At 68.1% G+C, this 45,346-nt stretch carries 41 protein-coding genes and 1 pseudogene; 21 read left to right on the top strand and 21 right to left on the bottom strand.

The genetic code is table 11. The features are described from left to right. Positions 1-40 precede the first annotated feature (40 nt). Complete coding sequence (gene lexA, locus G9373_RS31505) at positions 41-772, bottom strand: transcriptional repressor LexA (protein ID WP_120659230.1); 732 nt, start codon at positions 770-772, stop codon at positions 41-43. Positions 773-1,048: 276 nt separating this feature from the next. Here lexA and G9373_RS31500 point away from each other — a divergent pair, with 276 nt between their 5' ends. Further along, positions 1,049-1,546, top strand: coding sequence for a LysM peptidoglycan-binding domain-containing protein (locus G9373_RS31500; protein WP_167118665.1), 498 nt, complete (start codon positions 1,049-1,051; stop codon positions 1,544-1,546). Positions 1,547-1,726: 180 nt separating this feature from the next. Then, a complete protein-coding gene (nrdR, locus tag G9373_RS31495; protein ID WP_007296355.1) occupies positions 1,727-2,191 on the top strand; it encodes a transcriptional regulator NrdR in 465 nt (154 codons plus the stop codon). 38 nt (positions 2,192-2,229) lie between these two features. On the opposite strand, the gene hrpA is transcribed toward nrdR, so the two are convergent. Further along, positions 2,230-6,117, bottom strand: a complete 3,888-nt coding sequence (gene hrpA, locus G9373_RS31490) for an ATP-dependent RNA helicase HrpA (RefSeq protein ID WP_133986575.1) — start codon at positions 6,115-6,117, stop codon at positions 2,230-2,232. A gap of 69 nt (positions 6,118-6,186) precedes the next feature. On the opposite strand from hrpA, the gene G9373_RS31485 reads away from it, so the two are divergent. Then, positions 6,187-6,831 (top strand): Pr6Pr family membrane protein, encoded by a 645-nt coding sequence (locus G9373_RS31485; RefSeq protein ID WP_133986576.1) that lies wholly within the window; start codon positions 6,187-6,189, stop codon positions 6,829-6,831. A 97-nt stretch (positions 6,832-6,928) separates the two neighbouring features. Then, positions 6,929-8,008 (top strand): alpha/beta hydrolase, encoded by a 1,080-nt coding sequence (locus G9373_RS31480; RefSeq protein WP_039950742.1) that lies wholly within the window; start codon positions 6,929-6,931, stop codon positions 8,006-8,008. On the opposite strand, the gene G9373_RS31475 is transcribed toward G9373_RS31480, so the two are convergent. Continuing rightward, the gene (locus tag G9373_RS31475) at positions 7,970-8,353 is read right to left on the bottom strand and encodes a VOC family protein (protein WP_007296351.1); all 384 of its coding nucleotides are present in this window, start codon (positions 8,351-8,353) and stop codon (positions 7,970-7,972) included. The genes G9373_RS31480 and G9373_RS31475 overlap by 39 nt on opposite strands. Before the next feature lie 157 nt (positions 8,354-8,510). Between G9373_RS31475 and G9373_RS31470 the strand changes: the two genes are divergently transcribed. Beyond that, positions 8,511-9,875, top strand: a complete 1,365-nt coding sequence (locus G9373_RS31470) for an MFS transporter (RefSeq protein ID WP_054246702.1) — start codon at positions 8,511-8,513, stop codon at positions 9,873-9,875. Between the two features lie 27 nt (positions 9,876-9,902). Here G9373_RS31470 and G9373_RS31465 read toward each other — a convergent pair whose 3' ends face one another. After that, positions 9,903-11,039 carry a cation:proton antiporter gene (locus G9373_RS31465; RefSeq protein ID WP_054246701.1) on the bottom strand — a complete coding sequence of 379 codons (1,137 nt, stop codon included), beginning with the start codon at positions 11,037-11,039 and terminating at the stop codon, positions 9,903-9,905. Between the two features lie 223 nt (positions 11,040-11,262). On the opposite strand from G9373_RS31465, the gene G9373_RS31460 reads away from it, so the two are divergent. Then, positions 11,263-12,495 (top strand): aminotransferase class III-fold pyridoxal phosphate-dependent enzyme, encoded by a 1,233-nt coding sequence (locus tag G9373_RS31460; protein ID WP_005574546.1) that lies wholly within the window; start codon positions 11,263-11,265, stop codon positions 12,493-12,495. On the opposite strand, the gene G9373_RS31455 is transcribed toward G9373_RS31460, so the two are convergent. Then, positions 12,459-12,761, bottom strand: a complete 303-nt coding sequence (locus G9373_RS31455) for a hypothetical protein (RefSeq protein ID WP_043793907.1) — start codon at positions 12,759-12,761, stop codon at positions 12,459-12,461. The genes G9373_RS31460 and G9373_RS31455 overlap by 37 nt on opposite strands. An 18-nt stretch (positions 12,762-12,779) precedes the next feature. Here G9373_RS31455 and G9373_RS31450 point away from each other — a divergent pair, with 18 nt between their 5' ends. Further along, a complete protein-coding gene (locus G9373_RS31450; RefSeq protein ID WP_005574544.1) occupies positions 12,780-13,496 on the top strand; it encodes a hypothetical protein in 717 nt (238 codons plus the stop codon). Here the strand turns inward: G9373_RS31450 and G9373_RS31445 are convergent. Then, positions 13,482-14,162 (bottom strand): PhzF family phenazine biosynthesis protein, encoded by a 681-nt coding sequence (locus G9373_RS31445; RefSeq protein WP_005574543.1) that lies wholly within the window; start codon positions 14,160-14,162, stop codon positions 13,482-13,484. The genes G9373_RS31450 and G9373_RS31445 overlap by 15 nt on opposite strands. Before the next feature lie 111 nt (positions 14,163-14,273). Here G9373_RS31445 and G9373_RS31440 point away from each other — a divergent pair, with 111 nt between their 5' ends. Then, positions 14,274-15,197 (top strand): hydrogen peroxide-inducible genes activator, encoded by a 924-nt coding sequence (locus G9373_RS31440; protein WP_054246699.1) that lies wholly within the window; start codon positions 14,274-14,276, stop codon positions 15,195-15,197. A 9-nt stretch (positions 15,198-15,206) separates the two neighbouring features. On the opposite strand, the gene G9373_RS31435 is transcribed toward G9373_RS31440, so the two are convergent. Next, complete coding sequence (locus tag G9373_RS31435; RefSeq protein ID WP_043793906.1) at positions 15,207-15,956, bottom strand: LysR family substrate-binding domain-containing protein; 750 nt, start codon at positions 15,954-15,956, stop codon at positions 15,207-15,209. Positions 15,957-16,014: 58 nt separating this feature from the next. On the opposite strand from G9373_RS31435, the gene G9373_RS31430 reads away from it, so the two are divergent. After that, the gene (locus G9373_RS31430; protein WP_005240786.1) at positions 16,015-16,419 is read left to right on the top strand and encodes a DUF5997 family protein; all 405 of its coding nucleotides are present in this window, start codon (positions 16,015-16,017) and stop codon (positions 16,417-16,419) included. Between the two features lie 3 nt (positions 16,420-16,422). Here G9373_RS31430 and G9373_RS31425 read toward each other — a convergent pair whose 3' ends face one another. The 3 genes from G9373_RS31425 to G9373_RS31415 form a co-directional block, all read right to left on the bottom strand. Beyond that, positions 16,423-18,927, bottom strand: coding sequence for a DUF3516 domain-containing protein (locus G9373_RS31425; RefSeq protein ID WP_005568500.1), 2,505 nt, complete (start codon positions 18,925-18,927; stop codon positions 16,423-16,425). 40 nt (positions 18,928-18,967) lie between these two features. After that, positions 18,968-20,005: an alpha/beta hydrolase gene (locus G9373_RS31420; RefSeq protein ID WP_005240793.1), complete on the bottom strand. Its 1,038-nt coding sequence runs from the start codon at positions 20,003-20,005 to the stop codon at positions 18,968-18,970. 144 nt (positions 20,006-20,149) lie between these two features. Next, positions 20,150-21,118: a PAC2 family protein gene (locus tag G9373_RS31415; protein WP_005568502.1), complete on the bottom strand. Its 969-nt coding sequence runs from the start codon at positions 21,116-21,118 to the stop codon at positions 20,150-20,152. Positions 21,119-21,403: 285 nt separating this feature from the next. Here G9373_RS31415 and G9373_RS31410 point away from each other — a divergent pair, with 285 nt between their 5' ends. Together G9373_RS31410 and G9373_RS31405 are read left to right on the top strand one after the other, a co-directional pair. Next, a complete protein-coding gene (locus tag G9373_RS31410; protein ID WP_120661249.1) occupies positions 21,404-22,030 on the top strand; it encodes an MBL fold metallo-hydrolase in 627 nt (208 codons plus the stop codon). Positions 22,031-22,170: 140 nt separating this feature from the next. After that, on the top strand, positions 22,171-22,836 hold the full coding sequence (locus G9373_RS31405) for a DUF5642 family protein (RefSeq protein ID WP_005568504.1): 666 nt from the start codon (positions 22,171-22,173) through the stop codon (positions 22,834-22,836). Between the two features lie 521 nt (positions 22,837-23,357). Here the strand turns inward: G9373_RS31405 and G9373_RS31395 are convergent. Beyond that, positions 23,358-25,154, bottom strand: a complete 1,797-nt coding sequence (locus G9373_RS31395; RefSeq protein WP_133986577.1) for a zinc ribbon domain-containing protein — start codon at positions 25,152-25,154, stop codon at positions 23,358-23,360. Between the two features lie 137 nt (positions 25,155-25,291). Here G9373_RS31395 and G9373_RS31390 point away from each other — a divergent pair, with 137 nt between their 5' ends. Continuing rightward, on the top strand, positions 25,292-25,627 hold the full coding sequence (locus G9373_RS31390) for a hypothetical protein (protein WP_120659225.1): 336 nt from the start codon (positions 25,292-25,294) through the stop codon (positions 25,625-25,627). Between the two features lie 578 nt (positions 25,628-26,205). Further along, positions 26,206-26,415, top strand: a pseudogene (locus G9373_RS31385) (DUF4192 family protein); the annotation flags it as partial. Positions 26,416-26,434: 19 nt separating this feature from the next. Here the strand turns inward: G9373_RS31385 and galE are convergent. Both galE and G9373_RS31375 read right to left on the bottom strand, forming a co-directional pair. Continuing rightward, the gene (gene galE, locus G9373_RS31380) at positions 26,435-27,427 is read right to left on the bottom strand and encodes a UDP-glucose 4-epimerase GalE (RefSeq protein WP_005261105.1); all 993 of its coding nucleotides are present in this window, start codon (positions 27,425-27,427) and stop codon (positions 26,435-26,437) included. 3 nt (positions 27,428-27,430) lie between these two features. Continuing rightward, positions 27,431-28,123 (bottom strand): metal-dependent transcriptional regulator, encoded by a 693-nt coding sequence (locus G9373_RS31375; protein ID WP_005240804.1) that lies wholly within the window; start codon positions 28,121-28,123, stop codon positions 27,431-27,433. Between the two features lie 134 nt (positions 28,124-28,257). Between G9373_RS31375 and G9373_RS31370 the strand changes: the two genes are divergently transcribed. Next, the gene (locus tag G9373_RS31370) at positions 28,258-29,529 is read left to right on the top strand and encodes an acetoin utilization protein AcuC (RefSeq protein WP_005261104.1); all 1,272 of its coding nucleotides are present in this window, start codon (positions 28,258-28,260) and stop codon (positions 29,527-29,529) included. Then, a complete protein-coding gene (locus tag G9373_RS31365; RefSeq protein ID WP_133986579.1) occupies positions 29,522-32,284 on the top strand; it encodes a bifunctional GNAT family N-acetyltransferase/acetate--CoA ligase family protein in 2,763 nt (920 codons plus the stop codon). Before G9373_RS31370 ends, G9373_RS31365 begins: the two co-directional genes overlap by 8 nt. Before the next feature lie 86 nt (positions 32,285-32,370). Here the strand turns inward: G9373_RS31365 and G9373_RS31360 are convergent, their stop codons facing one another. From G9373_RS31360 to G9373_RS31350, 3 genes are all read right to left on the bottom strand, one after another. Beyond that, positions 32,371-33,342, bottom strand: coding sequence for a sigma-70 family RNA polymerase sigma factor (locus G9373_RS31360; protein ID WP_005261102.1), 972 nt, complete (start codon positions 33,340-33,342; stop codon positions 32,371-32,373). Positions 33,343-33,508: 166 nt separating this feature from the next. Beyond that, on the bottom strand, positions 33,509-34,987 hold the full coding sequence (locus G9373_RS31355; protein ID WP_133986580.1) for a methyltransferase: 1,479 nt from the start codon (positions 34,985-34,987) through the stop codon (positions 33,509-33,511). Positions 34,988-35,017: 30 nt separating this feature from the next. Continuing rightward, positions 35,018-35,377, bottom strand: a complete 360-nt coding sequence (locus tag G9373_RS31350; protein ID WP_005261100.1) for a DUF3099 domain-containing protein — start codon at positions 35,375-35,377, stop codon at positions 35,018-35,020. Positions 35,378-35,454: 77 nt separating this feature from the next. On the opposite strand from G9373_RS31350, the gene G9373_RS31345 reads away from it, so the two are divergent. Then, complete coding sequence (locus G9373_RS31345) at positions 35,455-35,691, top strand: DUF3039 domain-containing protein (RefSeq protein WP_005240826.1); 237 nt, start codon at positions 35,455-35,457, stop codon at positions 35,689-35,691. On the opposite strand, the gene G9373_RS31340 is transcribed toward G9373_RS31345, so the two are convergent. Further along, positions 35,664-36,836, bottom strand: coding sequence for a YihY/virulence factor BrkB family protein (locus tag G9373_RS31340; RefSeq protein ID WP_039950704.1), 1,173 nt, complete (start codon positions 36,834-36,836; stop codon positions 35,664-35,666). The genes G9373_RS31345 and G9373_RS31340 overlap by 28 nt on opposite strands. A gap of 255 nt (positions 36,837-37,091) precedes the next feature. Here G9373_RS31340 and G9373_RS31335 point away from each other — a divergent pair, with 255 nt between their 5' ends. After that, the gene (locus G9373_RS31335) at positions 37,092-38,852 is read left to right on the top strand and encodes a DEAD/DEAH box helicase (protein ID WP_054246693.1); all 1,761 of its coding nucleotides are present in this window, start codon (positions 37,092-37,094) and stop codon (positions 38,850-38,852) included. Positions 38,853-38,960: 108 nt separating this feature from the next. Here G9373_RS31335 and G9373_RS31330 read toward each other — a convergent pair whose 3' ends face one another. After that, entirely contained in the window at positions 38,961-39,155 is a 195-nt protein-coding gene (locus tag G9373_RS31330) for a hypothetical protein (RefSeq protein ID WP_005240831.1), read from the bottom strand. Between the two features lie 260 nt (positions 39,156-39,415). Between G9373_RS31330 and G9373_RS31325 the strand changes: the two genes are divergently transcribed. From G9373_RS31325 to G9373_RS31315, 3 genes are read left to right on the top strand one after another with little or no spacing between them, the layout of a single operon-like run. Then, positions 39,416-39,769 (top strand): DUF952 domain-containing protein, encoded by a 354-nt coding sequence (locus tag G9373_RS31325; RefSeq protein ID WP_005261097.1) that lies wholly within the window; start codon positions 39,416-39,418, stop codon positions 39,767-39,769. 47 nt (positions 39,770-39,816) lie between these two features. After that, positions 39,817-40,299 carry a cation:proton antiporter regulatory subunit gene (locus G9373_RS31320; protein ID WP_005569768.1) on the top strand — a complete coding sequence of 161 codons (483 nt, stop codon included), beginning with the start codon at positions 39,817-39,819 and terminating at the stop codon, positions 40,297-40,299. A gap of 7 nt (positions 40,300-40,306) precedes the next feature. Then, positions 40,307-41,479, top strand: coding sequence for a cation:proton antiporter (locus tag G9373_RS31315; protein ID WP_005261095.1), 1,173 nt, complete (start codon positions 40,307-40,309; stop codon positions 41,477-41,479). An 81-nt stretch (positions 41,480-41,560) separates the two neighbouring features. Here the strand turns inward: G9373_RS31315 and G9373_RS31310 are convergent, their stop codons facing one another. Then, on the bottom strand, positions 41,561-42,934 hold the full coding sequence (locus G9373_RS31310) for an RNA polymerase sigma factor (RefSeq protein WP_005569767.1): 1,374 nt from the start codon (positions 42,932-42,934) through the stop codon (positions 41,561-41,563). Positions 42,935-43,055: 121 nt separating this feature from the next. Further along, positions 43,056-43,808: a polyphosphate--glucose phosphotransferase gene (ppgK, locus tag G9373_RS31305; RefSeq protein WP_005569766.1), complete on the bottom strand. Its 753-nt coding sequence runs from the start codon at positions 43,806-43,808 to the stop codon at positions 43,056-43,058. A gap of 156 nt (positions 43,809-43,964) precedes the next feature. On the opposite strand from ppgK, the gene G9373_RS31300 reads away from it, so the two are divergent. Further along, on the top strand, positions 43,965-44,867 hold the full coding sequence (locus G9373_RS31300; RefSeq protein ID WP_050998577.1) for an inositol monophosphatase family protein: 903 nt from the start codon (positions 43,965-43,967) through the stop codon (positions 44,865-44,867). A 7-nt stretch (positions 44,868-44,874) separates the two neighbouring features. Here the strand turns inward: G9373_RS31300 and cei are convergent. Then, positions 44,875-45,346 (bottom strand): envelope integrity protein Cei (gene cei, locus G9373_RS31295; protein WP_167118663.1); only part of this gene is annotated, 472 nt, incomplete at its 5' end.

Raw genomic sequence — 45,346 nt, 5'->3', positions numbered from 1 at the left:
GCCCCACGGCGATCGCCGTGGGGCCCTCCTCGTGCCGGGACTAGATCTTGCGCATGACCGTGACGACCTTGCCCAGAACGACCGCGTCGTTGCCGGGGATCGGATCGAACAGCGGATTGTGCGGCATCAGCCACACCTCGTTCTCGGTGCGCTTGAACGTCTTGACGGTGGCTTCGCCGTCGATCATCGCTGCCACGATGTCTCCGTTCTCCGCCACGTTCTGCTGACGGACCACCACCCAGTCGCCGTCGCAGATCGCGGCATCGATCATCGATTCGCCGACGACCTTGAGCAGGAACAGCGAGCCCTGGCCCACCAGTTCGCGGGGAAGCGGGAAGACGTCCTCCACTGCTTCCTCGGCGAGGATCGGGCCACCGGCCGCGATCCGGCCGAGGACCGGGACGAACGTGGGTTCCGGCAGGGGTGCGCCGTCGGCGCCGGACTTGACCGCGGACAACCCGACGGCGGCGCTCGCGTTCGCGGCGGCTCCCGCCGCCACCTCGTCGAGGCCGCGCACGTCCACGGCGCGCGGACGATTGGGATCCCGGCGGAGGAAGCCCTTCCGCTCCAGCGTGCGCAGCTGATGAGCGACGGACGACGTGGAGGTGAGCCCCACGGCGTCGCCGATCTCGCGGATGCTCGGCGGATATCCGCGCTCGTTCACGGACGTGCGAATCACCTCGAGGACACGGCGCTGCCGGTCGGTCAACCCGGCGGCGGAGCCACCGCTCACACGTGGAGTCGAACCGTCGGTCGAGCTGTCGTCCTTCATGGCGAGGTGCCTCCGTCTGTATGTGGATCTTCTCGGTATGGGTCGCATGTGACTGCTGTGCCGCGTGACACGAATCTATCCCGCTTTCCTCGGAGTTTCAAACATCTGTTCGACACGTGTCGCGAGAAGTAGAGACATTGTCGGAGGGTCGTGGTAGAAATCGAACATGTGTTCTTTCGAACGCGTGATCGAACACCCGGAGCGATCGGACGCCGACCGGGTCGGTAGCGGATACGACAACGGATCTGACAACGGATACGAGCAGCGGAGGTACCGATGAGCAACGCAGTTCTCCATCGGCAGGCAGTGCTGAACCGGCAGGCCCTCGAACGGGGTGTCATCCGTTCCGGCGCCGCACGGTCGTACCGGACCGAGCCGCGCCGCCGGCGCACCGACGGCGAGCTGCGGCGTCCCTCGTCCGGTGCCGTCGCGTACCGGCCCACCCACACCGGTGTCTCCCGTGCCGATCACGCGCGCGGGGCGAACGACGTCCGCTGGCGGATGGTGCTCGCGAGTGTCGTGATCACGGCGGGTGTGCTGTGCGGGCTCGTCGGGGTGGCTCAGCTGGCCACCACCGACGGTGTGAGTAACCTGGCGGCCACGGAGGTCGTGCAGGTGCAGCAGGGGGAGAGCCTGGCAGCGCTCGCGGCCCGGATCTCCCCGGAATTGCCGGTGACGCAGGTGGTCGAGCGGATCATGGAGCTGAACGCCATGTCCAATTCGGCGCTCCACCCGGGCCAGAGTCTGATCGTCCCGTCGTCCTCTACCCGGTGACGGGGGTGGCTCTGCATGTCTGTCCCATCGGGCGGCCGAGTAGTCTCGGATGCTGTCAGTCCCACCACTTCGTGTGGTCGCGTCGAGATCGTGCATCCGCTGCGTGAATCCGTTTTCGTCGGTTCGCCATCGGGGGAGGCGAACAGTTGCGGCCACGACGGCTACAACGAAGGAATCGCCATGCACTGCCCGTTCTGCCGGCACCCCGATTCACGTGTGGTCGATTCGCGAGAAGCCGACGAAGGACAGGCCATCCGTCGCCGACGTTCGTGCCCCGAGTGTGGTCGCCGATTCACCACCGTCGAGACCGCCGTGTTGTCGGTGGTCAAGCGCAGTGGTGTCACCGAACCGTTCAGCCGAGAGAAGGTGGTGCGGGGTGTGCGCCGCGCCTGCCAGGGCCGGCAGGTAGACAACGACGCACTGAATCTTCTTGCCCAGCAGGTCGAGGACGCGGTCCGGGCGTCGGGCTCGGCGGAGATTCCGAGCAACGAGGTCGGCCTCGCCATTCTCGGTCCGCTTCGTGATCTCGACGAGGTGGCGTACCTGCGCTTCGCGTCGGTGTACCGGTCTTTCAGCTCCGCCGAGGACTTCGCCCGCGAGATCAAAGAGCTACGCGAACACCGCGAATCCCGAGACGACGTCTGAGCCTGCGCGTCAGCGCACCTTCGCCATAGCCTTGCGCGTCAGCGCACCTTCTCCATGGCACTGAGCACGCGTTTCTCCGAGACCGGGATCGGTGTCCCGAGTGTTTGAGCGAACAGGCTGACGCGCAACTCCTCGATCATCCAGTGAATCGCATCGACCTCGGGTGAGTGCTGTCGTTCTTCCGGCAGGCCCGCGAGCATGCGTTCGTATCCGGCGTACACCCGGTCGAGAACGTCCATCCCCTTCTGGTCGCGCGGTGCGCTCCCCGGAAGGGCTTCGAGACGTGCCGCCGCGGCGGCGAGGTAGCGGGGGAGTTCACGGAGGCGAGTGGTACCGATGTCGGCGACGAATCCGGGAAACAGCAGCGACTGCCGTTGTTCCCGCACGTCGTCGGCGGCTTCACCGGTGGCGCGTTCCAGCACGACGGCGAGCCGGTGGTCCGCTTCGAGCACGGGCGACACCAGTCGTAGGAGCACCGCCACGTTCCGGGCCATCTCCGCGCGCGCCGTCGCCACGAGGGCGTCGAATTCCTGCGGTGTGCGCACCGGCGCGCCGTGTGCGGCGATCAATTGGTTCGCGGCGGCGTTGCGGCAGTCGTCGATCAGGGCGTCGAGGCTGCCGTCGGGGTTCTGCCCGAGCGCCAGTCTCTGTGCGTTGCTCAGGCCGGACGTGACCGTCTTCGCCTGGGTGGGAACGGCAGCGAGGAGCAGCCTGCGCGTTCCGGCGCGCATCGCGGTTCGTTGTGCCGCGGCGGTGCTGAGCACGCGGACGGCGACACCGTCGCCCTCCGGGACCAGGGCGGGGTAGCCGGTGACCTTCTGGCCGCCGAGTTCGCGGGTCACGGTGGCCTCGAGCGAACCGAGGGTGGCGGGGGTCCACGTGAGTGCGGGCGGCCGCTCCGAGTTCGAGGCCGCCTTCGCCACTTCCACCTGGACGCGGGGAGCGAGCGACTTGCGCAGCGACACGAGGTCCTTGTCCCGGCCGAGGACGGCACCCTTCTCGTCCACGGCAGCGAACGTCATGCGCAGATGGTCGGGGAGCGCGGTGACGGCGAAGTCTTTGGGATCGATGCGACAGGCGCCGAGCCGCGACAGTTCGCGTGCCATCGCCGTGGTGAGAGGTTCGGAGCGGGGCTTCACGGCGGCCAGCGCGGCGGCCGCGAAGTCCGGTGCCGGAACCACCTGTCGGCGAAGGGTCTTCGGGAGCGTCTTGATCAGGGCGGTGACCAGTTCGACGCGCATGCCGGGGACCAGCCAGTCGAAGCCGACCGGGCGCAGGCCCGCCAGTAGCGCGATCGGGATGCGGGCGGTGACGCCGTCGTCCTCGGTCCCGGGCTCGAACTGGTAGGTGAGGGGGAACTGCATGTCGCCCTGACGCCAGGCGTCGGGGTATTCGCCGCCGAGTACTGCGGCCGATTCGGCGTTGACGACCGTCGCCTGGGTGAACGTGAGCAGGTCGGGATTCTTGCGGCGGGCGACCTTCCACCAGGAGTCGAAATGCCGGGCCGAGACCGCTTCCGGGCCGACGCGCTGATCGTAGAAGTCGTAGAGGGTGTCGTCGTCCACGAGGATGTCGCGCCTGCGGGCGCGATGTTCGAGTTCTTCGACGTCTTCGAGGAGTGCGCGGTTGGCGTGGAAGAACTTGTGCTGCGTCTGCCATTCGCCCTGCACCAGGGCGTGGCGGATGAACAGGTCGCGGGACGTTTCGGGGTCGATGGTGCTGTAGGTGACGGCACGCCGGGCGACGAGCGGGATGCCGTACAACGTGACGCGTTCGTAGGCCATGGCGGCGCCGCGTTTCGACGACCAGTGCGGTTCGGAGTAGGTGCGTTTCACGAGGTGCGGCGCCAGCTTCTCGGCCCACTCGGGTTCGATTCCGGCCGACATCCGTGCCCACAGCCGGGACGTCTCGACCAGCTCGGCGGCCATGACCCATCGCGGGGGCTTCTTGAACAGGCTCGAGCCGGGGAAGACCGCGAATCGGCTTCCGCGGGCCCCGAGGAAGTCTCGTTTGTCACCCTCGCGGAGCCCGATGTGCGACAGCAGCCCCGCGAGCAGGGACTGGTGGATCGCCGCCTCACCGGCCGGGGTGTCGGTGGTGTCCCAGCCCAGCCCACGGGTGATCTGACGGAGCTGACCGTGCAGGTCCTGCCATTCGCGGATGCGCAGCCAGTGCAGGAATTCGTTTCGGCACATCTTCCGGAACTGGTTGGACGACAACTCGTTCCGCTGCTCGCGCAGGTACTTCCACAGTTCGAGGAAGGCGAGGAAGTCGGAGTTCTCCACAGTGAACCGGGCGTGCTTCTCGTCCGCTGCCTGCTGGAATTCGGCGGGACGTTCCCGCACGTCCTGGATCGAGAGGGCGGAGACGATGACCAGCACCTCGGACAGGCAGCCGTTCCGGTGCGCCTCGACGAGCATCCGGGCCATGCGCGGATCGACGGGGATCTGCGCGAGTTCGCGTCCGACCGCGGTGAGGACGGGCTGCTCGTTCTGGGCTTTCCGTTCGATGGCCCCGAGTTCCTCGAGCAGGCCGATGCCGTCGCGGACCGCCCGGGGGTCGGGCGGCTGGACGAACGGGAACGCGGCGATGTCGCCGAGGCCGAGCGCCGTCATCTGCAGGATGACGGACGCGAGGTTGGTGCGCAGGATCTCCGGTTCGGTGAACGCGGGCCGCGCCTCGAAGTCCTCTTCCGAGTAGAGGCGGATGCAGATGCCTTCGGCCACACGGCCGCAACGCCCGGAACGCTGGCGGGCGGATGCCTGCGAGATCGGTTCGATGGGCAGGCGCTGCACCTTGGTGCGCACCGAGTAGCGGGAGATGCGGGCGGTTCCCGGGTCCACGACGTACCGGATGCCGGGCACGGTGAGCGACGTTTCCGCGACGTTCGTCGACAGCACCACCCTCCGCCCGGTGTGGGGCGTGAACACCTTGTGCTGTTCCGCCGCCGACAGCCGGGCGTAGAGGGGCACGATCTCGGTGCCGCGCAGTCTGCGGTCTCGGAGCGCGTCGGCGGTGTCGCGGATCTCCCGTTCGCCGGAGAGGAAGACCAGGATGTCGCCGTCGCCCTCGCCGGAGAGCTCCTCGACCGCCTCGCACACCGCGTCGACGGGGTCGCGGTCGAACGTCTGGTCGCCCACTTCCACCGTGAGTGGGCGGTACCGCATCTCGACGGGGAATGTGCGCCCGGACACTTCGACGATCGGGGCGGGCACGCCGTCGGTGGCGAAGTGCTGCGCGAAGCGTTCCGGATCGATCGTGGCCGACGTGATGATCACTTTCAGATCGGGCCGGCGGGGGAGTAGCTGTCGCAGGTACCCGAGGATGAAGTCGATGTTGAGGCTGCGTTCGTGGGCCTCGTCGATGATCAGCGTGTCGTACCGGCGCAGCATCCGATCGCGTTGGATCTCGGCGAGCAGGATTCCGTCGGTCATCAGTTTCACCAGCGTGCCGTCCGACACCTGGTCGGTGAATCGCACGGTGTAGCCGACGGTCTCACCGAGTTCGCTACGGAGTTCCTCCGCGATCCGTTCGGCGACGGTCCGCGCCGCGAGACGGCGGGGCTGGGTGTGTCCGATGAGGCCGCGGACGCCGCGGCCGAGTTCGAGGCAGATCTTCGGGATCTGCGTCGTCTTGCCGGATCCCGTCTCGCCGGCGACGATGACGACCTGGTTCTCGGAGATCGCCTTCGCGATGTCGTCGCGGCGCTGGCTGACCGGCAGCGTGTCGGGGTAGTCGATGACGGGGACGCTGTCGAGTCTTCGTGTGATGCGTCCGCGGGCGGCGGCGATCTCGTCGGACAGGGATGCGAGTGCGTCGGGTGTGCGCGCACGGTCGAGTCGCCGGCGGAGCCGGTGTTCGTCGCGCAGTGTGAGTTCGCCGAGGCTGTTCTTCAGGTCCCGCCGGCTGGGTGCTGTGGTGGACATGCTGGACCCCAGCCTAGCCAACCGGTGGATCGCCCTGTGCCGCGCCCGCCCGTGTGCGAATATCGGCGGATGGACGCTGCCGTCGTCACGGACCTGCGAGGTCAGAGGATCGTTCGGGTTCTGCGGGCGGTCTTCGCCGTCTACGGGCTGATCGCGTTGCTGTGGATTCCTCTCCGTAGCGCCGGCAGCGACGACTTCTCACTGGCCAATTTCCTCAGCTACTTCACCATCGAGAGCAACATCCTCGCCGTCGTCGTCCTGTTCGTCGGCGCGATCCGGGATCCGCAGTCACGGGGCTGGCAGCTGTTCCGGGGTGCGACCACGCTGTACATGGTCATCACCGGAATCGTGTACGCGGTGCTGCTGGCGAACATCGACGTCATGCTGCAGGACGCCTGGATCAACACGGCCCTGCACCGTCTGCTGCCGCTCGTCCTGCTGCTGGACTGGGTGGTGGCCCCGTCCCGGGTGCGGATCTCCGAGGCGCAGAGCCTGAGCTGGCTGGTGTTCCCGGCCGTGTACGGCGCCTATTCCCTGATACGGGGTCCGATCGTCGACTGGTACCCGTACCCGTTCCTGGACCCCCGGCAGCAGGGGTACCTTCAGCTCGCCGTCACGGCGGTCGTGTTGTTGCTGGCGATGGCGTTGATGGCGTTCGCCGTCAACGCGGTGGGACGTCTCGGTGCACGCAGGCGGTACGACGAGGATCGGTAGCGGCGAAGGTGCGCGCGGACGATTCGCGGACCGCGCTATCCTCCACACGACAGGCGTCCGCGCGATCAACCGTGACTTCGGCAACGGCTGGGAGATTATGTTCGACGAGTTCGCAGGCGAGACCTTCGACCTGCTCGGCCGCGACCGCGGCAGTGTCGTGGCCGCCGACGACGGTGTGCCGCTCGCGGTGCGCGAGGTGGGTCCGGCGTTCGCGCCCTTGACGGTGGTGTTCGTCCACGGCTTCTGCAACAGAATGACCGGGTGGCACTTCCAGCGGGTTCAGCTCGAGGAGGCGTGGGGCTCGACGATTCGCATGGTGTTCTTCGACCTGCGGGGGCACGGCGACTCCGGGGTGCCGCGGCGCGCCACCTGCACCATTCCGCATCTCGCGCAGGACGTCGACGCCGTGATCCGTGCGCTCGTGCCCGAGGGGCCGATCGTGCTGGTCGGCCATTCGATGGGCGGTATGGCGGTCCTGTCGTACGTCGGACAGCATCCCGATCTGATCGGGTCCCGCATCGTCGGGGTGGGCCTGATCGCCACCGCGGCGGAGAAGCTGGGTGACGTGGGGCTCGCGCGGACCCTCAACACGCCGGTGGTTGCCGGATTCAGCACCGCCGCCCGCCACCTGCCCCGGGTCGTCCAGAGCGGTCGCGGCGCGAGCAAGAGGGTGCTGGCGCCGATCCTGAGGTCGGCGTCGTTCGGTGACCGCAGCATCAGCCCGGCGATCGTGTGGCACTCCGAGCAGATGATCAACGACACGTCCCTCAAGACGCTCGTGGACTTCCTGCCGTCGTTCAAGAATCACGACGAGACGGCGGCGGTGCCGTTGCTCGCACCCATCGAGACGCTGGTGGTGTGCGGCGACCGCGACCTCCTGACCCCCTTCCGGTATTCGAAGGCGATCGCCGGGCATCTGCCCGACGCGGAACTGGTGAAGGTCCCCGGTGCGGGGCACATGGTGCAGTTGGAGCGCGCAGAGCTCGTCTCGGACGCGATCGATCGTCTCCTGACCCGTTCGGTCGAAACCCTTCCCACGCCGAGTGCCTGGAGTGAGTGGGTCCGGGTGGCGACGGATTACGTGGACCACGCACGGCACTGGGTCGCCCACGGCGGGCCCGCCGCCTGGTGGCGAGGGCTACGTGGTCGTCCCGTCGTCGGCCCCACGTTCCGGTAACACGCAGAATTCGTTGCCCTCGGGGTCTGCGAGGACCACCCAGGGAACATTCGGGTCGTCGCTCAGCCGGCATGCGCCGAGCGAGAGGAGCCGCCGGACCTCCTCGTCGCGGGTACCGGACGACGGCGCGATGTCGAGGTGCAGGCGGTTCTTCCCGGACTTCGGGTCGTCGACGGGCTGGAACACCAGTGACGGGGACCCCGGTGCGTTCGATTCGACGTACTCGAGCCCGTACGAGTCCTTCCAGCGGCGGGTCGACGGATAGCCCAGGGCGTCGCACCAGAATCGTGACAGTGATTCCGCGTCACGGCAGTCGACGGCGATGGCGATGATTCGGCTGGTCATGGGTTGCGGATACCCGCGCGACGGTGGTCGCACACTGTCACGGGGACGGCTCGGGCGCGCCTCCGTGGCGTGTCTGTAACCGGCAAACGCGCGACAACACGTGCCACTCGGGCCACAATGAGTGAACGCGAAACCGGCCCGAGGAGACGGGATCACCATGGCATCTGCGAGTTCGTCAGCCGAGCAGGAAACCCTCCCACCAGGTGTTCTCCGTCGCGCGATCGCGGCGTCGGCGATGGGTAACGCCACCGAATGGTTCGACTACGGCGTCTACGCGTTCACCGTGTCGTACATTTCGGCCACGTTCTTTCCCGGCGACACCGGTTCGGCCACCTTGTACGCCCTGCTCGTGTTCGCGGTGTCGTTCGTCGTGCGACCGCTCGGCGGCCTCGTGTGGGGTCCGCTGGGTGACCGGCTCGGACGCCGCCAGGTTCTGGCACTGACGATCATCCTGATGGCGGGTGCGACGTTCTGCGTGGGCCTCGTGCCGGGATACGACGTCATCGGTTTGTGGGCGCCCCTGCTGCTGGTGCTGCTGCGCATGATCCAAGGCTTCTCGACGGGCGGCGAATACGGCGGCGCGGCAACGTTCATGGCCGAGTACTCGCCGGACCGCAAGCGCGGTTTCTGCGGAAGTTTTCTCGAGTTCGGCACGCTCGGCGGGTATGCGCTGGGTGCGATCGTGGTCCTGGCGGTGGAGTTGTTCTCCAGCGATCCGTTCATGTCCACCTGGGGCTGGCGTATCCCGTTCCTGATCGCCGGACCGATGGGTCTGATCGGCCTCTACCTGCGGACCAAGCTCGAGGAGACACCCGTGTTCCGGGAACTGGACGCGGAGGGCGAGGTGGAGTCGACGCCGACCCACGAGTTCAAGGATCTGGTGACCGAGTACTGGAAGCCGTTGCTGCTGCTCGGCGGCCTCGTCATCGCGTTGAACGTCACCAATTACACCCTGCTCAGTTACATGCCGACATATCTGGAGACACAGATCGGCCTGACGTCCACCGCGTCGCTGTCCCTGTTCATCGTCGGGCAGCTCGTGATGATGGCCGTCATTCCGTTCGCCGGCGGGTTGTCGGACCGGGTGGGCCGAAAACCGCTGTGGTACGGCTCGCTCGTGGGATTGATCGTGCTCGCCGTCCCGATGTACCTGCTGATGCGTCAGGGTTTCGGATGGGCGATCCTCGCGTTCGCGGTGCTCGGGTTGCTGTACGTCCTGCAGCTGTCCACGATTTCGGCGACGTTCCCGGCCATGTTCCCGACGCACGTGCGGTTCGCGGGTTTCGCCATCGCGTACAACGTGTCGACGTCGTTGTTCGGTGGCACCGCACCTGCGGTCAACGAACTGCTCATCGAATGGACCGGCAACACGCTGATGCCGGCGTTCTACATGATGGCCGCGTGCGCGATCGGCCTCGTCGCGCTGTACTTCGTGGCCGAGACGGCGGGCGCGTCGATCCGTGGTCGCGGGATACCGGGAATCGACACGGTGCCGCACCCCACCGCCCTGGCGGAGAAGTGACGCGTGTGGGTGTGCCCCTGACGCCTGTCAGGGCGCGCCGAACCCCCGACGTGCCGCCATCGCGCCGGCGAATGTGGTGGCAGCGATGGTGACCAGCGCGCCGAGGATCAGTGCCGAAGGCTCGCCTGGGCCCAGGAGATGCGATTGCGTACCGATCGCCGCCGCGGCCACGGGCACGCCGAGTTGAGCGGCGGCCAATACGCCGAGGGGCAGCGGCACACCGACCAGCCGTGTCAGGCAGTGGACGAGAACGGCAGCGAGGCCGAGCGCAACGCCGAGCAGTATCAAGGAGGGGTCCGCCCCGAGGTCCCGGACATTCAATGATGCGCCGAGCCAGACGAAGAACAACGGCCCGAAGAATCCTTCGGTGATCGAGAACAGCTGCTTGGCCAGGCGTCGCGGCTCGCCCACTGCCGCGATCACCAGTCCGAGTGCGAAACCGGCGAGCATGATCGACACGTGGGAGTGAACGGCCAATGCCGCCAGGAGGCACAGGACCCCGAGATTGATCCGCAGTTCCAGTGCGAAGCCGCGTTCCTTGGACTCCTGATGCAGGCTGTGAAGCCAGCCGCGTTTGTCACTCGCACGGAGGACCGCGTAGAAGACGGCGGTCGCCCCCGTCACGGCTACCGCGCCTGCTGCGGCGCGTGGGGCCTGCGCCGGATCGATCACGAGCGGCAGAGCGACGATGCACGCGATGTCGGCAACCGCGACCTGGGCTACGGTCTGCACGATCGGTGTGCCCTCGAGCCCGAGCGAGTCGATCAGGGGTAGGACGAGCGCTGCGGACGACGACGCGATGAGGACCGCGTACAGAGCGGCGTGGCCGGTACCGAATGCCTGAGCGATCCCGAACCCTGCCAGGGTGGCACCGACACCGACGAGAACAGCCCGAACCACGCCTTTCGCCAGCGCAGGCCGGATGCGTGCGTCCCGGATCGGCACATGTGTGCCGGCCACGAACATGACGAGCGCGAAGCCGATGTCCGCGAGGAAAGTGAAGGTGGGATCGCCGGGATCGAGTATGCGCAGACCCGTAAAGCCGAGGAGGATTCCGGCAAGCAACTCGCCGAGAACGACCGGTAGATGCCAGGTCCGGCGACTCGCGAGCACGGGGCCGGCCAAGGCTGCGGCGGAGATCAGCGCGAGTACTTCGAAGGACATGCGTATGTCAGTTCGGTGCAGTCGAGCTCGACGGCCGGCACGGGGTCTTCCAGTTCTCGCGACATCTCACTCCGGGCATGGAGAGATTGTGCCTGCCGAAGCCCGCGGTCCGACTCCGATCGAGGCAAGGAGGTCGGGCCGACCAGGCGAGGGACGCGTGAGTCGGGCGAGGGGATTCCCAGGCCACATGGCATAGTCGGCTCGGGGCGGGTTTCACGAAGGGATGAGCATGGCGTCGGCACTGTGGCACGGATTCGCGGACATGGGCGCGGTGGAGCAGAAGGGGCCCTTCGTGGTGTCCCGCGGCGAGGGCGCCTACATCTGGGACGACCGCGGCAACCGTTACCTCGACGCGACGGCCGGGCTGTGGTTCACCAACGTGGGGCACGGCCGTGCGGAGATCGCGGACGCCGTCGCGCAGCAGTTGCGGACCGTGGCCCATTTCTCGAACTTCGGCGACTTCGTTCCCGAGACCACCGCGACCCTGGCCGATCGTCTCGCGACCATCGCGCCGGTGCCGGGCAGCAAGATCTTCTTCACGTCCGGTGGTTCGGATTCCGTGGACACGGCGGCCAAGCTCGCCCGCCGCTACTGGCATGAGATGGGCAAGCCGTCCAAGACGATCGTGGTCGGCCGCCAAAAGGCCTATCACGGGATGCACGTGGCGGGCACCGCCCTGGCGGGAATTCCCGCCAACCGCGAGGGTTACGGCGAGTTGATGGCCGACGCCGCCACGGTCGCCTGGAACGACGCGAAGGGCCTGCTCGAGCTGATCGAGAAGATCGGCGCCGACACGATCGCCGCGTTCTTCTGCGAACCCGTCATCGGTGCGGGCGGCGTCTACCTGCCGCCGGAGGGCTACCTCGCGGAGGTCCGCGACATCTGCCGCGAGCACGACATCCTGTTCGTCGTCGACGAAGTGGTCACGGGATTCGGTCGCATCGGCGGCGAGTGGTTCGCGTCGACGCGATTCGACCTGCAGCCCGACATGATGACGACGGCAAAGGGTCTCACCTCCGGATACGTCCCGATGGGGGCGGTGTTCATCGCCCCGCGTGTGGCCGAGCCGTTCTACGCCGGCGGGATCTGGTGGCGGCACGGCTACACCTACGGTGGGCACGCGGGTGCCGCCGCGGCTGCTCTCGCCAACCTCGACATCATCGAGCGCGAGAACCTGCTGGCAGAGTCGAAGCGGCTCGAGTCGTCACTGCACGAGCACCTCGCGCCCCTCGCCGACCACCCGCGGGTCGAGGAAGTGCGCAGCGGTCTCGGTGCGGTCGCGGCGGTGCAGCTGGCCGATCCGGCGGAAGCGCTCCCGTTCGTGAACACGTTGCGCGAACACGGGATCTCGGGGCGCGCCGCCGGTCAGGGTGCCATGCAGATCTCGCCGGCGTTCGTGATGACGGACGAGCAGGTCGCTCAGCTCGCGGACGGAATCCGCCGGGCCCTGGGCTGATCGGTCCCGGTGCCCCGCCTGCGGAGGCGGCGCAGGGCACCGGTGACCCGGTCCCGCCAGGTGGGCGGGGTCAGGTCGATCTCCTTCTGCCCGTCGTGCACCGCGTACGCGCGGGTGTAGCGCTCGTGGAGACGCGCCCGGACCTCGTCGGGCGTGTACGCCTTGCGTTGCCGATCCGCGCGCACCGCGACGACCCCGGTCGCGGCGACACCCACCACACCGGCGAGTCCGAGAAGTTTCCACCATTGCCTGCCACGGGGTCGCATCCTTCTAGGCTAGGGCCCATGGACGCGCCACGGCACACGGACGCACGACGACACGGCTCCACCATCGACCTCGACACCGCGGTCGAGGTCACCCGCACCGGCGACATCTGGATCTTCCGCGGAGAGTCTCCGGCCGACAGGGCCATTCAGACGCTGACGAACAGTCCGGTCAACCACGTCGGCATGTCGGTGGTCCTCGAGGACCTGCCGCCGCTGATGTGGCACGCCGAGCTGGGGCATTCGCTGCAGGACATGTGGACGGGACGCTTCCAGCGCGGTGTGCAACTCCACGACCTGCGCGCCGCCGTCCAGGTGTGGGGTGCGCGGTACGGGCAGCGGGGATGGCTGCGCCAACTCGCCGAACCCGCGACGTCGCAGCAGGAGGACGCGTTGCTGCGGACGATCGCACGGCTCGACGGAACCCCGTTCCCGTCCACCGCGAAACTTGCGTCACGGTGGTTCGGCGGGCGCCTTCCCCGGACGGGGCGCCGGCAGAAGAAATCGGGCGGCCTCGAAAGTGCCTATTGCGCCGAGGTGGTTGCACAGACGTACGAGGAGATGGGTCTGATCAGCGGGCGCAGGCGCACCAACTGGTACGACCCCGGCAAGTTCTGGAGCGGCGACAGGCTTCCCCTCGCTCCCGGTGTGACGCTGGGCCGGGAGATCGAGGTGACTCTGAGCGAAGCCGACCTCACCGCGGGGCGAGGTCGGCGGCCGTCGTCAGAGGGTGCGTGACTTCTCGGGGTGGACTCGTCCGCCGACCTCGATCCAGCCGGCGGGATCGTAGGTGGTGCGCAGTTCGGATCCCTTGCCCTGGGTGATCAGGAGGGCGTGCCGGAGGTGCGCGGTGATCCGGACGGCCGCGGCACCGGTGGCCTCGTCCTCGGTGATGCCCATGTCCGGGGCGAACATTCGCGACCGGATCGAGTGCTCGACCTTGTCGGTCCAGGCCCACAGATAATGGTGTCCGGAACCGAACTTCTTCGGGTCCGCAGACTGAACCTCGCGCACGCTGTTCATGGGGTACAGCGAGAACTCGGGCGCCCACTCCGGCCGGGCCCGCACCCAGGTGAAGGCGCCGGAACGGCGGGTGGCGACCGGGCCCGCGGGCACGTCGAGTGTGGTGACCGCGGCGCCGCGCTCGTGCAGCCACCAGGACAGTCCGACCGTGGGGTGTCCGGCGAAGGGCAGTTCGGTGGTGGGGGTGAAGATCTGGGCGCGCGCGTGCTCGTCGCCGGGTCCGGGCACGTCGACGAAGATCGTCTCGCTGTATCCGAGTGCGGCAGCGACGGACTGCCGGTTTTCGGGCGGGACGGCCGAGGAGTCGACGATGCCGAGCGGATTGCCGTGGCGTCCTTTGTCGTCGGTGAACACCCGGACGACATCTACGTGGATGGGCATTGACGCACCCTATCGCTCGTCGACCTCGAGGCAGTGCCTCGACGGTGGGAGAGTTCGCCACCGGCCCCGGGTCAAAAGGCAGAGGTGATGGATAACGCTAGGCTGATAGGCATGGCTGATCAGAGTTATCAACCCACACTGTCGCAGCTGCGTGCGTTCGTGGCAGTCGCGGAATACCGCCATTTCGGCACGGCGGCAGCGCGATTGAGTGTGAGTCAACCCACACTGTCGCAGTCGCTCGCCGCCCTGGAGAACGGGCTCGGCGTGCAGCTCATCGAGCGCAGCACCCGACGCGTCCTCGTCACCACTGCCGGGGAGCGGCTCCTCGGTCAGGCCAAGGTCATCCTCGAGGCCGCGGACGGTTTCGTCGCGACGGCCGCGGGTGTCGGCGACCGGTTGGCCGGACCGCTGCGTATCGGGCTGATCCCCACCGTGGCCCCGTACGTACTGCCAGCCCTGTTGCCGGCGCTGCGCGAGGAGATGCCCGCCCTCGAGCCGCAGGTCATCGAGGACCAGACGGCGCGACTTCTGGAGGCGTTGCGTGTGGGTGCGCTCGACGTCGCGGTGCTGGCGTTGCCGACTGGTGTCAGCGGTCTCGTCGATATTCCTTTGTACACAGAAGATTTCGTGATGGTCGTCCCGGAGGGACACGCACTCGCGGGTCGCACCGACGTCTCGCCGCAGATGCTGGACGCGCTTCCCCTCCTGCTGCTCGACGAGGGGCACTGCCTGCGCGACCAGACCCTCGACCTGTGCCGCTCGGTCGACGCGCACCCGGTTGCGGGCGACACCCGCGCCACGTCACTGTCGACGGTGGTGCAGTGCGTCGCCGGCGGGCTCGGCGTCACCCTGGTGCCGGAATCCGCCGTCCAGGTGGAGACCGGACGGGGACCGCTCGCGACCGCCCGCTTCGCGGCTCCGGCGCCCGGCCGCACGATCGGCCTCGTATTCCGCTCGTCCAGTGCCCGTGCGGACGGCTACGGGCAACTCGCTGCCCTCCTCACGAAGACGGCGTCGGTCGGCGCGCCCGCCTGACCTCAGGGCCTAGGACCGCCGCCGCGGTTTGCCCTTCTTGCCACCCTTCGCTCCGGAGCCCGACCGGGACGTCCTGGCTCCCGTGGCCGGTTTCTGGCGTGCAGTCGCCGCGGCGGGACGCTTCTTCTTCGGCTGCGCCGGCGTCGGGGTGCGGCCCCGGGAACTATTGACGGTCCGGCCTCGGACGATGCCGATGAACTCCTCCACCAGTTCGGTGGTCTCGTCCTCCGGCCACGACAGCGCGATCCGTGACTCCGGGCCGTCCGACACCGTCCGGTAGACGAGGTCCTTGCGGTGGTGGAGCCGAGCGAGCGACTGCGGGACGACGAGCAACCCGATCCCCGCAGCGACCAGTTCGATTGCGTCGGCCGTCGTGGCGGGGCGGTCCTGGGCCGGCAGTCCCGGCACGCTGTCCCAGACGAGGACGTCGTCGAGCGGGTGCAGCACGATCTCGTCGGCCAGATCCGCGATCGACACCTCGTCCACCGCCGCCACCACATGGTCCTTCGGCGCCACGACCACGGGGATCTCGGTGTACAGGGGGATGGCGCTGAGACCGGTCCGGTCGATCGGCAGCCGCACCAGGCCCGCGTCCGCGCCGCCGCCGCGCAACTGGTCGGGTGCGGCCGAGGCCGCTGCCGGGACGAGGGTGAGCGGGACGTCGGGCAGCCGTTCGTTCCAGATCCGCACCCACTTGGTAGGGGTCACGCCCGGGACATACGCGAGCCGGAACGAAGGGGATGCATCCGCGTCTGTCACTCCGTCAGGCTACCGGCCTTGGTCAACGACGCCGCACACGCTCGTTACTCTTGACACCATGACGTCGCACAAGAGCCCTCAGACTATGAAGCCCGCCACCGCGGCGAAGAAGCTGGGTGTGTACCTCGAGGCCACCCCCGCGGAGTTCCAGGAGGGTCTCGTCTCCCGCGACGAGCTGAGTGCACTGCAGAGCGATCCGCCGGAGTGGCTGCTCGAGCTGCGCCGCAACGGCCCGCACCCGCGGCCGGTGGTCGCGGCGAAGCTGGGGGTGTCCATCGCGGGCCTCGCCCGAGGCGGCGTCACCGAGGCGCTCACCACCGAGCAGATCGACGCGCTCATGGCCGATCGACCCGAATGGCTGCAGCAGGAACGTGCCACCCAGGCCGAGGTCCGCAAGGAGACCGTCCGCATCAAGGAGAAGAACGCGGCGCGGCGTGATCAGCCCCGCCGGCCGCGTTCCTGACCGCTAACCCTCGACGATGCTGAGCTCGTCGAAGATCACTTCGCCGGCCGCGTCGGACTCGGGAAGGTCGACGACCGCCGTCAACGCCCACCCGTGATCGCCCTGCGGGTCCTCGAGGACCTGCCGCACCCGCCACAGCTCGGGCGCGGTCTCCACCTGGAACAGTTGGGGGCCGCGCGCCGAGGGGCCGGTGCCGAGGGAGTCGTATTCGTCGAAGTACGGCTGGAGCTGGTCCTCCCACTCCTCGGCGTCGATGCCGTCGTCGAGTCCCTCCAGTTCGGCCCACCGCCGCCGCGACGCGAGTTCGATACGCCGGAACATGGCGTTGCGCACCATCACCCGGAATGCCCGCGTGTTCGCCGAGATCGGGCGCGGCACATCGGCGCCGAACGCGACCTGCTGGTCGTCTCCCTCCGCGCCGGGGTCGGTGAGAGATTCCCATTCGTCGAGCAGGCTCGAATCCACCTGGCGGATCAGCTCGCCCAGCCACTCGATGAGGTCGTCCAGCTCCTCCGTCCGGGCCTCGGTCGGAACGGTCTGGCGCAGTGCGCGATACGCGTCCGCGAGATATCGCAGCACGAGCCCCTCCGAACGGGCCAGACCGTAGTGGCTGACCATTTCGGCGAACGTCATGGCCCGCTCGACCATGTCGCGCACCACCGACTTGGGCGACAGCGCGAACTCCGTGATCCACGGATGCCCACCGCGGTACATCTCGAACGCCGGGAACAGCAGGTCCGCGAGAGGCTTGGGCCAGGTGACCTCCTCGAGCAGTTCCATCCGTTCCTCGTACTCGATCCCGTCGGCCTTCATCTGCGCGACCGCCTCACCGCGGGCGAAGTGCTGCTGCGCCATGAGGACCTGCCGCGGGTCGTCGAGGGTCGACTCGATCACCGACACCACATCCAGTGCATAGGAATCGGATTCGACGTCCAGGAGTTCGAGGGCGGCCAGGGCGAACGGGGACAGCGGCTGGTTGAGTGCGAAGTCCCGCTGGAGTTCCATGGTGAGCCGGGCCATGCGGCCGTCGGCGTCGGGTTCGTCGAGTCTCTGCACCACGCCGGCGTCGATCAGCCCGCGGTACAACGACAACGCCTTGAGGATGTGCTTGCGCTGCGCGGGTCGCGACTCGTGGTTGTCCTCGAGGAGATGCCGCATGGACTCGAAGCAGTTGCCCGGTCGCGCGATTACGTTGAGCAGCATGGAGTTCGACACGGAGAACCGTGAGACGAGCGGTTCGGGTGACGCGGCGACGAGCCGATCGAACGTGGCCTCGCTCCACGACACGAAGCCGTCCGGCGCCTTCTTGCGCTGCACCTTCCGGCGCTTCTTCGGGTCGTCGCCCGCTTTGGCGAGTGCACGCAGATTCTCGACCTCGTGTTCGGGGGCCTGCACGACCACGGTGCCCAGGGTGTCGTAGCCGGCGCGTCCCGCGCGTCCCGCGATCTGGTGGAACTCGCGGGCGCGGAGGTGCCGCGTGCGGGTGCCGTCGAACTTGGTCAGCCCGGTGAGGAGCACGGTGCGGATGGGGACGTTGATCCCCACACCGAGGGTGTCGGTACCGCAGATGACCTTCAGCAGACCGTCCTGCGCCAGCTTCTCGATGAGACGGCGGTATTTCGGCAGCATGCCCGCGTGGTGGACGCCGATACCGTGCCGGACGAGACGCGAGAGCGTCTTGCCGAATCCGGTGGTGAACCGGAAGCCGCCCAGCGCTTCGGCAATGGCGTCCTTCTCCTCGCGCGAGCAGAAGTTGACGCTGGTCAGGGCCTGTGCGCGTTCGAGGGCTGCGGCCTGGGTGAAGTGAACCACGTAGACGGGGGCCTGATTGGTGGTTACCAGTTCCTCGATCGTCTCGCTCACCGGTGTCGTGGCGTACGAGAACATGAGGGGAACGGGACGCTCGGTGCCCGCCACCACGGTGGTGGGGCGGCCGGTCCGGCGGGTGAGGTCGGAAGAGAAGAAGTCGACCTCGCCGAGGGTGGCCGACATGAGCAGAAATTGGGCGTGGGGGAGCTCGACGAGGGGGACCTGCCACGCCCAGCCCCGGTCGGGTTCGGAGTAGAAGTGGAACTCGTCCATCACGACCTGACCGATGTCGGACTCGGGGCCCTCGCGCAGTGCGAGGTTCGCGACGATCTCGGCGGTCGCGCAGATGATCGGTGCCCGCGAGTTGACGGCGGCGTCGCCGGTCATCATGCCGACGTTCTCCGCGCCGAACACCTCGCACAGGGCGAAGAACTTCTCGCTGACAAGGGCTTTGATCGGGGCGGTGTAGAAGGTGCGCTTGCCGGTGGCCATGGCGTAGAAGTGGGCGCCGACCGCCACCATCGACTTGCCGGATCCGGTGGGCGTCGCCAGGATCACGTTGGCCCCCGACACCAGCTCCATCACGGATTCTTCCTGGGCGGGGTAGAGCGTCAGACCCCGTTCTTCGGTCCAGGAGGTGAAGGCGTCGAAAACGGAATCGGAATCCGCGTTCGCGGGGAGCAGGTCGGAGAGAAGCACTGCTACAGGCTAGCCGGAAGGCGGTGCACCGCTGCCGGGCCTATGTCGCGCTGCGTTCGTCCGATCCCATCGCGTCGAGGACCGCCATGCGGGTGGACGCGCTGCCGGTGATGGTGCTCTCACCGACGCCGGTGACGAGCATCTGCCGCCACTTCGCTTCGTCGAACTGCAGGGGATGAGTCACTGACAGGAACTTCTCGATGGTGCGCAGGAACCGCATCGGGTCGTCGCGGAACGGGAAATGGCCTGCGCCGCGGAAGATCTCGAGATGAGAGCCGGGCATCGCCGCGTGCGCGAGGTGGGCGTGGCTAACCGGAATGACGGCGTCCTGATCGCCCCAGATGAGCTGCACCGGGAGATTCTCGGTCAGATAACATCGGTCGAGCATGGTGACGACCTGGCCGCGCCAGTCGACCACCGCGCGCAGGGTGCGCAGATATGCCTCGTAGGCCGTGGGGTCGTACAGCTCCGCCAGTACGCGCACCAGGTCGGGTGTGTCGTGCAGCATCGCACCGGGACGCAGTCGCGTCCCGTTCAGCTGGCTCAACACGTTGCCCACCAGACGCACGGTGGGCATCGCGCCGGGAATGCGCAGCAGTTTCAGCGCCTCGTTGACCACCGGCACCGACGCGAGCCGCAGCAGCGGGTGGACGTCCTTGGTGACGCCGCCGGCCGAGACCAGGACGAGCCGGTCGACCATCTGCGGGAACTGGTAGGAGAACTGCATGGCGACACCGCCACCGAGGGAGTGACCGACGACGGTGACCTTGTCGATCCCCAGGGTGGACAGCAGGTCGCGCATGCCGTTGGCGTACGCCGCGACCGAGTAGTCGGCCCGCGGCTTGTCGGAGCGTCCGTGACCCAGCAGATCGGGGGCGATGACGGTGTAGTTCTTGGCGAGGTGCGGGATGATCTCGGTCCAGGTGGACGAGTTGTCGCCGATGCCGTGGATCAGCAGCAGCGCGGGACCCTCACCTGCCATGCGGAACGCGCGGCGGTAACCGTGGATCGTGCGGAACATCATGCGGGTTTCGGCGTTCGGAACGGGCCTGAGCTTACGAATGCGAGTGTCGCTCATGTCGCCTCCTGAACTGGGTGCACTCCCGAATGTTGACAGCTCAATCATCCGCTTGGTCTCGACGCTATTGCACCGCTCTCGGCCGAACAACTGGACCGTGCGGTCGCACAGTGTCCGAGTGGCGACCGCACAACAGCTCCTCGGTCACGCCCCGCCCCGTGATCCCCCCTCCTCCTCGGAGCCGCCGTCCTCGCCGTCCTGCAGGGCCTGTTCGGCGAGGAAACGCTCGAATTCTGCACCGAGTTCGTCACCACTCGGCAGGTCTTCTTCGCTGGCCAGGAGCGTGGACTGCTGTTCTTGAGCTGTTACGTACGCATCGTACTGGCGTTCCAGGGCGTGGACGACGGTTTGTACCTCCTCGTTACCTGCGATGTGCTCGTCGACCTGTTCGCGGACGCGTGCGGCGGCCTCGCCGAGCGCGGCCAGCGGCAGGTCCAGGTCGGTGACGTCACTCACATTCTCGAGGAGGGTCTCGGCGGCGCCCGGGTAGTCCGTCTGCGCCAGGTAATGAGGGACGTGAACCGAGAACCCGACCGACTCGTGCCCGTGCTGCGCCATCCGCAACTCGATCAGCGAGGACGCGCTGCCGGGAACCTGCAGTTCGCCGGACCAGCGCTGGTGGTCCTTGATCAGGTCCTTGTTCGTGGAATGCGCGGTAACCCCGAGTGGGCGGGTGTGCGGGATGGCCATCGGAATGGCGTTGATGCCCACGGTCCGGCGTACACCGAGCTGCTCGGCCAGCAGGCGCACCGCCGTCGTGAACCGCTCCCAGCGGAGATCGGGTTCCATGCCGGCCAGTAGCAGGAACGGGGTACCCGCCGTGTCCTTCAGCGCATACAGGTTCAGCTCGGGCTGGTCGTAGTCCGAGAAGTGGTCGGCCTTGAACGTCATGGTGGGCCGACGGGAGCGGTAATCGACGAGTTCGTCGACCGCGAAGGAGGCGACCAGCTCGCTCTCGAGGCTCTCGCGGAGATGCGTCGTGGCGAGTTTGACGGCGTGGCCTGCGTCGGAGAAGCCCTCGAGTCCGTGGATCAGGACAGGTCCCTGGCCGTCCGCGGAGGACAGCTGCGGTGCCGGGAACTCCAGCTCGTACATCTTCGACTGTTCGTCCATTACAGACCTCTTCTCCTTCGTGCCTGGCCTCCAGTGTCCCCTATCGTCTCCGGCATCGATACGTCGGACTTTGCTCTCGGAGGTCCCGCTCTGGGGGAACACGGCGCGGGCGACCGATAATTCCCGTCCGGGGCCTTCCGGTGTTCGCCCACAGCGAGATCCCGCGCACGGTCTGTGGCAATGTGAGGAACGGCACGGTCCCAGACGGACGAGATCCTGGAGGTGCACGATGTCTGCACGGGTACGAACAATTGCGTACCGGGTTCGGCGATCGGCGGTCGAGTCGTGAGCGTGCACGTCGACCGAGTGGTCACCTCCGGCACCTTCAGTCTCGACGGGGGCACCTGGGACGTCGACAACAACGTGTGGATCGTCGGCGACGACACCGAGGTGGTGGTGATCGACGCCGCCCACACCGCCGCCCCGATCATCGAGGCTGTCGGCGGCAGGCACGTGCGGGCCATCGTCTGCACACACGCCCACAACGACCACGTCACCGTGGCGCCCGAACTGTCCACGGCGCTGGACGCCCCTCTCTACCTCCATGCGGCCGACGACGTGTTGTGGCGACAGACTCACCCCGCCGTCGCCTACACGCCGATCGAGGACGGGCAGCAGATCGCCGTGGCCGGGACCGACCTCCGCGTGCTCCACACGCCCGGCCACTCGCCCGGCTCCTGCTGCCTGTTTCTGCCGGAGGCAGGGGAGTTGTTCAGTGGCGACACCCTGTTCTCGGGCGGACCGGGAGCCACCGGGCGCTCCTACTCGGACTTCCCGACGATCATCGGGTCCATCCGCGACCGTCTGTTCGCGCTACCGCCGTCGACGACGGTCCGCACCGGGCACGGCGACGGAACCACCATCGGGACCGAATCCCCGCACCTGGAGGAGTGGATCGCCCGCGGCAACTGAGCCGCAGCCTCCCCGCTGTCGGCGCGCCGGCGTGGCAGAGTGGCGGAAAGGCTCCCCGGGCGGGAGCACCACACATCCGACACGGGAGGTCGACGGTGAGGTCTCGGCGCACAGCGGTACGGACGGCCATCGTTGTCCCGGTGGTCTCGCTGGCCGCGGTGACGATTCTCTCCGGGTGTTCCTCGACGGTCTCCGGTGTCGCGCAGCCGAGCACGACCATCGCGGCCGGTTCGCCGTCCGGAAAGGGACTGTCGAAGCTTCTGGTCGATCCGGCCGACTTCCCGGCCCGGTACGAGGCGATCGTGCTGCCCGCCCAGGCCGTGTCGATGGCGGCACCCGACCTGACGGGAGTACCGCAAGGCGCGGTGGTCGACCCTGCGGACTGTGCGCCACCTGCGCAGGACTACGGACCGACCGGCACCGTCATGGCGGTGGGCACGGACAACGCGAGCCGTTCGACGATCTCGGTCGAGCTCACCAGAACCGATACACCCCTCGACGAACTGGCGGCACAGACGAAGAAGTGCGGCGAGGTCACCGTGACGGACAGTGGGGCCGAGTCCACCGTCACCACCGCGGTCACGCCGGCCCCTCCGGTCCGGGCCGACGACACCCTCGCGCTGCGGCGGACCGTCAAGTCCGGCAACGAGAGCGACAAGGTCACCCAGTCGATGGTCACGTTGATCGCGCAGGTGGGCGACGTGCGGGTGTCCGCGACCTTCATGTCTTTCGGCGACGCGAAGGCCGACACCGTCGCGCTCGACGAGTTGTTCACCGCCGCGGTGCAGAAGGTGCAGAACAGCTGAGCAAGCCCTAGCAGAGGGCTCCGACGACTTCTCGGTCGATCGGCGCGTCTGCGCGGCGCGGCGGCCCGGTTGTCCACAACCGACGGCCCATCCACAGCCCTCTGGGTTTTCCCAGTTCGCCCGCCGTGCGGCGACGCGTCGACCCGTCAGAGTCTGATGCATGACGACACCCGCATTTCCCGCACGGTTCCGGTTTCTCCGACGATCCCGGCGGGGGACCGCCCCCGCACCAGCACACCGTCACGTTGTCCGCCCCGGGCGACCTTCTCGCCTCGGTTCCCGCACTGCTCGGATTCCGGCCCGCCGCTCGATCGTGGCGGTGCGCCTGTCCGGGGAGCGCAACCCGTCGGTCGGAGCCGTCATGAGACACGACCCGGCCGCGATCTCCCTGGACAAGCTGTCCGCGATCGTCGAAGAATTCGAAGAGCTCCTGACTGCACACCGACCGAACTTCTCGACGTGTTCGTCACGGCGGAGAACGGCGCCGGCAGCGCCGGCCGCGAATGGTTCAGCGTCTACGGCTATCTCATACTGTCTGCCACTGGTGTGGGCGTTGGAGATGGACGTGTGTCACGGCTACCCGCATCACCGTGCGGTGGTGTGGGTTTGACCGTGTCCCACACCGACGCTTGTGGTGCAGGAACATGCTGTTTCGGATTCACCCCCAACAGCCGTGTGACGGTGGGCAGGCTGCGGCGAACCCGTCGGTGCCGTGGCCTGCTCGGAGTGGGACCGTTCTTGTCGCGCGATGGCCGCACCGGCGCGTGTTCGGCCACCCGGATCGCGGGTAGTCGTCCGCGCCGACGGGTGACCTTGTTTCTGCCGAGCAGCGCGCGTTTGGCCAGGTTCACCCCCGCGAGGTGGTCGCGGTTGCCGCCGACCTGGCAGCGGGGACACCACGCGGTGTGGTAGCCGCCGGGGCGTGCAAGTGGTTTGTCGCAGCCCGGACACTGTGCGGAGGATCCCCGGGCGGGCACCGAGACCACCGGGACGCCGACACCGGCGGCGGTGTGCGCGAGCGCGGCGACCGCTCGTCGGCGGGCGGACTGCGCGGCCCGGTTGTTGTTGACCCGCCCGTGGTCCCGAGTCTCGAGAGTGGTCAGATCCTCCACCGCGATCATCTCCGCATCCGCGGCGGCGGCGTAGTCGGTGACCTGGCGGGCGAAGTGGAACGCCAGTTCCCGGTTGATCCTCCCTCTCTTGACGCCCACCGCCTCGCGATGCTCGTTCAGGACGGCGATCTTCTCCTCCAGCAGGGCGCGGACCTCAGGTGGGGCGGTGGCGGCCAGCCGGGTCAACCGGGCCGCCTTACGGTGCAGCATCTGCCCCTCGGCCTGCAGGCGCCCCAGTTTGATTCCGAGCCCGCGGTCGTCGTAGGTCCAGCCCCGATAGTCCGAGGACAACCCGCTTGGGCCCTCGGCTGCGATCGCGGCCGCACCCAGCGTGGACGGAGACCAATCGACCCCGACCGCGACGGTGGCCGATTTCGGGTCGTTTACGGGGACGAGTTCGGTCGCGGCGCACCGCCAGAGCAGGCCCCGGCGGTCGAGGACCAGGGTCGGCAGATGCCAGTCGGTGACCGCCCGGCCGTGCAGGTGCGCGGGGATGGCGGCGGTCAGCCGCACCCGCCGCCACTGCGCCCGCCCCGCCGGGGCGGGACTGGTGGGCAGCTTCACCGTCAACACCAGTTCACGTTTTGTCATGGTGATCTGTGCGAGTTGCCGGTCGGCGGCCGACAGCTGGGCCATCGCGCTCGTCTGTGGCGGGCCCTGGACGTCGGTGATCCGCAACCGGTCGGCCGGTGCCGCGCCGCTGCGGCGGGCGTGTGCGGCGAGTTGACGTTGCACGCCTCGGACGAAGCCCGGCGGCACGTAGTCCGCCGACTCGGTCGACGGTGCCACAGCCCCGGTGGCTGGATCGAATCGGGCCGACAGTGCCGCGATAGCGGTGTCCCGGAATGTCAGGGTCCGTAGGGTCGCCACAACGTGCGCCGTCACCACCCTGCCCACCCTGGACGGCACGTAGATTCCGTCCGGATAGCGCGGGTTCCAGCCGAGGCGGGCCGCGGCGACATGGCCTTGTGCGGGCAGTCTGCGATCGTGGCGGTCCAGGCCAGTGGCGAGCACATCGAACGTCGCCGGCTGCCACAGGCGTGACACCAACTCGGCGCCAGCCGCGGTGATCAGGTCGAGGAGCCACCCGACCCGGGTGTCGACGTCGTCGAGGCCGATCGGCTCACCGGTCGCGTCGTCGACCGCCATGTGTGCGCGTGTGGTGAACGCGAACTGCCGCGGCGCGGTCGATCCCGGCCCGGTCATGCTGGTCGATCAGGAACGAAGCACAGTCGAACGAACCGGGTCGCGCCCAGCTGACGGCAGTAGTCGCGGCCGCAGCAAGGAATTCCGAATTTTGTGCGGGTGCCTTGGCATCCGGAGGTGTGTAGCGGCCAGGTGCTGTGATCGCCGGGATCAACTCCCGCAACCCGCAAGGCGGACAGCTCTCCGCCGGAGAGATCGTCCGCCGATGGCCCCCGGGAAAGGTCATTCACCGCACGGAAAGCGACGTAGCGGACTGTACGCATCTCGATTTCGGTACAGCGGCGGCGCTGTTCGGATTCGAGGTGCCTGAAGTCCGGCTCGCTCCGGATCAGGTTCGGATATTCCTCGTCCACCCGCCTCGCCTCGTGGGCGCGTATCGCGGCACCCATCTTACCCATCCCAAGGCCGAGTTTCGTTGCCCCCGTTACCGGGCACAAGTCGTGATCGACGAGCGCCTCCACTTTCCGAGATGACCCGCAATCCGAGATGCTCACCGGGTACACCGTTCCAGCCGTGCGGCGGCGCCGCCCCGAAGCCGGTGTTGATACTGTTTCGACCGCAGCTGATAGAACCGGCCGGACAACGATGCCAGCGACGCCATGACATCATCCATCAACTCCTTCACCAGCGATTTGTCGCCCCGGTCCCAAGATCTCGACTGTAACGCCGACCTCCGACATTTAGCCTCGGAGGGAGTCCGCAGGCGGACCGACCGTCCGACCGGGGCAATCGATCTCGCCCACACCACCCGCACCACCGCGAACCGACCCTCGGCCGCGTCGTCAAGAATCCGCCCCGCGCCCCGCCCGCCGCTCCTGCAGACCGAACCGCGATCCTTGTAGACCCGATAGATCTCACCAGTATCGCCGTCCGCAATATCTGTTCCTGATTGGCTAGCGATGGCACATGCCCTGTCGAGCCCGACACCCGGCAATACACTGCTTCACCGTCTCCGGCGTTCGCTCCCGCACACTCCGATGCGGGCATGCCCAGATAGGCGTCGATTCGGCTGACTGCAAGGAGTTCGCGGTCAATTGTGGATTCTCGTCGCCGCAACCTCCCGGGCCCGGAGCGCGCGAACCCGGCGGCGCTGCTCGGATACTGCGCCTACCTTCTTGGCGACGGGCCGTTCGCCGGCATCGCGTTGGCCACCCTGCTAAACGGTGCACCGCACTCAGGACTCCGGCCGACCGAGGTGCGGGGCCTGGCCGACGTCGGTTACGAGCGAGCCGAAGCGATAGGTGTCGTGCTGCCCCGCTGAATCGCGGACCGAGTCGGCGTCACCGACGTGCCGCGTGCGACCGGTCGCCCAGCTCCTGCAGGTATGCCCAGGCGTCGGCGACGATTTCGTCGAGGTCGGTGTGCTCCGGCCGCCACCCGAGCTCCGCGATCGCACGATCACTCGACGCCACCAGCACGGCGGGATCACCGGCCCGGCGTGGTGCGTCCTCGACCGCAATGGGGAGCCCGGTGACCCGAGCGCACGCCGAGATGACTTCGCGCACACTGAAACCCGCACCGCTGCCGAGATTGTAGATGCGGTGCCTTCCCTCGATCGACGACTCCAGTGCCAACACGTGCGCCTCGGCGAGGTCGAGCACGTGGATGTAGTCGCGGATCGCCGTTCCGTCCGGAGTCGGCCAGTCGGTTCCGAAGATCGAGATCTTCTCCCGCTGACCGAGCGCCACCTGGAGCACGAGAGGAATCAAATGCGTTTCGACGACCCGGTTCTCGCCGGCCGACTTGTACGCTCCCGCGACGTTGAAGTACCGCAGGCTGGTCGCTGCGAGCGAATGAGCCACCGAGTACGACGTGATGGCATGGTCGATCGCGAGTTTCGTCGCCCCGTACGGATTGGTGGGACGGGTCGGATCGGCCTCCGTGATTGGCGAGTGCTCCGGCTCGCCGTATGTCGCGGCGGTCGACGAGAACACGAGTTTCCGTGTCCCCGAATGCCGCATGGCCTCCAGAAGTTCGAGCGTGGTGACGACGTTGCCGCGCCAGTACTTCTCCGGGTACTGGACGGACTCGCCGACGAGCGACTGCGCCGCGAAGTGCAGGACGCCGTCGAAGCGGGGTGTGCCGCTCGTGCCGAGCACGTCCGACACCACCTCCGCGACGTCGCCCTCGACGAACTCGGCACCGAGCGGCACCGCGTCGGCGTTACCCGTGGAAAGGTCGTCGATGATGACGACCTCGTGTCCGCGTTCGAGCAGGACCGTGCTGCAGACGCTGCCGACGTAGCCGGCGCCGCCGGTGACCAGAAGTTTCATCGACTATCCCTGTACCTGCTTCACCTGGACGGCGTGTGCCATCTCCTCGGACAGATCGAACCCGCTGTGGCCGGGCACCGTGATGGTGACCGAACCGGGCTTGGTCTCGACGGTGACGCGCGCGTCCGGGACGACGCCCGCCTCGCGCAGCTGCCCGATGACGTCCGGATCGGACTGCACGTGCTCCGCGAGGCGCCGGACGACGACAGCGGTCGGCTTGCCGGGCGGCACGTCCGTAAGCCGGATGAGCGTCTCGGGGGCGTCGACCGGGCGGTCCAGCCCGAGCAGCGCGAGCCCGGGAATAGGGTTGCCGTACGGCGAAGTAGTTGGGTTGTTGAGCACCTCCACCAGGCGCCGCTCGACTTCCTCGCTCATGACGTGCTCCCAGCGGCACGCCTCCGCATGGACCTCTTCCCACTTGAGGCCGATGACGTCGACCAGCAGTCGTTCGGCGAGGCGGTGCTTGCGCATCACCGACACCGCGAGTTCGCGGCCCTTCTCCGTCAGTTCCAGGTGGCGGTCACCGGCGACCAGGAGGAGACCGTCACGCTCCATCCGGGCAACGGTCTGGCTGACCGTGGGACCGCTCTGCTCGAGTCGTTCGGCAATACGTGCTCGAAGTGGGACGACGCCCTCTTCTTCCAAGTCATAGATCGTCCGGAGGTACATCTCCGTGGTGTCGACCAGATCCTTCACACTCACACCCCTTCGTCTCGGTTGATTCTACCGGTGATTGCCCGCCACCGGCGCCGTCCGTCCCCGCAGCGCGTCGGTGCCGGTCGTGCCGGGGTCTGCTCGCACCCTCCGCGGGGGACCAGTAGCGTGAGTTCATGACCGCGTCGTTCAGTTCCGGGGAGGATTCGGCTGCACTGGTATCGCACCGTGCAGTCGTGTGGAGTCCGGACTATCTCAGTTATCGGTGGAGTGCGGACCACCCGATGAATCCCACCCGGCTCGAGCTGACCATGTCGCTCGCCCGCAGCCTCGGGATTCTGGAGGGCGTCGAACTGTTGCGGCCCGACGCCGCCTCGGACGCAGACCTGTTGCGGATCCACACTCCCGCGTACGTCGAAGCAGTCAAGCAGGCCGGGCACTCGGCGACGTCGGGTGTGCTCGGTGCGGACGCCCCGCACGGGCTCGGCACCGAGGACAATCCGGTCTTCCCCCAGATGCACGAGGCGAGCGCGATCCTCGCGGGCGGTTCCCTCGCCGCGGCGCAGGAGATCGCAGCGGGACGCACACGCCGCGCGGTGAGTATCGGCGGTGGCATGCACCACGCGATGCCCGACTGGGCCTCCGGCTTCTGTGTGTACAACGATGTCGCCATTGCGATCTCCTGGCTGCTGGACCACGGTTTCGACCGGATCGCCTACATCGACGTCGACGCGCACCACGGGGACGGGGTGCAGCACGCGTTCGCGCACGACCCCCGCGTCCTGACGATCTCGCTCCACCAGCATCCGGCGACGCTCTGGCCCAACACAGGGTGGTCGAGCGAGGTCGGTGAGGGATCGGGGGAGGGCACCGCCGTCAACCTCCCTGTGCTGCCCGGCACCGTCGATGCGTTGTGGCTGCGCGGTTTCCACGCCGTCGTCCCGGGTGCACTCGCGTCGTTCCGGCCCCAGATCGTGATCAGCCAGTGCGGTGTCGACAGCCACCGCGAGGATCCGCTGGCCGACCTCGCCCTGACGGTCGACGGCCAGCGGGCCGCGTTCCTCGCGATGCGTGATCTCGCCGACCGCTACGCCGAAGGACGCTGGCTCGCCGTCGGCGGCGGCGGTTACGGCCTCGTCCGCGTCGTCCCGCGCGCGTGGACCCACCTCATCGCCGCCGCGCTCGACCGCGAGATCGACACGCGCCGTGCCGTACCCGAGGCCTGGCAGGAGCGGGCGCACGCGCTCGCACCCAGCGTGGACCTGCCGGACACGATGGGCGACGGCGGCGAGGTCGACTACCGGCCCTGGGACGGTCCCGGTGGCACACCGGAAACCGGGATCCCCTCGGTCGATCGCGCCCTGACGCGGATCGACTCGGCCGTCATCGCCACTCGCCGCGCCTGCTTCCCGCTACTCGGACTCGACCCGGAGGATCCCCGTGACTGAGCCGACGGACGGCAGCGAGACCACCGACGGCATCCAGACGTCGGCGAGCGCGGAGACGTCGGGCGGCGCCGGGGCGGCGGTCACGACCGAGGCGAAGGGGAAACCCGACGCCGCGCACAACTACCCGCGGCACTGGGTCGCCGACGTGCTGGCGGCGGACGGCGGAGCGGTGGCGTTACGGCCGATCGTGCCGGAGGACGCGGACAAACTCGTCGCGTTCCACTCGAAGCTTTCCGAACGCACCCGCTATCTGCGGTATTTCGGCCCCTACCCGACCATGTCGCAACGGGACATCGTTCATTTCACCACGGTCGATCACCACGACCGGGTGGCGTTCGTGGTGCTGCTCGGGGACGAGATCATCGCCGTCGGCCGGTACGAGCGGCTCATCGGCGAGGGGGACGGCAAGTCCGCGGAGGTGGCGTTCGTCGTCGCCGACGCGCATCAGGGCCGCGGACTCGGGCCCATCCTGCTCGAGCATCTCGCCGCGGCGGCCGCGGAGAACGGCCTGACGATGTTCGTCGCCGAGGTTCTCGCCGAGAACCGGAACATGGTGACGGTGTTCCGCGAGGCGGGATATCAGGTGAGCCGCAGCTTCGAGGGCGGAGTACTCAAGCTCGAGTTCGCGATCGACCCCACCGAAGCGATGGTGTCCGTGCGCAATTCCCGCGAGCGGGCCGCCGAGGCGCGCAGCATGCGCAACGTGCTCAGTCCGCGGTCGGTCGCGGTGATCGGTGCGTCCACCGACCGGGCGAAGGTCGGCAACGCCGTGCTGACCAACCTGCTGCGGGCGGGATTCACCGGCCCGGTGTACCCGGTCAACGCCGAGCACCGTTCGGTCCACGGAGTGCGGGCGTACCCGTCGGTTCGCGACATCCCCGACGAGGTGGATCTCGCCGTCGTCGCGGTACCCGCCGAGTCGATCAACGCCGTCCTCGACGACTGCCTGGACAAGGGGGTCAAGGCACTCGTCGTCGTGTCGTCGGGATTCAGTGAAACCGGGATGGACGGACGGCAGTCCGAACGTCGCCTCGTCCACGCCGCCCGAGCGCACGGGATGCGGCTGATCGGTCCCAACGCGCTCGGTGTGGCCAACAACGACAGCGAGGTCTCGTTGAACGCCACCCTCGCACCGGTGCTGCCCAGCCCGGGCAACGTCGGATTCTTCTGCCAGTCCGGCGCGCTCGGCATCGCGATCCTCGACGAGGCCGCGCGGAGCCGAATCGGATTGTCCGCCTTCGTCTCCGCGGGAAACCGCGCCGACGTCTCCGGCAACGACCTCCTGCAGTACTGGGATTCGGATCCGGCCACCGAGGTGGTGCTGCTGTACCTGGAGAGCTTCGGCAACCCCCGCAAGTTCTCGCGCATCGCGCGCCGGGTGGCACGGAACAAGCCGATCGTCGCGGTCAAGAGCGGCAGGCACGCCGTCCCGCCCGCATTGGCGGCCAGCGGTGGCGAGATGGACGATTCGATCGTCCGCGCCCTCTTCGAGCAGGCCGGTGTCGTGCAGGTCGGGTCGATCTCCCAGCTGTTCGACTGTGCGCTGCTGTTCGGATATCAGCCGCTGCCCGCGGGACCCCGGCTCGCCGTGGTCGGGAACTCCACCGCCCTCGGTGTGCTCGCCGCGGACGCGGCACGCAGTGAGGGTCTGCAGGTCGGCGACCCCGTCGACCTCGGTCCGCAGGCCGGTCCCGAGGAGTTCGCGGCGGCCGTGCGGACAGCGCTCACGTCCTTCGACGTCGATTCGGTGATCGCCGTGTTCGTACCACCGGTCGCCGTTCCCGTCGAACCCTATGCCCAGGCGCTGCGGGAGGCGGTGCGGGACGCCGACAAACCCGTCCTCACGACGTTCCTCGCGGCGGAGGGTGTGCCCGACGTCCTGGCGGTCCGGGGTGAGGACGGGCACCCGACGCGCGGTTCGGTTCCCTCCTATCCCGGTCCGGAACGTGCGGCGCTGGCACTGGCCCGCGCCTGGCGGTACTCGGCGTGGAAGAGCAAACCGTCCTCGAAAGTGGTGCGCCCCAATGGGATCGATCCGGAGCGGGCGAAAACGATGGTCGACGGCTGGCTGGGGACGTCGTCCGGACGCTGGCTGTCGGACTTCGAGGCATCGCAACTCCTCGCGTGCTACGGCGTGAATGTCGTGGAATTCCGTTCCGCCACCACCGAAGACGAGGCCGTGCAGGCCGCCGAGGAATTGGGGTACCCGGTCGCGGTGAAGGCGACGGGGGAGCAGTGGCGGCACCGGCCGGACCTCGGTGGCGTCCGCCTCGATCTGGTCGGGCCCGATTCGGTCCGCTGGGCCTACCGCGACCTCGCCGCCGCGTCCGGTGAACCGCTACTCCACGTGCAGCGGATGGCCACGAAGGGAATCGGCTGTGTGGTGGGCGTCCAGGACGACCCGTCGTTCGGTTCGCTCATCTCGTTCGGACTCGCCGGCGTGATCTCCGACCTCCTCGGCGACCGCGCCTACCGGGTCCTGCCCCTCACCGAGGACGCCGCAACGGAACTGATCGACGCACCGAAAGCCGCACCGCTGCTGTCCGGCTACCGCAGCGCGGTCCCGGTGAACAAATCGGCTCTCGTCGACCTCGTGCAGCGGATCTCGGCTCTCGCGGACGACCTCCCGGAGGTGCGGGAACTGGCCTGCGAACCCGTGCTCGCATCGGCCGAGGGCGCGCAGATCACCGATTCGCGTGTGCGGATCGGCCCGGAGCCCAGCGTCGCCGACCTCGGGCCCCGACGCCTGCGCTGACCGGTCACCCCGCCTCGCAGACAGCGCAACGCCGGTGCCGGTCGCGTACGACCGGCACCGGCGCTGATTCCGGTGGGAGGTTCTCGTCAGCTGGCGTAGGAGCGCAACCGCTCGGCGCGGTCGCCCTGACGCAGCTTGCCCATCACTTCGCGCTCGATCTGGCGGACCCGCTCGCGGGAGAGCCCGAAGAGCTTGCCGATCTGGTCGAGAGTGCGCGGCTGACCGTCGTCGAGACCGTAACGCAGCCGGATGACCTGCTGCTCACGCTCGTCGAGGGTGGCCAGCACGCTGCGCACGTCGCTGTGCAGAAGACCGGCGATCACGGCGTTCTCCGCCGACGTGGCCTCGGAATCCTCGATGAAGTCGCCCAGGGGAGCTTCCTCGTCGTTGCCGACCGGCATGTCGAGGCTCACCGGGTCGCGGCTGTGGTCGAGGAGATCCGCGATCTTGTGCGCCGGGATGCCCGACTCCTCGGCCAGCTCGTCGTCCGTCGCCTCACGCCCGAGCTGCTGATGCAGCTCACGCTTGATACGGGCCAGCTTGTTGACCTGCTCCACGAGGTGCACTGGGAGCCGGATCGTCCGGCTCTGGTCGGCCATGCCGCGGGTGATCGCCTGACGAATCCACCAGGTGGCGTACGTCGAGAACTTGAACCCCTTCGCGTAGTCGAACTTCTCCATCGCGCGGATCAGACCCAGGTTGCCCTCCTGGATGAGGTCCAGCAGGGGCATGCCGCGTCCGGTGTACCGCTTGGCGAGTGAGACGACGAGCCGCAGGTTGGCCTCGAGGAGGTGTGCGCGGGCTGACTGTCCTTCACGGACGACCGTCGCGAGGTCCCGCTTCTTGGCGGGAGAGAGTCGCTTCCCGGTCTCCAGGATGTGCGCGGCGTACAGCCCAGCCTCGATTCGCTTGGACAGTTCTACCTCGTCTGCGGCCGTCAGCAGAGCTGTGCGGCCGATTCCGTTCAGGTAGACGCGGACCAGGTCGGCAGCGGGGCTCTGGGCGTCCAGATCGGCAGCGCTGGGGCGAATGCGAGTAGTGGTGCTGGGGCTTGTCATGACTTGCCTCCTCATCGGTGGTGTCTCATATGGATCAACGCACCGAAGGCCTGGGAAAGTTCCCGGCCGGTAATTTGTGAAGGCGCTGTGACCTGCGGGTTCCTCGATTCAGTCCTGAGAAGTTGCTGAGAACACGTATAAGGGCCACGGATCGGGAACCCGGCGGCTACGCGGGAAGCACGAGTCCGTGCCGGACGAGAGCGTGCACGAGCGGCACGGCCGACTGCGCGAGTTCCTCGGCGTCGACGCCGTGGGCGGCGGCGAGAAGCTCGATCAGTTCGCCCAGCACGAGGCCGTCACCGCGCATGCCCGCGACGAGCGAGGCGACGAGATCGTCGACCTCGTGCTGCCACGCCGGGCCGTTCCCCCGGTGCAGCCGGGCGACCACCTGGTTCCATCCCTCGTCGCCGGGCAGGAACACCCGCTCCAGGGCGGTGCTCTCCTCGACACGGAAACGCGCGGTGAGCACGTCGTGGTCGCGCAGCCACGCCACCCGCTCGAAGTACGCGAGCGCCTCCGCGCCCAAGGGGTCGCTGAAGCCGTGGGTGAGATCCTCCGCCATCAGATCGGTGGGTGCGTCGGTCCGGCGCAGGTAGACGAACCCGAAGCCGACCCCCTCGACGTTGGCGCTCGCGAGGTGATCCAGCCAGTCCTCGGCAATGGTCGCGGTGGCCGGGTCCCGGGTGTCGAGGCCGCCGTCCCGCATCCAGGTGCCGACGTACAGGGCCGGGTCCGCGACATCCCGCTGCACCACCCACGCATCGATCCCGTGGGCGGGAAGCCAGGAGGCCACCCGGGCGCGCCAGTCCTCGCCCTCGACGTGGATCCAGGACGCCAGCAGCGCCGCCGTGCCGCCGGGCGCGAGATAGTCGGCCACGCGGGAGATCATCAGCTCACTCGCGCCGTCGAGGTCGAGTCCGGAGTCGCGGTAGGTGTGACCCACCCGGGCGCGGCTGACGACGAACGGCGGATTGGCCACGACCTGATCGAACGTGCGGCCCTCGACCGGATCGAACCACGACCCGGCGAGCAGTTCCATCTCTTCCTCGTTGAGTGCCGCCGTGACGGCCGCCAGATCGACGGCACGGACGTTCAGGTCCGTGGCCGTGACCGAGTCGGCGTAGGACGCGCCGTGCAGGGCCTGGATGCCGCAACCGGTCCCGACGTCGAGCAGCGTCCCGACCGGCGCGGTCGGGGTGGCCTGCAGCAGCGACAGCGACGCGTGCCCGACGCCGATGACGTGGTCGACGGGGGTCTCGCGGGGGCGGAGTGAGCCGTCGAGGTCGGAGAGCACCCAGCGGTTGCCCCCGCCGATGTCCATCGGACGAAGGTCGAGGGCTGCCCGGACGACGTCGCCGTCGGATTCGAGCAGGCCGGCCGCCACGGCGTCTTCGACCGGCAGCGGGGACAGCGCCGCGGCCACCTCGCTGACGGGACAGTCGTCGGTGAGAAGGAACAGGCGGATCAGGGTGCCGAGTTCGCCGCAGGCCGCGCTGGCCCGGCGTACCGGGACCGGCTCGTTGCGGCTCAGCGCCGCATGGACCTCGGGGCCCAGCGCATCGAGCAGGGTGTCCGTGTCGTACCGGTTGCGGCGGAGGGCCGCACGCAGAGAGGGGCAGATCGACAGCAGCTCGTCACGGTTCACCCGTGCATTGTTGCAGCACGCCCGACTGTGTCAGCCCTCGATCGTGTGGTGCGGCGGCGCGGGCAGCGCGGTGGACGGCGACTCGCGGTGGTCGTACCGGCTGGGCTCGTCCTTGGTGCGCGGCGGGCGGTCGTTGGCGATGAGAACCGCGATCCACGGCAGCGGGATCGACACACCGATGATCGCCATCGAGATCCACGGGTTCTCCCAGATGCCGTACGCCACCGCCGCGAAGATCAGCGCGGGGAACCGGAAGGACATGATGAGCAGGTACTTGCGGACACGGGCGCGATGTTGATCCTCGATGGATCGCGCCGCCTCGGTGATGAGAACCGGATTGCTCGGGGAGCCGGCGTCGTGGGACCCACCGAACCCTGCACTTCGTGCCATGACTCCACTGTTCCACTGTCGGGCGGCAAATGCACACAGGGGGTGGGTTCGTCGGCCGGTTGCGGCATTATTGAGGGGTGAGCACTCAAACCAAGGAACGGCCCGACGTCACCACCGACGAGTCGACCGATGACGACACTCCCAAATTCTTCCACTACGTCAAGAAGAACAAGATCGCGGAGAGCGCCGTCATGGGCACTCACGTCGTCGCGTTGTGCGGCGAAGTGTTTCCGGTGACGAAGTCCGCGAAGCCGGGATCGCCGGTCTGCCCCGACTGCAAGAAGATCTACGAAGGATTACGCAAGGGCGACTGAGGCTTCACCGGCGCTCGTCGCACACCCGGTGGCTCGGGAGGTTCTCGTACCGGGCCGTCGGGCTCGTCGTCGTTCCCGGGCTCCGGCTCGCCCGCATCCGGACGGGCACGGTCGCCGACGACCTTGATCGGACCGGTGGCGATGCGACGTGTGAGGCTGGTCACCGGACCCGTCGACGGCGAACTCTCGGCCTGTGCGGCGATCCAATCCCGCATCTGGTCGATGCGGGTGGCACGGGCGGGCCAGAACTCCTGGACGGTGGCGTTGAACTCGGCGCCGAGCACCACCGCGAAACCCAGGAAGAACGTGAACAGCAGGAACGCGATCGGCGTGGCCAGCGCCCCGTACGTGTATCCGGTTCCGGCCACCCAGGAGAGGTAGCGGCGCAGGCAGGTGCTCGCGCCGAGGAAGAACACCCCCGCCACGAGCGCGCCGCCGAGCAGCCGGTGCCAGGGCAGCGACCGGGGCAGTGCCACCTTGTACAGCGTCGTCAGGCCCACGATGAGCAACAGGCCCACGCCGGGGTAGTAGAACGTGTCGACGATCTCCGTCCCGATCGTGCGCCACGCCTCCGGGAGCACTCTGCCGACGAGCGTCGGCCCCAGCGCGACCAGCGGCAGGGTGAACACGGCGAGGATCAGGAACATCACGTAGAGCAGCAGTGCGAACACGCGCTGCCACACCGGGTGCCGCGCCTCCTGCTGGCCGTGGGCCTCGACGATCGAGTCCACGAACGTGGAAATGGCGGAGGAGCCGGCCCACAGGGACAGCAGGAAGCTCAGTGACACGATCTCGGGGCGCCCACGTTCGAGTACGTCGCCGACGGTGGGGCGGATGATCTGTTCGACGACGCTGTCGCTGAACACCGTCCCGCTGAAGTTGATGATCTTCGACTGGATGATGTCGACGGTGTCGGGTCCGAACCAGCCGCCGACGTAGCCGAGCATTCCGAGGAGCCCCAGCAGGAGCGGAGGCAGCGACAGTGTCTGCCAGAACGCCGCCGTGGCCGCCTTTCCGAAGATCGAATCGTCCCAGGCCTTGCTCGCTGTGCGACCGATCACGCTCAGTGCACGACGTAGCGGATGCCACCCGGACCGGGGTGGGTCACCGCCACTCTGCGGCGTTGTCGAGGGTGTTTCGGTCATGATGTTTCCAGCATCCCTGAGGACACGCCCGGTTGCCCACCGCTGCTGTCCTCGTGTCGCGACAAATCTGTCACTATCGGATGTCGCGAATGCGGTCCGCGTCGGATCCGGACGCTAGGCTCCTTGACGGACAGCGCCTTCGGGTCTGGACCCGGACATGTCGATCGAATACCGAGGAGTGCGAGCAAACAGTGCCATGCCAGCGGAGGGCAGCCCGTGAGTGCTGAGACAGTGGGCTCCCAGTCGGCGCCGAGAATGGAAACCGAGGCAGCGCAGATCGTGGGCACCGAGGCCTACCTCGCACAGACAGAACCTGCCAGACCCGCAGGATCACTGCGCGCCTGGCAGCGTCGTGCGCTGACGAAGTATCTGTCGACCGGACCGCAGGACTTCCTCGCGGTCGCGACGCCGGGCGCCGGTAAGACCACGTTCGCGCTGCGGGTCGCGTCGGAGTTGCTGCGCGACCGCACCGTCGATCAGGTGACCGTGGTCGCACCGACCGAGCACCTCAAGCACCAGTGGGCCGAGTCGGCTGCGCGCAACGGCATCGCGCTGGACTCGTACTTCTCGAACTCGACGGGACAGACGTCCAGCGACTACCAGGGTGTCGTGGTGACGTACGCGCAGGTCGCCTCCCACCCGTTCAAGCACCGGGTCCGCACCGAGAGCCGCCGCACGCTGGTCATCCTCGACGAGATCCACCACGGTGGCGACGCGAAGAGCTGGGGTGACGCCATCCGGGAGGCGTTCGGTGACGCCACCCGCCGCCTCGCCCTGACCGGTACGCCGTTCCGCAGCGACGACAGTGCGATCCCGTTCGTGACATACGAACCCGATCGCGAGGGTCTGATGCGTTCGAAGGCGGATCACTCCTACGGGTACTCGGACGCCCTCGCGGACGGCGTCGTCCGGCCCGTCGTGTTCCTCGCCTACTCCGGCGAGGCACGCTGGCGGAACAACGCGGGCGAGGAGTTCTCTGCGCGACTCGGTGAGCCGCTCAGCGCGGAGCAGACGGCCCGGGCGTGGCGAACGGCCCTGGATCCGTCGGGCGACTGGATTCCCGCGGTCCTGCACGCCGCAGACACCCGGCTCGGCCAGCTGCGCACGGGCGGCATGCCCGACGCCGGGGGTCTCGTGATCGCCACCGACCAGACCGTGGCCCGTGCGTACGCGCAGACCCTGAAGGCGGTCACCGGGGAAGATCCGGTCGTGGTGCTCTCCGACGACCCCACGGCGTCCAAGCGGATCGCCGAGTTCGGGGCGAGCACCCAGAAGTGGATGGTCGCCGTCCGCATGGTGTCGGAAGGCGTCGACGTTCCCCGCCTGGCCGTCGGTGTGTACGCGACCAGTGCGTCCACCCCGCTCTATTTCGCGCAGGCGATCGGGCGTTTCGTGCGGTCCCGTCGCAAGGGCGAGACCGCGAGCGTGTTCCTCCCGTCGGTTCCGGTGCTGCTCGACCTGGCCAGCCAGCTCGAGGCGCAGCGCGACCACGTGCTCGGCAAGCCCCATCGGGAGAAGGACGGCTTCGACGACGATCTTCTCGCCGACGCGAACAAGCAGAAGGACGAGCTCGGCGAGGAGGAGAAGGCGTTCACCTCGCTCGGCGCGGATGCCGAGCTCGACCAGGTGATCTACGACGGGTCGTCCTTCGGGACGGCCACGTTCTCGGGCTCCGACGAGGAGGCCGACTACCTGGGTCTGCCCGGACTGCTCGACGCCGATCAGATGCGCGCGCTGCTCCGTCAGCGTCAGTCGGAGCAGCTGGACAAGCAGGAGCCCGCCCCCGCGCCCGTGCACACGCCCGTGCCCCAGGTCGCGGACCGGGTGGCCGCCGCCGGACAGCTCGCGCAGCTGCGTCGGGAACTGAACAGTCTCGTCGCGATGCACCACCACCGGACGGGCAAGCCGCACGGCACCATCCACGGCGAACTGCGTCGCGTCTGCGGGGGCCCGCCCACGGCGATCGCCACCGTCGAGCAGCTCACCGAGCGGATCTCCACCCTGCGACAGTGGTGACCGCCGTCACTCGGTGACGCGAACGTAAAGAGAGACCGGCGAGTGCATCGCACTCGCCGGTCTCTTTGCTGAATAGGTGAGCCTGGGACGGGTCACCCGGCTGACGTATCAGATTGCAGCTTCGGCTTCGGACACGATCGTGGCGTTCATCTCGCGAAGGCGGTCTGCGTGCTCGTTGGCGTGGTGACCGCAGAAGAGCAACTCTCCTCCGGTCGGAAGTACCGCGCGAACGCGGGCTCCCGCACCGCACCGGTCGCACCGGTCGGCTGCGGTCAACGGGGGGCTGGTCAGTGTTCCGGGCATGACTCCTCCGTACTGGCTTCGACTGACGCCGAGTGCCTGGGGCCTTGGTCCGCCGCGTCGGGGGTGGCGCGGTGGATCTACTCTGTCAGACGTTTGGGGTTTACGCGTTGTTCCCATCGGCGTTTCTCAGTGTTGCATCACACACGAAACCCGCCGGAAACGCCCAGTCAGGGACGTGACGAGCGCAGATGTGAACAGACCGCGCGGTCCGAGTTCGCTGACAGCTGATTCGTTCCGGGGCGTGACGCTAGTCTCACCGTGTGAAATCCGAAGACCAGCTGGTCCACATCTGCAGCCGCGAGGAATGGCGCACCGCGGAACGCGAAGGCAGTCGAGTGCCCGCGACGTTCGCCGCGGACGGTTTCGTGCACCTCTCGACGCCGGCCCAGGTGCATCTGCCCGCCAACAGGTTGTTCGCCGGGCGTACGGACCTCGTCCTGCTGAGGCTCGACCCCGCCGCGCTCGGTGCGCCGGTGAGGTGGGAGCCGGGCGTGCCGGCGGATCCGGCGTCGATGCTGTTCCCACACCTGTACGGGACGCTGCCCGTCACGGCGGTCACCGCGGTCGAGGATTACCGCCCCGACGCCGACGGAATGTTCCCGGCCCGGCACTGACGCGAGCCTTCCGCGGTTGGTCACACCGATCGGTCTACCGTGGAGGCATGAACGTTGAAGTGACGCCACTACCGGGTATCGGGGTGCGTAAGGACTTCGAACTCGCCGCCGGTCGCCGCATCGGTGTCATCACCCACCGCGACGGTCGCACCGATCTGATCGTCTCGAAGGCCGACGATCTCGATGCGTGCGCTGCGTCCGTGCCGCTCACCACCGAGGAGGCGGCAGTCCTCAGCAACCTGCTGGGAGCACCGCAACTGGTGGCGCAGCTGGAGGAGGAGCACCGGGACCTGCCCGGAATCCGCACCAAGCAGCTCTACATCAAGGAGGACTCCCGGTTCGACGGCCGCCCGCTCGGCGACACGGCGATGCGCACCCGCACCGGAGTCTCGATCGTCGCGGTCATGCGGGCCGGTCAGGTGTACCCGTCACCGAAGCCCGATTTCCTGCTCACCTCCGGCGACCTCCTGGTCGCCGTCGGAACCACAGACGGACTGGACGCGTCAGCCAAGCTTCTGGCCAACGGCTGACGGTCCCGTGAACACCACCACGCTCGCGCTCATCGAATTGGGCGCGGTGTTCTTCGCGCTCGGATTGCTGGGCCGTCTGGCAGCTCAGTTCGGCATGTCGCCGATCCCGTTCTATCTCCTCGGCGGACTCTGCTTCGGCAGCGGCGGATTCGTCAATCTCGGCGACATCAGCGAGTTCAGCCACCTGGCGGCCGAGATCGGCGTGGTTCTTCTCCTGCTTCTGCTGGGGCTGGAATACACGGCGTCGGAACTCGTCACCGGGTTGCGACGGTCGTGGATGGCCGGGGTCGTGGACGCTGTCCTCAACGCCGCGCCCGGAGCGGTCGTAGCACTGATGCTGGGGTGGGGACCCACCGGCGCGGTCGTGATGGCCGGCGTCACCTACATTTCGTCGTCGGGCATCATCGCGAAGGTGCTGAGCGACCTGGGTCGGCTCGGTAACCGCGAAACGCCGGTCGTGCTCTCGATTCTCGTGTTCGAGGATCTCGCGATGGCCGTCTACCTGCCCATTCTGACGGCTCTGCTCGCCGGCGTCAGTTTCGCCGGTGGACTCGAGGCGGTGGGCATCTCCCTCGTCGTCATCTCGGTCGTCCTCGTGATCGCCCTGCGGTACGGCCGCTACGTGTCCGCCCTGCTGGACAGCCCGGACAGCGAGACGCTGCTCCTGAAACTGCTCGGCGCCGCGCTCCTCGTCGCGGGGATCAGCTCGGCGATGCAGGTCTCGGCCGCCGTGGGGGCGTTCCTCCTGGGAATCGCGATCTCCGGTACGACCGCCCACAACGCGAGCCGCGTCCTCGAACCGCTCCGCGATCTGTTCGCCGCGATGTTCTTCGTGGTGTTCGGACTCAACACCGACCCCCGGGCGATTCCACCGGTTCTCGGCTGGGCCGTCCTGCTCGCCGTCGTCACCGCGCTGACGAAGATGGTCACCGGCGCCTGGGCGGCGAAACAGCAGGGCGTCGGGCGGCTGGGCCGGGCCCGGGCGGGGGTCGCGCTGATCGCGCGCGGCGAGTTCTCCATCGTCATCGCAGGCCTGGCATTGTCGGCCGGAGCGGTGGAGAGCGAACTCGTGGCACTCGCCACCGCGTATGTCCTTCTGATGGCCGTCATCGGCCCGGTGGCGGCACGGGTGGTCGAACCGGTGGCAGGGGCCTGGATCCGGGTCCGCACCAGCGCGTAGCGGGCCGTAGGCGGATGCCGCGGGCGCACACGACGATGCCCCCGGACTCGCTCGGAGTCCGGGGGCATCGAGGTGTGTTCGTCAGTCCAGGTAGTCGCGCAGCACCTGCGACCGGGACGGGTGGCGCAGCTTCGACATGGTCTTGGACTCGATCTGACGGATGCGCTCACGCGTGACCCCGTAGACCTGTCCGATCTCGTCGAGGGTGCGGGGCTGTCCGTCGGTCAGGCCGAAGCGCAGGCGCACGACGCCCGCTTCACGCTCGGAGAGCGTCTCCAGCACCGACTGCAGCTGATCCTGCAGGAGGGTGAACGACACGGCGTCGACGGCCACGACGGCCTCGGAGTCCTCGATGAAGTCGCCGAGCTGGCTGTCGCCCTCGTCGCCGATCGTCTGGTCGAGGGAGATGGGCTCACGAGCGTACTGCTGGATCTCCAGCACCTTCTCGGGCGTGATGTCCATTTCCTTGGCGAGCTCTTCGGGAGTGGGCTCACGGCCCAGGTCCTGCAGGAGTTCACGCTGGATGCGGCCGAGCTTGTTGATGACCTCCACCATGTGCACCGGGATGCGGATGGTGCGGGCCTGGTCGGCCATCGCGCGGGTGATGGCCTGACGGATCCACCACGTGGCGTAGGTCGAGAACTTGTAGCCCTTGGTGTAGTCGAACTTCTCGACGGCACGGATGAGGCCCAGGTTGCCTTCCTGGATCAGGTCGAGGAACGCCATGCCGCGGCCGGTGTAGCGCTTGGCCAGCGACACGACGAGGCGGAGGTTCGCCTCGAGGAGGTGGTTCTTGGCGCGGTTGCCGTCGCGGCAGATCCAGCTCATGTCCCGGCGCTGGGCGGCGGGGAGCTTCTCTCCGGAATCGGACAGCTCCTGCATGATCTGGGTCGCGTAGAGCCCGGCCTCGATCCGCTTGGCGAGCTCGACCTCCTCTTCGGCGTTGAGGAGGGCGACCTTGCCTATCTGCTTCAGGTAGGCGCGGACCGAGTCGGCGGACGCGGTCAGTTCGGCGTCCTTGCGGGCCTGGCGGAGCGCTTCGGACTCCTCCTCGTCCCACACGAAGTCGCCGGAGGCCTTGTCCTTCTCGGACGGCTCCTCGGTCTCCTCGTCCTCGCCGACTGCGACGACCTCGACGACGTCGGACTCGACCTCGGCGAGGTCGCCCTCGGTGATGTCGATGTCCTCCATGTCGGCGGAGTCTTCGTCGACGTCCTCGCCGTCCGCGCCCTTACCGGCCGTGGCCTTCTTGCCGCCCGCCTTCTTCGCTGCCGCCTTCTTGGCGGGAGCCTTCTTCGCTGCTGCCTTCTTGGCGGGAGCCTTCTTGGCCGCCGGCTTCTTCGCGGGAGCTTCCTCGGCTGCCGGAGCAGTGCCGGTGGCTGCCGCTCCGACTGGTGCTTCCGGTCCTGACTCCGAAGTCGAATCAGCAGTCTGACGTGTATCGGTGGCTGCCACGTACGCCCTTTCGTGACGGTGTCGTGCGGCGTCACGCCAGAGTGGTCATCCGGCGGAGAGGTCTACTGGTTTCGCCGGCGCGCAGCCGGGCTCTTCCATTGTAACGACCCATCCGAATTAGTTACGGAGCGATGCCCGTTTCCATTGCGAGCGCAGCACCGACGATGCCCGCCGTATTCAGGAGCGCAGCAGGTACGACGGGTGTCCTGTTGGTCAGATGCGGGATCCACTTCTCGTTCTTCCGGCTGATTCCGCCGCCGGCGATGAACAGATCCGGCCACAGTAGGTTCTCGAACCGGGTGAGGACACGGCTCACCTCGCCGGCCCATTCCTTGTACGACAGATCCTTCTTCTCCTTGACCGAGGACGCCGCCCGATGCTCGGCTTCCTTGCCGTCCACCTCCATGTGCCCGAACTCGGTGTTGGGAAGCAGGACGCCGTCGTGGAGGATCGCCGAGCCGATGCCGGTGCCGAACGTGAGGAGGATGACGACACCCTTCGCGTCTTTGCCGGCGCCGAGCGCGTCCTCCGCTATCCCCGCCGCATCCGCGTCGTTGAGGACGGTGACGAGCCGGCCGCCGAGTGCGTCGGAGAACAGCGCGCGGGCGTCCGTCCCGATCCACTTCTTGTCGATGTTGGCGGCCGATCGCGCCACACCGCCGGTGACGACGCTCGGCAGCGTGATACCGACCGGTCCGTCCCATTCCGCCTGGCGGATGATCTCGGCGACGGTCTCCGCGACCGCTTCCGGGGTGGACGGCTGGGGAGTGAGGAGCTTGATCCGGTCCCCGACCAGCTGGCCCGTCTCGAGATCCACGACGCCACCCTTGACGCCACTGCCTCCGACGTCGACACCGAACCCCGTTTTGGTCATGGCGTGTGCTCCTTCGTGTCGACGACGACGTGTTCTCCGGCGCAGTTCTGCTGCCCGTCACACTAGTGTGTCGACGCGTGTTCGGTGGGCGATGACACCAGCTGTGCGAAACGTCAGCGGTGGTGTGAGGCAGCGAAAGTGTGTTCCGATGGGTGGGTGCATGCACCCCAGAGTTCAGAGTCCGCACCAGGCCACGTCGGCACCGATCCCAGGCGACTACTCGAGGTCGCCGTGGCGGTGGCCGAGGAGGCCGCCGCCCACGTCCGGGCGCGACGGCCCGAGGTCTTCGGAATCGTCGGCAAGCGAGCGGGATCCGGCGATTCCGTCGCGTCGAAGAGCACCCCGACCGACCCGGTCACGGTGGTCGACACCGAGAGCGAGCAGGTCATCCGCGACCGGCTCGCGGAGCTTCGCCCCGACGACGCGATCCTCGGCGAAGAAGGTGGGGGAGAGGAGGATTCCGTCGCCGAGGTGCGGTGGATCGTGGATCCGATCGACGGCACCGTGAACTTTCTGTACGGCGTCCCCGCGTACGCGGTCTCCGTGGCCGCCCAGATCGACGGCGTGTCCGTCGCCGGGGCCGTGGTCGACGTGGCGGCCCGATCGACCTACGCGGCGGCACGTGGCGGCGGGGCGACCCTCACCGACGCGGACGGGCGGGTGAGCGACCTCCGGTGCAACCCGGTCACCGACGTGTCGATGGCGTTGCTCGCCACCGGATTCGGGTACGGCGCGGCGCGGCGCAAGGCACAGGGCGCCCTCATCGCGGACATCCTGCCGAGGGTGCGCGACATCCGCCGGATCGGTTCGGCGGCCCTCGATCTGTGCATGGTTGCGGCCGGTCGTGTCGACGCTCATTTCGAACACGGGCTGAGCCCGTGGGACTGGGCCGCGGGGTCGCTGATCGCGACCGAGGCGGGGGCCCGCGTACGCATCCCTTCCCCGCAGACGTCGAGCGCGGACGGCGAAGTGGTGGTGGCCGCGGCCCCCGGCATCGCCGACGCCCTGGACGCGCTGTTCGCCGGGATCGGGGTGGACGCCCCGATCCCGGAACGGTGACCGCCGGTCAGCAGCGGGCGGTGCGCGCCGCCTTCAACAGGTCGATGTCGAGGGGGGCGGGCTGGCTTCCGGGCGGCGGATCCTTCAGGGACCGCAGGACCTCTTCGGCGTCGGTGTTCGGCGAGATCTTGCGGAAGTAGGTGCCGAGCGCGAGGTCGACCGTGTCGTCGGTGCGGGTGTCCTGGATGAGTTCGGCACACGGGGCCACCAGCCAGAGTGCGCTCGCGGCGGCGGCGCCGTTGGGTCCGAATCGCAGCTGCCCCTGGCACTGCATGTTCTGGTCTACGTAGACCGGGTCGTTGCCCGCCTGGACGTCGGGCGCGCTCGCGAACCCGTAGTCGCTGAGCTGTGCGGCCACCTGCGCCGCCTGGCCGTGCTCGCCGTTGGCGTTGAACACGCGGACCTTCGTGGCCGACAGCGCGGCAGGCTCCACGTCCCGCAGGGTCGAACCGTCGACCTTCTCACCCAGTGCCTGCTGC

This window comes from Rhodococcus sp. A14, from assembly GCF_011603105.1.
In the GTDB taxonomy this organism is placed as follows: Bacteria; Actinomycetota; Actinomycetes; order Mycobacteriales; family Mycobacteriaceae; genus Rhodococcus_F; species Rhodococcus_F opacus.
The sequence above is the reverse complement of the archived record's forward strand: the minus strand, read 5'-3'. Positions and strand labels throughout refer to the sequence as shown.

What these genes read in the sequence shown, in the direction of transcription:
- lexA (WP_120659230.1), bottom strand. Translation starts at nt 772, where the DNA reads ATGAAGGACGACAGCTCGACCGACGGTTCGACTCCACGTGTGAGCGGT.
- G9373_RS31500 (WP_167118665.1), top strand. Translation starts at nt 1,049, where the DNA reads ATGAGCAACGCAGTTCTCCATCGGCAGGCAGTGCTGAACCGGCAGGCC.
- nrdR (WP_007296355.1), top strand. Translation starts at nt 1,727, where the DNA reads ATGCACTGCCCGTTCTGCCGGCACCCCGATTCACGTGTGGTCGATTCG.
- hrpA (WP_133986575.1), bottom strand. Translation starts at nt 6,117, where the DNA reads ATGTCCACCACAGCACCCAGCCGGCGGGACCTGAAGAACAGCCTCGGC.
- G9373_RS31485 (WP_133986576.1), top strand. Translation starts at nt 6,187, where the DNA reads ATGGACGCTGCCGTCGTCACGGACCTGCGAGGTCAGAGGATCGTTCGG.
- G9373_RS31480 (WP_039950742.1), top strand. Translation starts at nt 6,929, where the DNA reads ATGTTCGACGAGTTCGCAGGCGAGACCTTCGACCTGCTCGGCCGCGAC.
- G9373_RS31475 (WP_007296351.1), bottom strand. Translation starts at nt 8,353, where the DNA reads ATGACCAGCCGAATCATCGCCATCGCCGTCGACTGCCGTGACGCGGAA.
- G9373_RS31470 (WP_054246702.1), top strand. Translation starts at nt 8,511, where the DNA reads ATGGCATCTGCGAGTTCGTCAGCCGAGCAGGAAACCCTCCCACCAGGT.
- G9373_RS31465 (WP_054246701.1), bottom strand. Translation starts at nt 11,039, where the DNA reads ATGTCCTTCGAAGTACTCGCGCTGATCTCCGCCGCAGCCTTGGCCGGC.
- G9373_RS31460 (WP_005574546.1), top strand. Translation starts at nt 11,263, where the DNA reads ATGAGCATGGCGTCGGCACTGTGGCACGGATTCGCGGACATGGGCGCG.
- G9373_RS31455 (WP_043793907.1), bottom strand. Translation starts at nt 12,761, where the DNA reads ATGCGACCCCGTGGCAGGCAATGGTGGAAACTTCTCGGACTCGCCGGT.
- G9373_RS31450 (WP_005574544.1), top strand. Translation starts at nt 12,780, where the DNA reads ATGGACGCGCCACGGCACACGGACGCACGACGACACGGCTCCACCATC.
- G9373_RS31445 (WP_005574543.1), bottom strand. Translation starts at nt 14,162, where the DNA reads ATGCCCATCCACGTAGATGTCGTCCGGGTGTTCACCGACGACAAAGGA.
- G9373_RS31440 (WP_054246699.1), top strand. Translation starts at nt 14,274, where the DNA reads ATGGCTGATCAGAGTTATCAACCCACACTGTCGCAGCTGCGTGCGTTC.
- G9373_RS31430 (WP_005240786.1), top strand. Translation starts at nt 16,015, where the DNA reads ATGACGTCGCACAAGAGCCCTCAGACTATGAAGCCCGCCACCGCGGCG.
- G9373_RS31420 (WP_005240793.1), bottom strand. Translation starts at nt 20,005, where the DNA reads ATGAGCGACACTCGCATTCGTAAGCTCAGGCCCGTTCCGAACGCCGAA.
- G9373_RS31415 (WP_005568502.1), bottom strand. Translation starts at nt 21,118, where the DNA reads ATGGACGAACAGTCGAAGATGTACGAGCTGGAGTTCCCGGCACCGCAG.
- G9373_RS31395 (WP_133986577.1), bottom strand. Translation starts at nt 25,154, where the DNA reads ATGACCGGGCCGGGATCGACCGCGCCGCGGCAGTTCGCGTTCACCACA.
- galE (WP_005261105.1), bottom strand. Translation starts at nt 27,427, where the DNA reads ATGAAACTTCTGGTCACCGGCGGCGCCGGCTACGTCGGCAGCGTCTGC.
- G9373_RS31370 (WP_005261104.1), top strand. Translation starts at nt 28,258, where the DNA reads ATGACCGCGTCGTTCAGTTCCGGGGAGGATTCGGCTGCACTGGTATCG.
- G9373_RS31360 (WP_005261102.1), bottom strand. Translation starts at nt 33,342, where the DNA reads ATGACAAGCCCCAGCACCACTACTCGCATTCGCCCCAGCGCTGCCGAT.
- G9373_RS31350 (WP_005261100.1), bottom strand. Translation starts at nt 35,377, where the DNA reads ATGGCACGAAGTGCAGGGTTCGGTGGGTCCCACGACGCCGGCTCCCCG.
- G9373_RS31340 (WP_039950704.1), bottom strand. Translation starts at nt 36,836, where the DNA reads ATGACCGAAACACCCTCGACAACGCCGCAGAGTGGCGGTGACCCACCC.
- G9373_RS31335 (WP_054246693.1), top strand. Translation starts at nt 37,092, where the DNA reads ATGGAAACCGAGGCAGCGCAGATCGTGGGCACCGAGGCCTACCTCGCA.
- G9373_RS31330 (WP_005240831.1), bottom strand. Translation starts at nt 39,155, where the DNA reads ATGCCCGGAACACTGACCAGCCCCCCGTTGACCGCAGCCGACCGGTGC.
- G9373_RS31320 (WP_005569768.1), top strand. Translation starts at nt 39,817, where the DNA reads ATGAACGTTGAAGTGACGCCACTACCGGGTATCGGGGTGCGTAAGGAC.
- ppgK (WP_005569766.1), bottom strand. Translation starts at nt 43,808, where the DNA reads ATGACCAAAACGGGGTTCGGTGTCGACGTCGGAGGCAGTGGCGTCAAG.